Here is a 57,671-nt window from a genome sequence, read left to right on the forward strand (position 1 = left end):
AAAATCGGCGGACATCTCAACTTCCGCGGCGATCACAATGTGAACACTGAAAACGGAACGGTGACGTTTTACTGCAAAGGCCCGGCGATGGCCGGCGCGCAGGGCGATGCGTGGCTGTGGCAGGTGCGCACAACGCAGAATTATTATATCGGCGTGAAGCGGACTTCTTCCGGCCTTTCACTGGGTCTCACGCGTTACACTTATCCGCGCTACACCGACCTGTCGAGCGTGGACTGGACGCAGGGTTCGTTCAATGCCGATACATGGTACCGCATTACCGCGTCGTGGGACGCGCAGTTGCAGAAGGGCTGGCTGAGCGTGGACGGCCAGCAGGTGGAAGGCACGTTTGAAATGCCGGTGCATCCCGGCGCGGCGCTGGTCTTTTATGTCGGCGGCAGCGCGGCGGGCCGGCAGGTGAGCGGCGGACTGCTGGAGCAGGGCAACAGTTTCGACGAGCTGGCAATTTACGACCGCAGTTTAAGAAACCTGGACGACGATAACGGACTTTCCGGAGACGACGCGGCCTTTATCCGCCGCGTGGAAACCGGCGTTCGCAACAGTCTGCGCACGCTGGCCGGATTGCAGAATCTCGGCGGCTGGCAGCGGGTTTACACCTGGCCGGCAAAACTCGGCGCAACATCGCAGGGACGCGACCGGGTGACTCCCCATGACGAAATCAGTCTGGACAAAATGGAAGGAACGTCGCGCATCGCCGGACATTTTCTCTATGCGTATGAAGTGCTGCGCGATCCGGTCTATCTTGAAGTGGCGATAAAAACCGGCGAAATGCTGCTGGCCGCTCAACACCCGGCAGGCTACTGGTATAATAACTACCGGGTTACGATCACCGGGCCTGAACCGCTTCCTGGTGCTTCCGTGCTGCTGCAGGACGGCGTTCAGAGCGATCAGCTCGGCTTTTTAATGGCGCTTGCTAAGGTCACCGGCGATGTGCGCTATAAAAACGCGGCCATCGAGTGCGGCGAATTTTATATTGATTATCAGAATCCCGACGGCAGCTGGTCGCATCATGTGGATTTGAACCGCGGCATCGGCGTCACCGCGCGCGGCGAACCGCAGGGCGGGGAAATTAACGACTACGCCATCAACTACGCGATGGATACGATGATTTCGCTGTGGCACTTCTCCCAAGAAGCGCGGTTTATGGAATCCGTCAAACGCGCCGGCGACTGGATGGTTGCGGCGCTGATTGAAAACGACAACGTCTGCGGCTGGGCGCTGCAATACAATAATCAGAAACAACCGGTGTGGGCGCGCAAATTCGAGCCGCCGGCGCTTTCATTCGATGCCATTCCGGTTGCCGCCAAAGCGCTGATTGAAGCCTACCGGCTTTCCGGCGACGACCGTTATCTTGAACCGATTCGCAAAACCTCCGCGTGGCTCAAGCAGACATTTCCGGGCGGACAGATGCATTACTATTACGATATCGCCACCGGCCGTCCGGTGGCCGCCTGGGAAAACCAGATTTATTTCCTCGACGATCCTGAACAGCTGGCACTCGCAAAATCATTCCCGATGAGCACAATTATTACCGATCTGCACGTCTGTCCCGATCTGGATGGAATGCTCGCCAAAGCGGATTCTGCCGGCGCAGACAACAGTTCGTCGATCACAACCGGCAGCCTGAAAACGCTGGCGATCGACTCACTGGACAAGCAGAACGAAGAGGGCGTCTGGCTCCAGGAAAATATCGGCGGCGGAACCTATACGCTCGGGCTCGGCTTTCCCGGATACCGCACGCGGCTGACACGGTATATGCTTTACATTGAGCGCATCGATCCGCGCATTCCGCAGGAATACCGCCTGCTCGGCGGCGACGGCGACCTGCTGCGGATGGCATCGCCGGCAAGCTGGTATGCGGTGGACTGGCCGGCGGATTAATGGACGATTGATTATTGGAAAATTTTGAGAGAAACGATGAAAAAAACTGTAACAGGACTGGCGGCGGGAATGCTCCTTGTTGCGGGCTTATCCGCGGACACTTGGTTTATTGGAACGGCTTTTAATTCCGGCGCCTGGAGCAACGGCGATCCGTCCGATACGAATATGGGATGGGTTACCAACGACGTCGCCTCACAGGGACAAAGCACCGTCGACTGGGTGATTACTCATACCGCCGGAACTGTTTCCCGCGGCCAGACGCTGACATTTGACGGCGGTGTTAAATGGGTTCTTGACGGCGGCTCGCTTGAGGCGCGGGGCACGGGCAATATAAACATCGGGAGTACAACAACGACCGGCGACATCGTGCTGAGCAACGGAACAGTTTCCGCCGCCGGCGCTCTCCAGGTCAGAATGAATTCCTTTCTCCGGCAGAGCGGCGGCGCCGTAACGGCCGCTTCAGCCCGGGTTGAGTATGGAGGACAACTGGAAATTTCCGGCGGAACGGGCGCAATCGCCGGAACCCTGACGTTTGCCAATCCCGGCTCGCAGGCGGTATTTTCCGGCGGATACTGGGCGGCGGGAGATCTCAATTTCGGCGGCACATTGGGATCGGCCGCCGGAATTACTTTTGCTGACGGGGACGGATCTCTTACAGTGGATGCAGTAACAATCAGCGCCGGATACATTAATTTTGTTTCCGGTTCCGGAGGAAGCCTGACGATTACCGGATATTCCGGCGCGGCGGATTTTGAAGCATTATGGAATGCCAACAGGATTAAAGTTGACGGACAGGGCGCGGCGAACGGCATCAGCTTTGCCTCGTCGGGCCTGCGGGTTGCCGGTGATGCACAGAACACGCTGACGGCGGCTCCTGTGCTCAAACTTTTTATTATTCATTAAGTCGATTTCGGGAAGTTTTCCGGCGAGGCGCCGGAAAAAAGAGAACAGTACAAAGGAAAGGAGTACAGAATGAAGAAAGGTATAGCAGGCTTAGCGGCCGGGTTGTGTTTTGTGATGGGGTCGTTTGCTGATGTATATTTCGATGGCAGTGGTGCGATTACCACGGCAAGTAACTGGACAAATGACATGGGCGAGACAGGATATTTTCCGACCAATGGTGTTCAGGGATGGGTTACCGAGGGAACTGGTACCATAAGTGGAGAGACTCCTTTTATCGGCTGGACGGTCACCCAAACCGGCGGAACGGTTTCGCGAGCAGGAGCGGTTGCGTTTAATGGCGGTGCTTTGTGGAAGATCCAGGGCGGTGTGATTACAAGCGCGCAGCATGTTACAGTCGGAAGAACGAATGATGCCGTTGCCAAATTGATTGTTTCCGGTGATGCCCTTGTAACGGCTTCTACCAACCTCCAGATAAGATTCAATTCTACATTACAGCAAACCGGCGGAAAGCTTGCCTTTGATCGTAACGCGGAATTTAATTATGGCGGCATTGCGGATATTTCAGGCGGGACGGGAACGTTCGGCGGCACTCTTAATTTTACATATAATGATGCGGTCTTAAAACTTTCCGGCGACGCTGCATGGACATTCGATGGCAACTTGAATATTGGTGGATCAGTTGCCTCCGGTCATGCTGTAGTTCAGTTCGATTCAGGCGCTGGATCGCTGACCGTCAGCAATATTACCGGTTCCGGTAACGGGTACATTAATTTTGCTTCCGGTTCCGAAGGTACCCTTACCGTTACCAGTTATGATGCATCAAATTTTGAAACGTTGTGGAACAGCGGAAAAATTAAAATTGATAATGGCGCCGGTACCGGAAATTTCGACTCATTGTTTGATGTTACCGGAAATACGTTAACCATGATTCCTGAACCGGCGACGCTCTCACTATTCCTGATTTCCGGGCTGGCGCTGATAGTCTGTCGCCGCTGCCGGTAAATCTGTAATTTATTCCGGTGAGGTGCCGGAAAAAAAGAGAACAGTACAAACAGAAGGGAGTACAGAATGAAGAAGATGATGACGGGATTCATCGCGGGAGCGCTGCTCGCCGCAGGAGCATCAGCTCAAACATATACATATTATACCGGGAGCACCGCATCCGCCGGTCTCGGAAATGCAGAGAACTGGAGCGACGGACTGCCGACAGGTGCAGGCGTTGTCGGCATGATTACAAACAATGTATCAATGCCGCTGGGAGGGACATCTTTTGCCGGCTGGACAGCGGTTCAAACCGCCGGAACGATCTCGCGCGGCGGTGTGATCACATTTGATCAAGGAGTTCATTGGACGCTGCAGGGCGGCACGGTTACGAGCGGGCAGCATGTTGCCATTGGAAGTACTACTACCGCAGGAACAATGGTGATGAACGGCGGCGCTTTGGTGGCAAATACAAATTTCCTGGTAAGGAGCGGATCTTCTTTTTCGCAAAGTGGCGGAACGCTTACATTCGCCGGAGCGGCTGAGATCGGCGCCAATGGCGGCGGTACGGCGAATATTTCCGGCGGGACAGGATCATTCGGCTCCATCTCAGTTACAGGCGGATTAATCGCATTTTCCGGCGGGTCGTGGACGACGACAGGAAATTTGCATTTTGGTGGATCAACCACGGGCGCAGGGATCCGGTTTGATCTTGGAGATGGTTCCCTTACCGTTGACACGGTCTCATTCAACGCCGGATATATTGACTTTGTCACCGGCTCTGACGGAACTCTTACAGTGAGCAGTTTTACAGACGCTTCCAACTTTGAAGCATTGTGGAATACCGGACGGATCAGACGCGACGGCGCGAATACCGGAACGTTTGCTGACAACTTTACTGTCACCGGAGACACATTGTCGGTAATTCCTGAACCGGCGGCGCTTACGATGTTCCTGGTTTCCGGGCTGGCGCTGATAGTCTATCGCCGCATGCGGTAATCCGTAAAACTGCGCCGCCGGAATTTCTCCGGCGGTGCTTTGGAGTGCGCAATCTTGATTGCGCTTTGTGCGGAGCAGGCTCCGCACGCCGCAGCTCGCTACGGCTAAAGCGGCGGCAAGCCGCCGCACTCCATATTTTTATCAACCTACAGGAGAAAAAATGAAAACAACACTGATCGGCCTGATTACGCTCGCTTCAACGCTCGGAATTTTGGCGGATACGGAAATTCAGCGAACAAGTGGAACGCTGCTGAACCCCGCCGCATGGTCTGCCGGACTTCCCTCGCTGCAGAATCCTGGAAAAATTGATAAATCCGGCAAGTGGGATGTGCATGAGTATCTCAGCGGCTGGAAGGTTACACAAACTGCCGGCACGATTCAGCGCATCAGCAGCAGTCCGCAGGCGGCGATTCTGCTGAACGAAGGCACGGAATGGATTCTTGAAAAGGACGGCGCAATCTATACCACCGCGCGCCTGCGGGTTGGCGAGTCTAAAACCGCCGGGCATCTGACAATGAACGGCGGAAGTGTTACGGCGTCGCTCAGCCTGGATGTGCAGCGCAATTCGACCTTCCGTCAGAACGGCGGCGAAATTGACGCCGGTACGTTGCGGCAGGGCTTCGCCGGGAAAATTTTTGTAAAAGACGGTACCGCGAAGTTTACCGGCGCCGAGTTGTTCGGCTCTAACACACAGATTGAATTTTCCGGTGGTGCGTGGACATTTTCCGGACTGTTTAAAATCTCAACCACCGGCACCGGCACATTTATCCGCTTTGCGGAAGGCGCTGGATCGTTAACTGTCGACGGGCTGGAAATCAGCGGAAGTGTATTTTTTGATTTTGTTTCCGGCTCCGGCGGCAGCTTCACGGTTAAAAAGTATAAACAGAGTGATTTCGAGGAGCTGTGGAATAAAAAATTTCTCCGGTTTAACGGGGCGAACACCGGAGAATTTGCGGATATTTTCAGCGTTACCGGCGATACGCTGACGCTGAAGTGAAAAAATTTAACCATGAGAAATTAAAACCGCGAATGAACGCAAATTAGAAACTACGGAATACGCGAAAGAGATTTTTGACCGGATAACAGGATTTTGTTGGATGAAAAAATTCTTTGGCATCTTGGCGGTTAAAAAAGAAAAAAATCACAGAGATTCAGAGAATTTATCTCCGTGCCTCAGTGATCTCTGTGGTTGAAAAAAAATCTCTGGCGTTCGGGCCGGCAAAAATCAAAGAGAGAAAGAAAACAGAAATGAAGAAGATGGTTTATGTTACAGCGCTGTCACTGGCTGCGGGAATTTTTGCCGATACAAGTATGAAAGCCTCCAGCGGCGAGCTGCACCGGGAAAAATCCTGGGATAACGGACTGCCCTCCGCATCCAATCCGGGAACCATTGACATCAAAGGATCGTGGGCGGTGAACGGCGCGACGGTTTTTGCCGACTGGGTAGTGACGCAAAAAGAGGGAACCATTTCGAGGTCTGTCACCTCAATCACGTTGAATAAAGGCGCGAAATGGCGGCTGGAAGGCGGAAAAATTGTCTGTACGGATGCGTCCAGCAATAAAGCGCATGTGCGCGTCGGCGAGTCTACCAGCGGCGCCGAATTAATTATGACCGGCGGCGAAATTTCAGCCGACAGTTATTTTGATGTCTGTTTCGAGTCACTTTTCCGGCAGAGCGGCGGAACGGTGAAAGGTGCTGCCGGCTGCCGGTTTTCCGGTGGCGGAAAAACGTTCATTGAAGGCGGCGCCGGAACATTCGGCACGATGAGTGTGATTAATCCCGGCACGCAGATTGAGTTTTCCGGCGGCGCCTGGACGGCGTCGGGAACGCTTAACTTCGGCGGAACAACAACGCCGGATTCATTCATCCGTTTCGCGAAAGGCGACGGTTCGCTTTCCGTCGGCGGACTGGCGCTGGAAGGTTCCGGCTTTATTGATTTCTCCGCAGGCTCCGCCGGAAAATTTTCTGTCAAAAATTTTAAAGCGAACGATTTTGAAAAACTGTGGAGCAGAGGAAAAATCCGGTTTAACGCATCCAGCCGCGGAAACTTCGCCGACCTGTTTGTTGTGGAAAAAAATACGCTGAAGCTGAAGTAAAACAAGGGATAGATTTTTTACCACAGAGTTCACGGAGATTCAGAGGATTTTAACCGCGGATAACGCGGATGGAAACGGATTTTTAAACAAAGGTAAACGAAAGAGAATGGTAGGGCGCGCAGTCCCTTGCGCGCCGCACAGGAAAAAAACCACAGAGGACACAGAGAGTCAGAGAATTTAATCTCCGTGTCTCCGTGATTTCTATGGTTGAAAAATTCCTGGCGTTTTGGCGGTGAAAAATCGGAAATGAAAAAATGGTAAACCGGAAATATAGTGGAGAGTTTAAAATGAGCATTGCGGCGTTTCTGCTGGTTGCGGGAAGTGTGCTGTCGGCGGAACTGAAAACGGTGCCGACATTTGAAAACTGCAGTCTGTACTGGAGCGGAGAGCGGCTGCCGGAAAATCATGCGGTTCAGATTTGCGAAGCCGGAACGGAAAACTGGAACGCGGCGCTGCCGCTTTCTATCAGCCCGGATTATCCCGACTGGCGCGGTTCGGTTTTTGGATTAAAAGAAAGCACGCAATATGACGTTCGCATCATGGACGGTACGAATCTGGTTGCGGCGCAGTCGTTCAAAACGTGGACATCGTCGCCGCCGATTGCAAAACGTTATACGCTGAAAGATCTTTCGCCTCAGGGGTATCAGTTTGTTTTTTCAGAGCGGGGCGAGCCGGACGGCTGGATTTTAATTTCCGGCACGCCGGAATTGAATCTGCTCGACGGCGCGCTGGAAAGTGAAGAGACGCTGCTGTTCACCAATGCGGCCTATGTGATCTTTGAAAACATCACTGTGCGCGGCGGCATCAAACACGGAATTACCATTCGCGACAGCGAAAATATCCGTATTCTGAACTGCGACATCGCCGGATTCGGACGCGTCGGCGATCAGGCTCTTTATTATGGCGGCAACGGACGCTATTACGATGGCAAGACGCGCATTAATAACGACGCCGGCGTGAATCTGGACGACAGCGGAAATGTGGTGATTGAACGCTGTTTTATTCATTCGCCGCGCAACACCGCAAATCCGTGGCGCTTTTCGCATCCGGAAGGGCCGAATGCCGTTTTTGTAAAATCGCGCGGCGGAACAGTGATCCGGTACAATGATTTTACCGGCAGCGATCTGCGCCGCTGGAACGATGCGGTGGAAGGCTGGAACAATACGGAGTGCGGCTTTTTACGCGACGCCGATATTTACGGCAATCTGTTTGCGTTTGCGAACGACGACGGCATTGAGCTGGATGGCCTGCAAATGAATATCCGCACCTACGGCAACCGCATTGAACAGACGTACTGCGGCATCAGCACCGCGCCGTGCATGACGGGTCCGTCATATGTTTTCCGGAATCTGATTTCAAATCTCGGCGATGAAGACGGTTTTTCAGAAAGCGCAGTCAAAAACAATTATTCAGTGTACGGTTACGGGCGGCTGTTCTTTTATAATAACACGGCGGTTTCAAAATATAATGTGGGCAGTCCGTTCGGAACGCTTCCGGATAATGCGCCGGAGTTCATGGCGCAGATTCCGGGATATGTGAAAGTGGTGACGCGCAACAATATTTTTTCCGCCGGAAAAACACCGCTGACATTATCATGGCCCGTCAGATATACATCCGACGCCGATTACGATCTGCTGCATTCAGAAATTCCGGCGGAACTTGAAGCCGTGCGGGAAACATATCAGTCAACCGGACAGTGTTTGAATGCAATTTTCGGCACGCCGGAATTTCGCGATACGCTTTCCGGCGATTATACGCTGGCGGAAAACAGCGTCGGAAAAAATGCCGGTGTTTTTATTCCCGGAATTTCCGCCGCCGGAAATGATGCCGGCGCCGGCAGCGGCATTCCGTTTCGCCCGCTTCCGGTTTTATTAAACAAAGGCCGGATTCATTTAGACGAAAATCCGGCGACCGTGACGGCGGCGGTTGATCCTGCGGCGGATGTGTCGCTGTTGAATTTTAAAATCTGTAAGCCGGCGGGCTGCGACTGGTTCAGCGTAACGCCGGAATCCGGCGAATTGATTCCCGGTCAAACTCAAAATTTTACGGTGCGGTTAATTTCTGCAAAGCTGCCGGAAGACCGGCGCGGCGCCGGTACATTTTTAATCCGCTTTGCAAACGGGCTGTCGCGGCCGGTACTGGTTTTTACGGACGATGTCCCTGCGCCGGCAGCCATTCAACTGCCGGAAGGCGGCTGGAGTCAGTTGATTGAAGCGGAAACGATTGCGGCGCGGGGAACTGATCCGGCAATTTCCGCCGGTGCTTCCGGCGGCGCGTATGCCGTGATGAAAAAATCCGGCGCGCCGTTCTGCGTGACGTTTACGGTTCCCGCCGCCGGCAATTATCAGGTCTGCCTGCGGTTGAAAACGCTGACGCCGCCCGGCGGAAATATCACCACCACAATAACGGCCGCCGGCGCAACGGAATCCTTTTTGATGCGCGCCGATGAACGGTGGATGTGGTGCGGCGTGGTTGCCGGCGGTTACGGCAAAAATAAAAACCGGCATTACAGCATGCTTCGGCTGGCTGCCGGCGAACATACCTTTTCTTTTTTGCCGGAAAAAAATGTTGCGGTGGATGCAGTTCTGATTACCGATTCGGCGCTGCCGGTACAATAAACCATGAAACGTCTAAAAGTCCGAGGCCGGAAAGTCGAAGGTCGGAAAAGGGCTGCTGGACGTTTGACTTTCGACCTTCAGGCTTTTGACCATAAGAAGATTGTGAATGAATATGCAGTGGATTGACTGGGGAATTATTCTTGGCTTAATTGCGGTGGTTCTGGCGACCGGTTCATTTACTAAACGATATGTTCGCGGCGTTGCCGATTATCTTTCAGCAAACCGTTGTGCCGGGCGTTATTTGCTGACGGTTGCGCAGGGGATGTCCGGCACGAGCGCGGCGCTTTTTGTAGCGGCGTATGAAAAATTTTATCGCGCCGGATTTCCGGCATACTGGTGGGAACGGATCGTTATGCCTGTTACGCTGATTATCGCCGTAACCGGATTCATTGCATACCGTTTCCGCGAAACGCGCGCACTGACAATGGCACAGTTTTTTGAAATGCGTTACAGCCGGGGATTTCGCGTTTTTTCCGGCATCATCTGCTGGTTTTCCGGACTTATTAATTACGGCATTTTTCCCGGCGTCACCGCACGTCTGCTGATTCATCTGTGCGGCCTGCCGGACAAAATCCTGCTCTTCGGGCTGAGTCTGCCCACTTTTCCGCTGGTGATGATTTTCGTCGTCGGCATTGCGCTTTATCTGGCATTAACCGGCGGACAGATTGCATTGCTGGTGACCGATTTTATTCAAGGACAGTTCGCGCTGGTTGTGATGATCGGAATTACCATTTTTCTGCTCATCAGCTTTGAGTGGTCGACGATTATGGAGGCGTTGAAGGCGATGCCGGCAGGGAAGTCGATGCTCAATCCATACAGTCAGTCCGAGATTAAAGATTTTTCACTTCAGTTTTTTATCATGCTCGGCATTCTGAATTTTTACACCTTCATGGCGTGGCAGGGCTCGCAGGGCTATTATTCATCGGCGCGCAATCCGCATGAAGCGAAAATGGCCGGAATTCTGGGGATGTGGCGTTCAGTGGTTGCCGGCTTCGGGCTTGTCCTTGCGCCGATTGCCGCCTTTGCAGTGTTTCATCATGTATCATTTGCTGCGGATGCAGGTGTTATCCAGTCAGCACTGGATGCCATTTCTGATCCTCAGGTGCAGGTGCAGATGCGCACACCGCTGATGCTCGCGCATTTTCTGCCGGCTGGAATGATCGGCCTGTTTGTGGCGCTGGTTATCGCGGCGGCCGTTGCTACGGATGACACCTATCTTCACTCCTGGGGCAGTATTTTTGTGCAGGATGTGCTTTTGCCGTTTAAAAAGAGAAAACTGACGCCGCGGCAGCATTTGAAATGGCTTCGTTTTTCTGTAATAGGGACCGCTGTTTTTGCAATTCTGTTCAGTATGGTGTTTCCGCTGAATGATTTTATTTTCATGTACTGGCAGATTACCGGAACCATTTTTATGGGCGGTGCCGGCGCAGTGATTATCGGCGGACTTTACTGGAAACGCGGCACAGCCGCCGGCGCGTGGACGGCCATGATTACCGGCTTTGTTCTGGCTCTGGCCAGCGTGATCCTGCGAACGTGGTGGACAGATATTCCGGGGCTGACATCGCTCGCTCCGGCATTTCCGTTGAACGGCATGCAGGCATCATTTGTTACATCAGCCCTTTGCGTGGCGGCATATGTGCTCGTTTCGTTCATCACCTATAAACAGCCTCACAACATGGATGAAATGCTGCATCGCGGTGAATACGCGATTGCTGACGATCAGACCGCACTGCACGCCCGCCCGGCGCTGATCTGGCGCATTCTCGGCATCAATAAAGAATACAGTTTAACCGACAAAATTATTGCGTCGGGAACAACAGGCTACACAATACTTTGGTGTGTTCTGCTGATGGTTGGAACATCGCTGAATATGTCGATGAAACTTTCAGAAGATACGTGGACGGCATTCTGGTATATTGTAACGATTACGCTCACATCAATTTCTGTATTGGTTGTCATCTGGTTTATTGCCGGCGGCACCCGCGATTTAGTTATTATGTTCCGTCTGCTGAAACAGGACAGGGGAAATGCCGGCGACGATGGTTCAGTGAATTAAATGAATGATGTTTTTTGACAGGATTAACAGGATGACAGGCATTAGGCGAAGAAAGGCACAAAGGCACAGAGGTACAAAGGCACAGAGGTACAAAGGCACAGAGAATTTAGCTTCCGTGCCTCTGTGATCTCTGTGGTTAAAAAAATCCTTGGCGACTTGGCGGTTAAAAATACGAAAAGGGAATAGGCATCAGGCACGAGGCATCAGGAAAAATCATCAATCGGCAATCGTAAATCGGCAATGTCTTCCTGGCGTCTTGGCGGTTGGAAAATTAAGCATTGAAAAATTTTATAAAAAGGAAAATTGAATGAAGAAAACAATTAACGGCTTATTACTGACTCTGTTTTTTGCAGCAACCGCACCGGCGGAATTTAAAGTTCTTGTTGCCGGCGATTCCACTGTTGCGAACAACGCGCCGAAATGCGGTTGGGGCGATTTCATCGGTGTTTATTTTAAATCCGGCACCGAAGTCATCAATCTCGCTAAAGGTGGACGGAGTACAAAATCATTTATCACCGAAGGACGCTGGAACGATTTGATCAGTTGCGTTCAGCCCGGTGATGTGGTTTTTGTTCAGTTCGGCCACAACGATCAGAAAATCAACGAAGAGAAGGGAACGAATCCGGAAACGGACTATAAAGATTATCTGCGCAAATATGCTGATGAAGTCGCCGGAAAATCCGGCCGTCTGATTTTCATCACGCCGCCGCGCCGGCGAACCTATAGAGATGATGGCACCATTAAAAGCGACCTTCAGCCGTATTGCGATGCCATGAAAGCCGTCGCCGCCGAAAAAAATGTACCGGTGGTCGATCTGTACACCATGACCGGTGAAGAAATGCAGCGGCTCGGCGACGACGGCACCGAATTTTTATTTGATACCGGCGATCGTTCCCACTTTTCAAAAACCGGCGCCGAGTGGCTGGCAAAACTGATTATGGACACAGTGCGCGCAGAAAAAATGCTGCCGCCGGAATTTTTAAAATAATCATCTCAACCGCGAATTAACGCTAATGAACGCGAATATTAAAAACGATGACACCGATGATTTTAATACACGAAATGCATTCGCGCCTATTCGCGTTCATTCGCGGTTAAAACCCGTTCTAATTTTTTTATTATTAATTATGAATACGAAAATTTTTTCAGAAGAAATTATTCTCGATAACGGCGCAATCGAAGCCGTTATTCGTCCAGACATCGGACGCATCATCTCATTCCGGCGCGCCGGAGAAAAAAATCTGCTGTGGGTGGCGGATGATCCGCTGTCCATCGACCCCGATCTTCCATTCTATGGCGGATTGCGGATTCTGATTTCACCTGAAGGCCTTTGGGAACAGATCCGGCAAGTGCACCGCCCGGATCCGGCAACGGACGGCGGCGCGTGGACAGTTTTGGAAAAAAGTGAACTGCATATTCAGCTGCAAACATTTTCGCCGGATCTCGGCGTAGAGGTTGGCTGGAAAATTCAAGTGCACGCCGAACGTGCCGAAATGAAAATTGATTTTTCCATGACGCGCACGAAAGAAAATCCGTTTCCGGTGCATTTGTGGAGCATTGCGCAGGTTCCGCTCGGCGGCGATGTGTTTATGGAAAGCCGTCCGCATATTCCGCCGCCGTATCATAATTTCCTGCGCATTCCCGGCGGACTCGCGCCGTATATGGAATCGTTTCACGATGGACGCGTTTATCGTTTTCATTATGACGACCGGCAGGAACCGCTGAAAGCCGGAACATTCGGGCGGTGGATTGCCTATGCTGTGGATCAAACCGCATTCGTTCTGATCGCGCCGGAAATTCAAAACCTGCCGTATTATGATCGCAGCAATCTGCAGGCGTTTTCATTTCCGCGCCTCATGCCGTTTTACGAACTCGAAATCACCAGCCCGACGTATTCACTGCGCCTCGGCGAATCATTCCAAACCGGCGAAACATGGCTGCTGACAGACGCCGGAAAAACGCGGAAAGAAACCGTATCGAAAATTCAACAACTTGTGCAGCCGCACATTCAATAAATTTTTTTAACCACGGATTACACGGATGAAGAGGAAAATATTTCTGATAGGATTCTCTTTTGAAAATCCGTTTGTATCCGTGCTATCCGCGGTTTAACAACGATTAAGTAAATTTATTCGATATCAGGATACATATCATGAAAACAAACGAACAAACAGTTTCCGCCGATGTTGCAATTATCGGCAGCGGCTTCGGCGCAATTGCGGCGGCGCAGGCATTATTAGAACGCGGCTTAACTGTGGTGATGACAGAAGAATTCCCGTGGATCGGCGGACAGGCGACGAGTCAGGCGCTGTGCGTGCCGGATGAATATCACGATCCGGTATTTGAATCCGGCGGATCAACGCGCCGCTATTTCGAATTTCGCGACCGCATTCGCGACTATTATAAATCGAAATATCAGCTTTCAAAATTCGGCGCGGCGCAACTTCATTTTAATCCCGGCGGCGGAACAACCAGCATCGCCGCCGAACCGCATGTCGCGCACGAAATTATCATGAACGGATTTCAGGACGCGCTGAATGCCGGAAACTTAAAAATTTTTACCGGCGTTGTACCGCAGTCCGCAGAGCGCAGCGGAAAAGCAATCACGTCCGTCACCTGCGCCGGAAACTCCGGCGACGCGGTAACGGTGCGCGCAAAATTTTTTCTCTCCGGCGATGAAACCGGCGAGCTTTATCCGCTGTTAAATATCGGATTCCGGCAGGGCACTGAAAGCAAAGCGGAGTTCGACGAACCGCACGCGCCGGAAAAAGCGGATTCCGATTCACTGCAAAGTTATACATATTGTTTTGCGATGGAATATGTGCCCGGCGGAAACTTTACCATTCCGCCGCCGCCGGACTACGACCGCTGGAAAAAAATTCACGGACATGAATTTCTACTCGGTGCGCCCGGTGCGCGTCCCGGCGATCCGGCACTGATGTTCCGCGTAAAAACCGGACGCGGCGGAATCCGCATTAAACCGGCGTTCTATTACCGGTCAACTGTGCGCGCCGAACTGTTTTCCGGCGGCGATGCGCCGAACAGCAAAACCATTTTCAACGTTGTCGGCAACGATTACTGCTACGAAAATTTTGTCGGCAAACCGCCGGAAGAAAAACGCCGGATTTTAAACGACGCGCGCGGCCTGTCGCTTGCCTACATGTATTGGCTGCAAACCGAAGCGCCGCGCGATGACGGCGGCGGTTCCGGCTGGCCGGAACTGCGCCCGCTGCCGGAATCCACCGGCACGCCGGACGGCGTTGCGATGGGACCGTATGTGCGCGAAGGCCGGCGGTTGAAAGCCTGCCGGACAATTATCGAACAGGATATTTCCACCGCGTGTCAAAAAGGCGCGCGCGCAAAATTGTTTGATGATTCTGTCGGCGTCGGCTGTTTTCTGATTGATCTGCACCGGCGCAACGGCGCAACCGGAATCAGCCAAATGGCGCGGCCGTATCAGATTCCGCTCGGCGCGCTGGTCACGGAGGAACTGGATAATTTTGCCGTCGCCGCCAAAGGAATCGGTGTCACGCAAATCACCAATGGCGCGTACCGTTTGCATGCGCTTGAATGGAATATCGGCGAGGCCGCCGGTGAACTCGCGGCGTATTGTTTAGAAAAAACCCCGGTGCACCCGTATTTAAAAGGAAGCGATCTTTTTGATTTTCAGCGGCGGCTTTTGCGCGCCGGTTTTACGCTTTTCTGGTTCGAAGATCTGCCGCTGGATCATCCGGGCTTTGAGGTGGTACAGCTGCTTGCCGCGAAAGGAATCTGGCCGGCGAGTCCGGCGCATCTGCGGTTTAATCCGAATTACAGTCTCGCCCGCGCATCGGCGTTGATGAATCATGTGCTCGAAAAAATTTCCGGCGCCGGAATTGATATCAGCGAACTGAAAGAATATTTCGAAACGGCGGCATCGACGCGGATTTACGATGCGGCGCATCAGATTGTCTGTTTTCTCGACCGCACCGGCTGGCCGGAAAAACTGATTTCCGGCGGTTTCGATGAACATCCGGCACCGGAATTATTTAACGACTGGATTCCAGGCCCGATGGATGAAAAGGATAAAACAGCACAGCTTGCAACAATCGGATAGGCGGAATGGATTTTTAAAATTTGGAGATAAGATGAGCGGCAATCGGATTTCAGAATATCAGCTTGGCGATATGCTGGCACGCTTTATAGGGCACGAAGGCATGAACGGAATGCAGTTTGAATTAATTCCGGCGCAGACTGCCGGCGATGTTAGACAGCACCGTGAATTTATGAGCGGCGTCGCGGTGGACGGCATTTCAAAAGCGTTGAATTGGAAGGTTCCGGCGCAGTTCACGCGCGATAATCTGTTGCAGATTAAATTGATCGACGAAATTTCCCGCGACGGTTTCGGCGGCGGCGTTTCAATGTTCGACAGTTGCAGCACCGAAGCGCTTCAATTTACGGAACAGGTTGTGGCGGAACATTCCGGCGGCAGAGATATTCAAACGGTTTTTATGCATCCGCGCGGACTGCGGTGTATCAGTCATTTGCTTTATCAGGACGGCCTGCCGGCGGTGGAAATGTTCAACGAAGTAAAAAATGAATCCGGTGAACCGCTGACGCTGGAGCTGCTTTCGTCGTTCGTGTTAAGCGGCATCACGCCGTATGCCGAAACCGGCGCGCCGGAACGGTTGAAGCTGCATCGTTTCCGCTCGTGGTGGTGCGCCGAAGGCCGGCACGAAATCTGTTCCCTTGAAGAGCTGCATCTGGAACGGACGTGGCTGACGCATGGAATGCGTTCGGAGCGGTTCGGTCAGGTCGGTTCCATGCCGGTGCGGAAATTTTTCCCGTTCATCGGCGCGGAAGATACAAACGCCGGCGTTGTCTGGGGCGCGAAGCTGGCGTGGGCCGGTTCGTGGCAAATGGAGGCGATCCGCCGCGGCGATACGCTGACGCTGACCGGCGGACATGCCGACCGCGAATTCGGCCATTGGACAAAAACGCTCGCGCCCGGTGAAACGCTGACGAGTCCGGCGGCAATGCTTTCCTGTTTGAAAGGCAGCTTTACCGATTTGTGCCAGCGCTTTTTAACACTCGAAGAAACGCGCGTTCCGCCGGTTGAAAGCGAAGAGGATATGCCGGTGATTTTTAACGAATGGTGTACGTCGTGGGGAAAACCTTCGTACGATAATGTGATCGCGGTGGCTGACCGGTTAAAAGGCCTGCCGGTAAAATATTGTGTAATTGACGACGGCTGGGCGGTTCGTCCTGCCGGCACCGTTATGCAGGCGAACGGCGACTGGGTTGTAAATGGAGAGACATTTCCCGGCGGGCTGAAGCCGGTGGCCGATGCGCTGAAAGAACGCGGTTTTATTCCCGGTATCTGGTTTGAGTTCGAAGTGTGCAATGAAGGCGCGAAAGCATGGGATGAAACAGCGCATCAGCTGTGGCGCGACGGAAAAGTATTTCAGTCAGGAACGCGCCGCTATTGGGATTTCCGTGATCCGTGGGTGCATGATTATCTGTTTGAAAAAGTGACGAAGCAGTTGCGTGACAGCGGATTTCGTTATTTGAAGGTCGATTATAATGATTCAATCGGAATGGGCTGCGATGATCCTGATTCGCTGGGTGAAGGATTGCGACAGCATCTGCTTGGTGTGCAGAAATTTTTCCGCAGTCTGCGCGAAGAAATTCCGGATTTAGTCATTGAAAACTGTTCGTCCGGCGGACACCGGCTTGAGCCGTCTATGATGCAGCTTGCGTCGATAGGATCGTTCTCCGATGCGCATGAAGGTGAAGAAATTCCGATCATCGGCTCCAGTCTGCAACTGCTGATTCCGCCGCGGCAAAGTCAGATTTGGGCGGTACTTCGCCGGACAGATTCTGTGCAGCGGCTGGTCTATTCTCTCGCCGCCGGATTTCTCGGGCGACTTTGTTTGTCCGGCGAAATTCATGAGTTGTCGGAGGATCAGATAAAGGTGGTACAAGAAGCGCTCGAATTTTATCAGGCTGCTGCGCCGGTAATTAAAACCGGACGCACTGAATTTTTTGGCGACCGTCCCGTGAGCTACATACATCCGAAAGGCTGGCAGGCAAACATGCGGTATGGCGCTGATAAAAAATCCGCGCTGGTTGTCATTCATTCATTCGCACAGCCGCCGGAAAAAATTGAACTGCCGCTCGCCGCCGGAAACTGGCGCGTGGAAAAAGAATTTTCACACGTACCGGCGACGCCGGAAATTTCTGCCGGAAAATTTTCTGTTAAGCTGAACGGCGAATTTTCAGCGCAGGTTTATCTGCTCAAAATTTAAACATCGCCGATTGCCGTGAAGTCATTGTCGTAAACCGTTTCGCCGGCAGAAAAAATTCCGGTGCACTGGTGATTATTAAAAAATCATTCGGCCAGGCTGTATGATTTGGAGCGTAGCACAATTTGAAGCGGCGATTCAGCCGCCGCACAAAAAAGTGTTCAAGTGTCTTGTTCGCTCGTGTTTTAAACAGTTTCCGGCGGATGTTGTAAAGCTCAGCTCCGGCGAAACGGTTCCGTTTGCTGTTACCGACGATGTGCTGAACTTCGCATCGATTCGTCTGGCATGCTTGAAACGGCGACGATTCACTGGCCATAAATCGCATCGGCAATGATTACGTCCGGCGCGCGGTTTGAATGAATGTTTCGGGCGGAATATCGTAGATACGTTTAAAGACGCGGGAAAAATGGCACGGGTCGGAATATCCTGATTTTTCAGCAACTTGCTTGATTAAAACTTCAGGGCGCAAAAGCAGGGCGGCGGCACGGTTCATTTTGAGGCGTGTTAAAAACTGCAATGGTGTTTCATCGGCATAGCGTTTGAAAAGTCGGCAAAGATAAGCCTTGTCTATATGGCAGGCGGTTGCAATCTGTTCAATGCCGGTGAGCGTTTGAAAGTTTTGTTCAATATATAACCGGCATTGCTGAAAAGTTTGACGCGCCTGCGAAAAAGCTTCCTGCTGCGGCATCGCGGTTTCGTCGGCGTAAAGCAGAAGCTGTTTTAACAGCAGCACGCAAAGTTCGTCGCGGTGCCGGCTTTCGGTCACGCCGGTTTTCAACAACATGTTGAAGAGTGTACGGACGCGCAGAATGTTGGTCGTGTAAATAGGTGTTTTATAAAGTCCGGTGCGTTTTACAAGAGCAGTTAATCCGCTGCCAGAAAAATCAACGAAGTGTTTGATCATCGGCGCAGACGAATCGGTTTCGATGCAGTGCGGAGTGTGCGATCCGTAGAAATAAATTGCGCCGGGACGCAGCGGCCAGGTTTTTTTATGCAGCGTTAATATTCCTTTTCCAGCGGAGACAAATTCGAGCGAACAGAATTTAAAACGGCTGCGTTCAACGCGGTAATCCGGCGCACATTGTTCACGTCCGCCGCAGACAACGGTTTCTCTGTCGTTTTTTTGGGGGGTCAAATTAAGATAGTAATATTCACGGGAGGAAACCTGTTTTGAAATAAATGATGGAGATTTTTGCATTTTTCGCAGTCTGCCGCCGGAATTTATAAAGTCAATAATATCCATTATCAGGTCAATGTCATCTATTTTTAAATTCCGGTGATTGGAGTATCTTTAGAACAGCAGAATGATTTTTAATCACGACCGGACACGAATATTTTTCACGCAGAGACGCAGAGAAAACGAAGAAAAGAAAAAATTATAACCGTTAATTATTAGTGCCGGTTAGTGTTAATTCGTAGTTAAAAACATAAACAGCGTAGAAAGGAATTTGAATTATGGGAATTGACAAAACGGTTGATCCGGCGCGCGTGCCGGCGCGGACGCTGGCGAACGGCAGCGTGATGCCGGCGGTTGGAATGGGTACGTTCGGGTCAGATAAATATGATAGTGCGACGATTGCGGCGGCGGTAATTGTGGCGGCAGAAATCGGTTACCGACATTTTGACTGCGCCTCGGTTTACGGCAACGAAGCGGAAATCGGTACAGCGCTGAAAACAGTGGTGAAATCCGGCGTTGCACGCGAAGAACTTTGGGTGACGTCGAAAGTCTGGAACGATATGCACGGCGACGGTGATGTGATTCGGTCGTGTAAAAAATCGTTGAGTGATTTACAGCTGGATTATTTCGATCTGTTTCTGGTGCACTGGCCATTTCCGAATTTTCATCCAAAAGGCTGTTCGGTGGATTTTCACGATGACAACGCGAAGCCGTATATTCATGAAAATTATATGAAAACATGGACGCAGATGGAGCGGCTGGTTAATGAAGGACTGGTGCGCAATATCGGTACATCGAACATGACGGTGCCGAAAATGAAACTGCTGCTGCGCGACTGCCGGATTCGTCCAGCGGTGAATGAAATGGAGCTGCATCCACATTTCCAGCAGCCGGAGCTGTTTAATTTTCTGGTGAACGAAAAAATTCAACCGGTCGGTTTCTGCCCCGTCGGATCGCCGTCGCGGCCGGAACGTGACCGTACGCCGGAGGATACAGCGGATGTTGATGATCCGGTGATTGTTGACATTGCAAAAAATCATAATGTTCATCCGGCGGTCATTTGTATTAAGTGGGCGCAGCAGCACGGTCAGATTCCAATTCCGTTCGCCGTAAAACGGCCGCAGCTTTTCGGCAATTTGAATGCAGTGGTGAACGATCCGCTGAGCGCGGATGAAATGGCGGCGATTAAAAAGATCGATCGCGGCTGCCGGCTGATTAAAGGTCAGGTTTTCTGCTGGAAGCGAAATCAGGATTGGAAAGATTTATGGGATTTAGATGGTGTAATTAAGCAATAAATTAGATGCTGAAAAAACGGAATAATCGCCACGAAAAACACAAAAAATTAAATTAGGGAATACGCAGTAGGCACGAGGCATTGGAAAAAATCGTAAATCGACAATCGGAAATCTGCAACGCCGGCCTTGGCGTCTTGACGGTTAAAACGTTCTAAACAATAAACAGGAGAAAATAATTATGACAGCGGTTCCGAAAACAATGACCGGCGCATATCTGCCGGGTAACAGCACGGTTGAATTTAAAGAGTACGAAATTCCGGAACTGAAACACGGCGAAGTGCTGGTGAAAACCAAAGCGTCGACAATTTGCGGTTCGGACATTCGCTGCATCTATCACGAACATCTCGGTAAAGGGCCGGAAGGATATCAGCCGGGTATGATCGCCGGACATGAACCGAGCGGACAGATTGTGCAGTGCGGACCGGGCGTGCGCCATTTTAAAACCGGCGAACGTGTGGTGATCTATCACATTTCCGGTTGCGGAATCTGCAACGACTGCCGGCGCGGTTATATGATTTCATGCACGAGCGAAAAGTATCGCAAAGCGTACGGCTGGCAGCGGCACGGCGGCATGGCTCCGTACATTGTCGCCGAAGAAAAAGACCTTGTGATGTTGCCGCCGGAATTGAGTTATGCCGACGGCGCACAGGTTGCGTGCGGTTTCGGTACGGTCTATGAGGGACTCGAAAAAATCGGTATCAGCGGTAACGATGCGGTTTTAATTACCGGGCTCGGTCCGGTCGGACTCGCCGCCGCGATGCTTTGCCGCGCGATGGGTGCGCAGAATATTATCGGCATTGAAGCGCTCGACGAGCGCATTAAAATTGCTGAAACACTGGAGCTTCGCAACGGCAGCGGCATCAAACTGTTTGATCATGTGTTGAAATCCGGCGCCGGAAATGTTGACGAAGTGAACGCGCTGACCGGCGGACACGGCGTTGAAAAAGCGGTGGAATGTTCCGCCAATATGCACGCACGTTTAACGGCGGTTCAGGCGACGCGCAAATGGGGAAAAACAGTGTTGATCGGTGAAGGCGGTTTGATGAGCCCGGATTTCGCGCCGAGCCGTGACATGATTCATGACCAGAAAACGCTCTATGGTTCATGGGTGACAAACATGTGGCGCATGGAAGAACTTGTTGAGCGCCTTGTCCGCTGGAACATTCACCCCGCCGATTTAATCACACACCGCTTTCCGCTCGAAAAAGCTTCGGAAGCTTATGCATTGATGGCTTCCGGAAAATGCGGCAAAGTTTCGGTGTGCTTCGACGAAGAACTGTAACCCTGAAAAATTAAAACGGCGGTTGAAATCATTCAGCCGCCGTTGTGTGTGTGTAGCGCTAAACTGAAATTCGGATTTCATTTACACCGTCACGCGCTAGAGTTTCCGGCGTTTCAGAAAGGATTTTTTATGCCGGAAAAGCAGCAGATTTTTTTATTATGCAACGCGCACATTGATCCGGTTTGGCTGTGGGAATGGGAAGAAGGCGCGGCGGAAGCGATCTCGACATTCCGTACGGCTGCGGAGCTGTGCGAGCAGAATGACACATTTATTTTTAATCATAACGAAGTGATGCTTTACCGCTGGGTTCAGGAGTATGCGCCGGAGCTGTTTGTCCGCATTCAGAATCTGGTCAAAGCGGGCCGCTGGCATATTATGGGCGGCTGGTTCTTGCAGCCGGATTGCAATATGCCGTCAGGCGAAGCGCTAGTCCGGCAGGTGCTCATAGGAAAACGCTGGTTCAAAAAATATTTCGGCATTGAGCCGTCGACGGCGCTGAATATTGATCCGTTCGGTCATTCGCGCGGGCTGGTGCAGATTCTCGCGAAGAGCGGATATGATTCCTATTTCTGCGGACGTCCGGAACCGCGTTTTCTGGATCTTCCGGCAGACGATTTTGTGTGGCGCGGGTTTGACGGTTCGGAGGTGATGGCAACGCGTTTCTGCGGCTGGTATAATTCGCCGCTCGGTGAAGCGCGCAAGACAATTGAGGAGCGCATCGCCGCAAATCCGAAACGTAATCCGCTGCTGGTTTTGTGGGGCGTCGGCAATCACGGTGGCGGGCCGTCACGCAAAGATATTCAGGATGTGAACGAACTTATTGCAGAGCGCAATGATGTTGAACTGATGCATTCAACGCCGGAAATGTTTTTCGCGAAACTGGCGGAGAAAAAAAATGAGCTGCCGGTATTTGAGCGCGATCTGAATCCGTGGGGCGTCGGTTGCTACACATCGCAGATTCAGGTGAAACAGAAATACCGCCGGTTGGAAAACGAACTGTTCATGACGGAAAAAATGTGTGCCGCCGCCGCGCTGTGCGGACTCATGGATTATCCGCGTGCCGATTTTTCCGCCGCGCTGAACGATCTGCTGAATCTGCAGTTTCATGATATTCTTCCCGGCACAGCGATTGAACCGGCAGAAGACGCTGCGTTGCGTCAGGCGGGACACGGGCTTGAAATTCTGTCGCGCATTCGCGTGCGCGCATTTTTTGCACTGTCCGCCGGCGAGCGGAAAGCGAACGATGGTGAAATTCCGGTGCTAGTGTATAATCCGCATCCAGTCAGTTTCCGGCAGACGGTTGAATGCGAATTTAATCTCGCCGATGTTAACCGCGGCGAAACATTTTCGGACATTCACGTTTTTTCCGGCGGAAAACAGATTCCGGCGCAGGTTGAAAAAGAGAGCAGTACCGTGCGTGTGCAGTGGCGCAAACGGGTTGTATTCTCCGCCGATCTTCAGCCGGGAATGAACCGCTTCGATTGTGTGCCGGTTGAAATTCCGGCCAAGCCTGAAATTCAGATGCGTGAAGAAAACGGGCAGATCGTTTTTAAAACGCCGGAAATCGACGTGGTCATTAATACAAAAACCGGATTGATCGACCGGTATGCCGTCGCCGGAAAAAATATTCTTCGTCCGGATGCGTTCGCACCCATCGTGATTGCTGACAATGAAGATCCGTGGGGTATGCATGTTACATCCTTCCGCAACACCGCCGGAAAATTTGAGTTGATGACGCCGGAAAAAGGTTCGCAGTTTTCGGGCCTGGAAGTGGTGCTGGATTCCGTCCGCATCATCGAAGACGGCGACGCGCGCAGTGTGGTTGAAGCGCTGCTGCGCTACGGCGATTCGTTTATTTGCCAGCGTTATAAACTGCCGAAAACCGGCACGGAAATTGAAGTTGAAATGCAGGTCTACTGGTTTGAAAAAGATAAAATGCTGAAGCTTGAAATACCTGTTGAACAGGCCGGCGCGCACCGCTTTCTCGGCCAGACAGTGTACGGCGTTCACGAACTTCCGGTAGACGGAACGGAAACCGTTTCGCAAAAATGGGTCGCGGCGGCGACGGACGAAACGGCGGTCACCTGCATTAACGACGGTGTTTACGGCGCCGATTTTTCCGGCGACGGACTGCGCATCACGCTGCTGCGTTCGCCGGGATATGCGTATCATCCCGGCCCGAAACCCAAACCGCAAACGCAATATATTCCGCGCAGCGATCAGGGGCGCCGGAGTTTCAGATTCTGGATCAACGCCGGAAAAACGGAAGAGCGCTTAGAACAAATTGAATCTGAAGCGTTGATTCGAAATGAAAAACCGATGACGCTTTCCTTCTTTCCGTCCGGCGCCGGAAAAAAAGTTCCGCCGGTCATCCGGCTTTCCGATCCGGCGGTTCAATTATCGGCATTCAAAAAGGCGGAGGATGGCGACGATTATATGATCCGTCTGTTTGAGCCAACCGGAAAAAACCGCACCGCAAAAATTGCACTGCCGCTGTTCAACCGCGAAGAGGAGGTCACCCTCACGCCGTTCGAAGTGAAAACATTCCGGATGTCGGCGAACGATGGTTCGCTGACTGAACAGGATCTGCTTGAGCATTAAACATCGCCGGAGTTTGACTTTTTCCGTCGAACCGGTTTAGCATATGCAAATGCAAAAACCGGTACGCATGATGGATATTGCTGAAAAAGCGGGCGTTTCCTGTACGACCGTTTCGCTGGCATTGAAAAATCACCCGCGCATTGGCGAAGCAACGAAAACAAAAATTCTGCGCATCTGCAAACAGATGGGCTATCAGCCCGATCCGGCGGCGCAGGCGCTGGCTTATAAGCGTTCGCAGACCTCGTCAGAAACCTATCTTGGCACGCTGGCTTTCCTGACAAGTGAGTCCGGCGCGGAGTTAAGGAAACGGAACAAAGCATCGTCGCTTTGGGACCGGCAGCTCGAACAGGCCTGCCGGAATATGGGTTACCGGCTGGACCATTTTGTGGTCAGATCCGAAGAAAAAGAACAGCGCCCGCTGAGTCGTATTATGCAGTCGCGCGGTATTTCCGGTTTGTTGATTCACGGCTATCACGAAGAGGTTCGTCAATGGGCGCTTGACTGGGACCGTTTTGCTGTCGTCGCGCAGTCCGCATCGCTGCATGAACACTTTGTGCATAACGTACTGAGCAGTTCCTATCAGGATGTGTATGATGCGATGATGCATTTGAAAGGTCGCGGCTACAATCGTCCCGGATATTTTTTCACACCGCGAACACCGAATGCATACACCGCCGGATTTTCCGCCGCAATGGAAACCCTGAATCTTTCCGCGCGCGTTCCGAAGCTTGCCGCAAAACATACGGATTATCTTGAACAGAAAGATGAATTTCTCAGTTGGGTGAAAAAATATAAACCCGATGTCATTGTAACAAGTTCCGGTGCGGAATATATTGAACTGCTTGAAAAGGGCGGCTTTCGTGTCCCTGAAGATATCGGCTATCTCGGCCTTGATGTACTGCCGGATACGATGCATCTTTCCGGATTATACCAGTCGCGCGAAACCACCTATAAAGTCATTGTTGACCTCATTCACGGCATGCTCATGCGCAATGAACTCGGAATACCGGAACAGCCGATGTGCATTCAGATTCCGTCAAGCTGGAACGAAGGAAAAACGCTGCGGGCGGCAACGTAGTTTTAACTGCGAATGGTTGGGAGTTTGGGGTTTGAAGTTGGGAGTTCCATACCGCAGCTTTGGAAAATCCGCAGATGACGCAGATCAACGCAGATGGTTTTAACCGCAGAGGTCGCAGTTGGGAATTTGGGGTTTGGAGGGTCGCAGGCTCTGCGACTGCGGACGGCGAGCCGCCGTCCCTCCAAGGGTTGAATTGTTCATGTTTTGGAGGGTCGCAGGCTCTGCGTCCTAAAAAATGGAGGGTCGCAGGCCTCTGCGACCGCGGACGGCGAGCCGCCGTCCCTCCATTGGGAAAATGAATATCCCTCCGGATGGGAAATCGGTCACCACCGCAAATGATGAATGATTCCATGGAAAGGCCACTCTTCCGGCGTGGAGGTTAATCCGGCGCGCACCGGGTTATATAGAATATAATTCCATTTTTCGGTATAGCTTTCGTCGCGCCGTAATTGAGTGTCCCAGCAATGGCGCTGCCACATGGGTTTCAGTTCCGGACACGCTCGACTGACAAACCGTTTCCAGTATGTTGTCCACGACAAAACATTTTCCGGATTGTGACATCCCGGCGAACAGAACAAATGAATGTGATCCGGCATGATGACATAACGTCCAACATGCCATTGCTCAGCAGAGTTCCAGGCAGATATCAGCGCCTGGTGAACAGGCTCCTGAGCCAGGATTTTCCGGCGGCGGGCGGTACAGACCGTTAAAAACAGAATGACAGGTTTATTGAATTGTTCGATTGGAGGATAATGCACGGGATGGGTTCGATTGGGTAAACGATCAGAATTCATACGAGTACGGTAATGGAACCAGCCGATCTTTTAAAGTTTAAGATCGCGAAATTAAATGAATGGTTGGAAATGGAGAGTCGCATTTTTTAGGACATTGAGGCCAATGTCCCTCCACGGGTTGAATTGTTTATGTTTTGGAGGGTCGCAGGCCCCTGCGACCACGGACGGCGAACCGCCGTCCCTCCATTGGGAAAATGAATGTCCCTCCATTTTTTAGGACGCAGAGCCTGCGTCCCTCCAAACTTCAAACCCCCAAACTCCCAACTTCAATCGCAACCTTCGAAGTCAACCGCTAAACCAAAAAAGGAATTCCGGTATTTCCGTCGCGTACTATAATCAGCCGCACTCACAGGAGAGGTGTGTTTAATCAAATTGTGATTACACCGTATCTAAGAAAAAAACAGGAGGTTGTTATGAATAAACAATGGGTGGTTGGATTCTTGATACTGAAAATTCATACAATAAATCAAATGCAATTAAAGGAATGATCCTTTTCACACAGGGAATTTCCGGCAATGGAATTGTTCTGTTCAACAACGCCTGTTTTGGAACGACATTGAACGATGTACTTCTTCCAAAAATAGAGAAATGACCAGAGTGCAACGCTAAAGCAAAAAAGAAATATCAAAAAAAATTATTGAGGATATATTTTTTACAGTCTGAGGCGGGCTGTAAATGACCCGAAACGAAAAACAAGAGGAGAGAGCGATGAAGGAAGTATGTATAGCATCTGATCGTGACTGATACAGCTTAGCTATCGTTAATGATCGAACGCGTGTTGGAATGGAATGGTCTGTTCCAGTGAATAGAGGCAGGTATGGTTAACAAAGGAGAAAGGTACGATGAAATCAATAGTAAAAATTATGGCGGGGTTGGTGTTGGTAAGTGTTGCCGGTGTTCGCGGAAGTATAATTTCCGAGAATTTTGACAGTTATGTGCCGGGCGATCTTGCCGCTCAAGGCGGGTGGTTCACGGCGAATACGATTGCTGATCAGACAATCACGGTTGTTGCCGGCGGGTCCGGGTTTGATGGGGGAGCGGGGCAGTCGCTTCGTATGTATGATAATGAAGCCGGTAATAAGCAGCTTATTGCGACTATGAATTTTGATGCAATAGAGAGTGATGTGTCGGTTACGTTTGATTACAAGCATGTGAATGGCGCACAAAGACCAATAGTCAGCTTGAGGTCGGGCAACACCATAGCACTAACGTTAAGTATGAATTCATCAGGATCTGTTCAGTATCACACCGGCGCGGCCTGGCACAATGCCGGTGCTACTGTTACGCTTAGCAATGATACATGGTATCGCGTGACGCTGACGACTGATCTTGCGTCCAGCACATACGATATTTCTATTACTGATGTTTTCGGCGGTACGGTATTGGCATTTTCTGATGCCCCATTTGTAAACACTGTCAGCAATTTGTCCCGTCTTGTATTTTCAACACAAAATGAAGGTATTGGAGCTGATTTTTATATTGATAACGTAACCCTTGTTCCGGAGCCCGCCACGCTGGGTTTGTTCATGATATCCGGCTTTTGCATAATGATGTGCAGAAGGAGTCTACAGTTCTGATTTCATTATCGAAATCGGTCGCAGAATACCCCGTGGCTTGCCACGGGGAGGTTCGTTTTTGAAAATTTGTGTAAAAAAGGTGTGATATGTTAAAAAACATAAAACAAGCGCCGAAATACGGTTTTAGGACAGTTTCTTATAGGCGGCGCATGCATGTTTGCCTGTCAATATTGACGATGGGCTTCATTGGATGCGGTGCTGAAGCCGTCGGGGCGGGACAAGGCGCCGCAGCAACACCTTTGGGAGCGATCATATCGGTCAGGGGCTCCGAACCGGCGCCGACCCGCTTATCGCCAGCCAATCTTAAAATGATGCCGGAATCTTCTACTGTGACATTTGATTTGCCGAGCCTGCCTGAGTCAAGGAATGTTTGGGTGCGTCCTGTCGCGGAAACGGCAGGCTCTGCCGGATCAATCGTGCGAAGCGCTTGTTCCGAAATGAACGGGTTCGCATCATATGTTCTGAGCTTCGAAGGTATGCCGGATGGGTTTTACGCGTTAGAGGCTGGCAGTATAGACGCTGTAGATGTGCTGGGTACATTCCAGGTGCGGCATCGCGGAGCGGGCTTCACTTTCATTCCATCGGCATCAGTTTGTACAAATTATGCCTACCCTCCCGAAATCGCGTCTTGGAGCAGTGAAGATAAAGCACTGCAACGAACAGACGGGGCACAGTTGGTGCAACGTGTGTTAAGTGAGATTTCTTCCGGTGCAAATGAAATTATTATTTCTGCCGGAAATTATCGTGTGGGTGACTCGAAACAAGCGGTTTTTTCGCTGACTAATGTTCACAACCTCACGATTGACGGTGGCGGGGCTGTTTTTTGGCTGACGGATATGGCAAGCCGACTATTTGATCTAAACGGGTGTTCGAATGTCTTGCTTAAGAATTTCACGGTTGATTACGATCCGTTGCCTTATGTTCAAGGCACCGTCTCTCGTGTTGTAACCACGGCTCCGGCCTGTCTCGAGTTTGTGCTGGACCCCGGGTTTGAGGGGGCAATGCAGAAATACCAAAGTTTTTCGCCGAAAAAAACAGGACAAATTCATATTTTTACGGCGGACGACAGCGCGGGGCTGCCCTTAGCTCCGCTCTGGATTGCCGGACATGACAAGTCCTTACCAATTGAATACGATGCGACTACACGTAAAGCCCGTGTGCAATTGGCCGTTCGTGAAGAATCCCGTGCACAACCGGGTTGGGGTATTGCAGCGGGCGATTTGGTCGCTCTGACGCCTCGTTACTACGGGAAATCGCCTTTGTATATGACCGCGTGCAGCGATGTTAAATTGTTAAATGTTCATTTATTCGGAGGGGGGCGATTCGGTGTTGAAAGCATAGTTTCGAGGGGTCTTGAGTTAGACGGCTGCCGGCTCGTGCGCAGGCCGAATACCCGCCGTCTGGTTTCGAGTAATATGGATGGATTTCATCTTCGGAACAATGTCGTAGGCCCCCGTTTGTTTCAGTGCGTAGTCGAAGCCTCAATGGATGATGCGATTGCTATGCCCGGAATGAATGCGTTTGTTTTACGACAGAAATCTCCACAGGAACTCATTGTGGCAACCAGATCGAAGGATGTGGACATCAATGCGGAGGTCGGGTCGCGGTATGAATTCTTTACCGGCACTGAATTTGTAAAAGAAGGGGAAGCGATTGTGACTGCAATCGAAGAGGCTCCGGGGGAAAAATCCGCTCTCCCCCCGGGACTGCCGTTTTCCTGGATAGCAGAGCTGATGGACGCGTTGCGTCCGTACTGTATCACACTGGACCGTCCGGTGGAGGTCGCAGCCAACTCCTATGCCATATCGGATTTATGGCAGGCTTCGGGATTTGAAATCACGGACTGTTACATTCGAAACAACTGGGCATTGGGAATTCGTGCCACCGGTGTTGGAGGAAGAATAAGCGATTGCATTTTTGATTATACGCAGGGAATCGGAATGCGCTTGGATAATCGATGGTTGATTGGTTCGGTGATTAGCAATCTGTCAATTTCCGGCAATGTTTTTTATAAAGTGAGACCGGATTCGCCATCCAATATACCAATATGCGTCACTCTTAATCCCCGGGACGGTGTGAGTGTGCCGGTTTTCGATTGTGTCAATATTATGAACAACCAGATCATTGATGCCCCGTATGCCGGTATTTTTGTCAGCGATACAACGCATTTAAATATTACTGGTAATCAATTTATGAAAACAACTCTGAAGAACAATGATCCGTTTCCGGAAATGAATACGGTCATTGTGTTAAGCAACTGTCCTGAGGCAGTACTTGACGCGAATAACTTTGTCGACGCTAGTTCGTTTTCGACGAACAATGTGTCGATAGAAGAGTGATGTTTTTTCTGGTAAGAACAGTTTTAAACTTCTTCCTGAACGTCATCATGATCTTTGGGTTCATCACAGAGCAGCGTCTCAGAGTTGTCTTTGAGTTGAGAGGTTAGGCGGGTTAACAAAGGAGAAAGGTACGATGAAATCACTAGTAAAAATTATGGCGGGGCTGGTGTTGGTAAGTGTTGCCGGTGTTCGCGGAAGTATAATTTCCGAGAATTTTGACAGTTATGCGGCGGGCGATCTTGCCAATCAAGGCAGGTGGTTCGTGGCGAATGTGAATGATCATCAGACAATCACGGTTGTTTCCGGCGGGTCCGGATTTGACGGGGGAGCGGGACAGTCGCTTCGCATGTATGATAATGGAGACGGTAAGCAGCCTATTGCGTCTATGAATTTTAATGCAAAGGGGAATGTGTCGGTTACGTTTGATTACAAGTGTGTGAATGGCGCACACAAACCGGTAGTCAGTTTGAGGTCGGGCAGCACCGTAGCACTAACGTTAAGTATGAATACGTCAGGATATGTTCAGTATTTCTCCGCCGGGGCCTGGCACACTACCGGTGTTGCGCTTAGCAATGATGCATGGTATCGCGTGACGCTGACGACTGATCTTGCGTCCAGCACTTATGCTATTTCTATTACTGATGTTTCCGGCGGTACGGTATTGACATTTTCTGATGCCAAATTTGTAACCGCTGTAAGCAATTTGTCTCGTCTTGTATTTTCAATGAATAATGAAGGTGTTGGAACTGATTTTTATATTGATAACGTAACGTTAGTGCAGTTCAGGAGCCCGTCACGTTAGATTTATTTACGATATCCGGCTTTTGCATAATGATGCGCAGGAATTGAACAACGTTCGCGATGAACGCGCACCGGAAATTGCGGAATTTATTGAAATACATGCTGCGCCGTTTTTTGCAGCAACGACTGAGCGGGTTCCCTCATTGTGGAAAACATCACAGCCGTATTCGATGCGGGACGGGCGCAATCTGTATTTTGAAATTCCGGGAGAAAATAAAATAAACCGGCATAAGCGCGGATAAAAATGGCAGGGCGTGCAGTCCTTTGTGCGCCGCACAGACGTAAAGAAATTTTTTAAAAAAAGAGTGAAAATTATGTTTAGCGGGGGAAAGAAAATGGTTTCAATCATTTTTACGGCGATGTTTTCGGTGCTGTCATTTGCGGCGGACGGCGCGGATGCAATACAGATTAAAAGCTGGGCGGCTTCCGGCCCGGCAACATTTGATTCAACTGTCGTACGCAGTGAATTCGGCAACCCGTCGTTGCGGATTGAACGGATCGGCGGCGCGGGAACACCGGAGTTTTTATCAGATAAAATTCCGCTGCCGGACGGCGAAGATCAATGGATTGTTTCCGGCTGGATGAAATTAAAAGATTTATATTTTGAAGATCCGAGTTTTCGATCCACTGTAACCTGTCAGTGGTTTGATAAAAATGGAAATCCTGTGCAGGGCGACGGTGCGGTGTTTAACAGTTATGATATCCAGCAGCAGGAGCGCTTTTCGCTGAGCTCAGGAACTCTTTTAGCGTTCGACTGGATTTATATTCAGAAGCTCATCCGGCGCCCTTCCAGCGCAATGCAGATTCAGTTTAAATTCGGATTTGCCCAAGGTGATGGTACGGCATGGCTGACGGATTTATATATGCGTTCCGCCGCCAATGCGATGGATTCCGGCGGCGCGCTGCTGCCGGCGCCGGCTTTCCGTTTTCGCGACGGAGCGTATGCATTAAAGGATTCAAATAAAGATAATCTGCCGCTCTTTTCTCCCGGTGAGCCGGTGACGTTTTCAATTTTCCCATCCGAAGGAAGCTGGGAAAAACTTATAATAAAACTGACTGACCGGGACGGCGGCATCTTATGGAGCGCCGGGCAGTCTGTCGCCGGCAGTCAAGAGGTTATGATTACGATCCCGGCGGATGTTGTGCGCGATGTGCCGTGTGAACTGCTTGAACTGAATTTGAAACTGACCGGAACCGGAATTCAATCGGAAACTGCGCTGATCGGATTCGGAATTCTGCCGGCGCGCGAGCCGATATCGCGCGAAGCTCAATTGAACTCTCCATTCGGAATGATCGGCAGCAATGCATCGACTACACCGCGCGGAATGGAAATGATGCGCCGTACCGGCATTCAGTGGGTTCGTCAGCGCGGGCAGCGCTGGTATCAGCCGGAGCGGGATGTCCCGCAGGAGATTGCCGACGGGCAGTTTGTTAAAGATTCCAAACGCCTTTATGATAACGGCTTCATGCCGCTGATTCAGATTTTCGGGGTTCCGGCGCCGGACTGGGCGCTGGATCCGGACTGGTTCCATCGCGGCAATAAGCAGCATCTGCTGGTCGAACCGTTTAAAGAATGGATGACGAATGTGGCCGGGTCGATGCCGGAAGAATTTATCTATTTCAAAATGCTGAATGAACGCGACCGTGATCCGCGCCCGGAATATCTGGATAAGTTTGTTGAGTTGATGAGCGCCGGCGCGGCTGCGTTTCGTGCCGTTCGTCCGGATGCAATCATCAGCATGGACGGCGGATTCACGCCGGAGATTGTCACCTATCTGCTTGAACGCGGATTTTATGATCATCTGGATTCCGTCGATTATCATTTATACGGCGATTTTAATCTCGTACTTGATTTGAACGACCGGCTGAAGCTGGTCCGCGACGCCGGGTATCAACCGGCGGTGATCGCCAGCGAGTTGGGCGTGGTTACAGGCTCCGGCGAGCCTACGGTTGATCCGCGTAAAATCGCGCGCGGACTGTTCCGTAATGTTTCAAGCTGGCTCGCCATCGGCGGCACGCAGTTTTATGAATTTCTCTGGGGAACCATCGACGACAGAACAACACAGATGTTTGCGAATCAGTTTCTTGTTTCCGGCGACGGCGATTTCCCGACGGCCAGTCTGTTTGCCTACGCACAGCTCAGCCGCGTGCTCGAAGGCGCGAAACTGCTTAACGGGCCGGTGCTGACGAACGGCCTTCATATCATGTCGTTCATGCGCGGCGATGAGCGGACGGACATGATCTGGGCGGACGGCGAACGCGCGCGCGCCGGCTGGAAGGGCGCCGGTGAGTTAACGGTCATTGAAGCGCTCGGACGAACAACGGTGCTGCATCCGTCAGAGAACGGAGTGATTATTGAAGTTGGCCGCGCGCCGGTGATGGTTATTTCAAAAGCGGAAGTAGAAATTATCAACGCCGGCGAAGTGTTTCCGGCCGCGCCGGCGTTTGCGGTTTCGCAAAACGGCGGATTAATTTCCGCACGCGCCGCAACGGAATGGACGGTTGCGCCGGTGCTGCCGCGCGGATGGACGGCGGAGTCCGCCGGTCGTCAATCGTGGAACGTTTCAATGCCCGCCGGCGTTTTGAATGGCGACTATACATTGCGGTGGCGCCTGTCAGACGCCGCCGGTAAAGACCGCGCCTTCGTGTTTGATGCGCTGACTGTTGTGCCGGAGCTGAGTGTTGAAGTGATTGGAAATGTGAAGAGCGGCGGAAAGGAAGCCGATATCGTTTTACAGAATCGCGGCAGCTCGGCATGGAACGGAAATATTGAAACCGTATCTCCGCCGGAAGGCCGTCTGTTTCCCGAAACAAAACTCTGGAAGAATGTGACTGTGCCGGCGGGCGAAACCGTCCGGCTGACATGGAAAATGAATCAGCCGTTTCCGGCAAATGAATATGATAAAGATCCCGTGTTTACCATCCGGCTGATGTCCGGCGACCGTCCGCCGGTTGAAATAAAATCGCGGACAACCTTCCGCGAGATTCCAAAATTCAGCGGCTTTATTTCGGCGGATGGAAATCTGAATGAATGGACAAACGCCCGGTGGATGGAAATTCCGGCGGAACGGTTTGTCCGGTTGAATCGCGACGGTTCGGAATATATTCCGGCAAATAAAGCACGCGTTGCGCTGGCGCACGGCGAAAAGTGGCTGGCATTGGCGGTTGAAGTGACCGATTCGATCCATTGGAATGAACATCCGCCGGCGACGATGTGGCAGGGCGACGGCATTGAATTTGTGCTTGGCGTTCGCCCCGGTAATAAACAGGAACTGCCGGCGGAATTTTACAAGCTGGGCCTTGCTCTGACTCAAGGCGAAGAGGTTGCATACGGCTATCGTTGGCCGGCAGGACATCGCTGGGCGGAAGGGAATTGGGCCGGACAGAAACGCTGGGCGGTTGTCAGAACAGAAGATAATCGTACAATTTATGAACTTGTATTGTTTTACGATCATCTGCGATTGACGAATAATGACGGAATTTCTTTTGGAATGGCGATTGATGATTCCGATGAAACAAAAGCGCGGCAGGGATATCTGCCGCTGTTCGGCGGCGTTGTCAAAATAGATGTCGAAAAACAGGGATGGTTTACGCTGGAGTGATGAATAACACCGGCGCAGTCAGCGTACTGTACTGCGCCGGGTTAATCGCTTTAATGTTTCACCGGTTGCGGAATGTTTTCTGTACCGGTAATTTCTCCGCTTAAAAAAACGGAGGATTTTATGAAAGAGTTTGTAGTCAGATCCGTTATGTGTTCCGAGCCGGATTTCTCTGATGAAAGGAATCTATCCATTAACATCCGGATATGCCGGCGGCGGCGTTTTTCCGCCGGTGGATGACGACAGTCTGCTCGACCAGTTGAAAGCTGCGGGATATACAACGTATCTTTCCGGCAGGGAACATTATTTCGGCTCCGGTAGAAAACGAGTCGCGACGATCCGTCGCCTGGCGCTGCCGCGCGGTATGATTAATTTTTGCAGCGCTTCACAATATGCATCAGCCGTCGGAAATTCAGGAAGCGCTGTATGATTCACGATCAGAAAACACTGACCGGATCGTGGGTAACCAATCTGTGGCGCATGGAGAACTCGTTGAACGGATCGTGCGTTGGAACATCCATCCCGCTGATTTAATCACACACCGCTTTCCGCTCGAAAAAGCTTCGGAAGCTTACGCATTGATGGCTTCAGGGAAATGCGGTAAAGTCGCGGTATGTTTTGATGAAGAACTTCTTTCGTAAAGGAACAGTATGTTAAAAGGAATTTCGCCGGTGATTGCACCGGAATTATTAAAAGTGCTGGCGGAGATGGGGCATGGAGACGAGATTGTTTTGTCGGACGCACACTTCCCGGGACACACGGTTTGCAAAAAAGTTATTCGCGCTGACGGTATCCGGATTCCGGCGCTGCTTGAAGGCATTATTCCGCTGTTTGAACTCGACAGTTATGACGATCCGCTGATTATGATGGCGCCGGTTTCCGGTGACGAACTGGATCCGGCGGTTGAAGAGAGTTATCTCGCCGCGATTCGCAAGGGCGGTGCAAATCCATCACCAGTCAAACGCATCGGCCGGTTTGAATTTTATGAGCGTGCCCAAAGCGCTTATGCCTGCGTAGTTACCGGCGAACTCGCCAAATACGGCAATCTGATTTTGAAAAAAGGTGTGACGCCGGTGAAATAGTGGAAGCGGCATCCTGCCACTGACCAGAGGCTGGAAGCCTCTTCCACAATTTATACAGCAGAAGGTTCCGGTTCAACATTTCCGGCGGCGAGGCTGTTGCCGTTTTTGTGCACTATAAACCATTGCATCGGAAGTCCGAATACGGCACAGGTGAGTCCTTTGCTGATAAAGAAGAGCAGGACGATACCGATGGTGAAGGATGCAAGGATGAGTCTCCAGAGGCTTCGGATGCTGGCGCCGGCGATAAAGCTGGCGCATAAACTTGAAACGAGCATCCCGCTGGCAAAGAGAAAATTGAGCGCTGTTTGAATACCAATGACCCCGGCAGAAACCGGTGCAGCGATGTCATCGATACCCCATGCGCTGGCGGCGTTGAGCACCCCGAGAATGAGCGTGAGCATAAACAGAATGACCATGGCATAGCCGCCGGCGAAACAGATGGCGGCGGCTTTAGCGCGCGCATGCGTGATACGCGAGAAGAAGAGCGTGCGCCCGTTCTTGATGAAAGCACGCATGACGCCATACGCCCAGCGCATCTGCTGCCGGAAAAGATCACGCGGTGTATAGGGAACTTCACAGGCGATCGGCAGATCGTGCAGATAGGCGATGCGGTTGCCGGCGGCGATAGTGCGCAGGGAATAATCGACATCTTCAGTCAGTGCGCCGGGTGTCCAGCCGCCGTTTTCAATGAGCAAATCTTTGCGGATGAGTTCGCCGGAACCGCAAAAAACGCCGGTATTTGCGAAGTGTTTGAGCCAGGGCAGGATGACGATGTGAATGATGTTGATAATTCCGGCGCCGAGCAGTGTGGTGAAATTCTGGTGCGTGTTTGAAATGCGCCACGAAGCCTGTACGCCGGCGAGTTCAGGATGTTCGATCACAGGCTGAACGATGCGCCGGAGAAAATCTTTTTCCGGCAGAAAATCGGAGTCGAAGATCAGGATATAATCGCCGGTGGTTTCAGCAAGCATATGGTTCAGGTTGCCGGGCTTGAACCCGGTATTACTGCCGCGCCGGCAGACTTTAACGCGCGGATGTCTAGCGGCAAAGATGTCAATCTGTTTGGAAATTCCGGAATTACTGCTGTCATCGCCGATCAGGATCTGAAGGCGGTCACCCGGATAGTCAAATTCCAGACAGCGCCTTGCACAGTTGAGCGCGGCGAGTTCATTATACGTCGGAATTTGAACGGTGACACGCGGCAGGTTTTTTCCTCCGGCAGTCGCCGGCGTTTTTTTACGGCGCCGGATGAGCACAACAACGGTTAAAAGAAAATATGCCGCCGACACTGTAAATGTCGCCTGCATAGCGATATTAAATCCTGTCTGAATCCACTCGTGAAGCGTTTCCATATCCTGTTCCGTTAATCCACTCCTTAATATGCTCCGGCAGCGGTGTAACCGCAATAATTTCTGCTTCAACGGTTTCTTTTTCTGCGGACGGAACCGTGACGCAACTGCCGGGCTTTTTTCCGATGAGCGCCTGCGCCATTCCCGTTTGACAGGAGATGATACCGAGCGGTTCATTTTGATCCCACTCGCCGAGGATAAACCATGTTTCGCGCCGGCCGCCGGCATACGCCAGTTCAACGCCGGTGGCAATTCCGGCAGCATCTGCAGGGAAACCGGCGAAGTCTGTCGGCCTTACTTCATCGAGCGCGTTCTGAAGTTCCTCTGCCTGCAGTCCGAGCAGCCGCTGCTTTTCTTTGGCGTATTTATATTCCGCGTTTTCACGCAGATCGCCGTAACTGCGCGCGAGTTCGATTTCGCGCGAGTTTTCGAGAATTTCTTTTTTCAGGATGACCTCAAAGTGGTGTTTGCGCTGGTTATAGGTACGATACGATGTGATTCGTTTTTTCTTTTCTTTCGGCGCGGTGCCGGAGTTTTTCTTGAGAACCACCTCATGCAGATCGGGGCTGAGTTTAATCATTTTGGCCTGCAGACTCTGCCGGTCAAGTTTACTCCACACCGGTGATTCACTGATGCGGCGCATAAAATCCCGGCGCTGTGAATCGTTCATCTCCGCCAGAACTGTTTTTAATACTGCCGTATTCTCAATCTGCTCGCGCAACTGATTCTGTGCACGGAGCGCCGCGCCGCTGTGTTCCTGTTCAATCAGCTCAACTGTCTGGAGTGCCAGATCAGCGCGGTCTGTCAGATTCCATCCGGCGGTGCGATCTTCATTGCGCAGAATCCAGAGCAGCAGCGCCGGAGTGCACTCGCGCTTGCGAACCGTATCGCGAATCCGCCCGCTTAATTCCTCGCCGGCGCCGCTGCGAATCAGCACTTCCATTGTTTCATTGAGTGCGGCGAACCCCAATTCCGGCAAGCGGCGCAGCAGAACACCTTTGGCTGCTTCGGTTGCAGTGAACAGCAAATTAATGAACGCATGCACAAAACGCGCCGGCAGCTCTTCGAGCAGTACCGGCAGCTCTTCGCATTCCGCCAGTTTTTTCAACTCAGCCAAATGATCAACGCCGGCGGGTTCGATATGAAACTGTCCGGAATAGACCAGTGCCCGCGCAATCCAGCCCGGCTGATTCAGTGTGCCGCCCTTTATTGCAAAGCCAAGCCGGTCGGCAATTGCGTCCTGCATAAACGGTTCGAATGCCGGGAACTGTTGATTCTGAATTTCGTCGAATTTGCTGAAGAGTGACGGAACATCGCGTTCATTTTTAAATTTATCAAACCATGCCTCGTTATACGACTTTGCTTTGCGGCGCAAACGCAGCGGATCGGTGCGCTTCGCCGGGATTTCAACCAGCGGATCATTTTTTAAATCCCTGCGTGCTGTATCCCAGAATTTTTTCCACTCCGCTTCCGTAGCGAGGATATCCGGCACAAAATGGTCCTGAATTCCCGTAATCGGCTGAGGGCCGTAGCTGCGCAGGGTGATGCGAATCACCTCCGCCGGGTTTTCTTTCAGCAGACGAAGAAATTCGTCAGGGCGGTTGTGCCGGATGGCCAGCAGATGATCTTCTGTGAGCACATCAAGCGCTGCGGCGGCATAAGAGAACGCAAGCTCGTGTTCGCCTTTCTTTTCAAATGTAACCTCGAGTTTCTGATAAAACGGATCGACACGGCTGACAACGCCGAAACCCCACGTCTTGGAATAGCAGAGCTTGCCTTTTTTCAGCGTGCGCAGATGTTTCAGGCGCGAAAAAGCCTCTTCAGTAGAAGAGGCTTTGGCGAATGCCGGTTCAATGAATTTCTGCTCTTTACGGTTGGCATTAAACATATCCAGCAGCGCTTTTTGAGCTGCAGCAATTGACGTTTCCTGCCGCAGCGCCGCCCATTCATAAACGACGATGGCTTCATCGAAAAGTTTACGGTACATCAATGCATCTTTCGCCACGTCCGCCCACTCGAGTGCACGGACTTCTTTACCGTCAGCGGCCAGCGCATCAAACTCCTCCACCAGTTCTTCCGCCGGAACGGGATCAGCTTCAAGCAGAGTCAGCAGCTCTTCTTCGGTCAACGCCATCGGGATCCTCCTCAGGGGGTTAAAATATCAAAAAAACCGATACCATACGGCGTCCCGGCGTGCCTTGCAAAGAGAAAGCGGAAGGAATTAAAGCCTAAAGTCTGAAAAATCCTGTAACCGCCGGTCGCCGAATTCGCCAGATTATAATCCCATCACGATTTTCACGGTGAAGAAAAATATAGCCAGACCGGTGATGTCGACAATAGTTGTGAGCGCCGGACTGGCGATCACTGCCGGATCATATTTTAATTTTGCGGCGCCGAGCGGCAGCAGTGCGCCGATCAGTGTTGATGTGATTACCTGCAGTCCCAGGGCAAGCGAAATGGCGAATCCCATTCGCACCAGCGAAAAATTCCCCGGCACATTTGCATTGCCGGAATAAAGAGCAACGCGTACCGCCGTTAGAATACTGAGCAGCAGCGCCAGCAAAATGGATACTTTGAATTCCTTATAGAGAATTTTGACTGAATCGCGCGCGGTGATCTCACGCAGAGCCAGCGCACGGATAACCAGTGTGGCCGCCTGACTGCCGGTATTGCCGCCGGTGTCGGCGAGCATCGGCATGAATGCGGCAAGAATTGTGAACTGCATCAGCAGTCCTTCAAAGTGCTGGACAATGAACCCTGAAATCAGCCCGAGCACGGCGAGCAGAACCAGCCAGCCGGCGCGGTTTTTAAAGTGCTGCCGCGACGATGTTTTTAAATAGGCAGCCGTTTCATGACTGCCGGTAATGGCCATAAATTTTTCAATGTCTTCGGTCTGCTCTTCAACGATAATGTCGATCGCGTCATCATACGTAATAATTCCGGCAAGCGCATTGCTGCTGTCGACAACGGGCAGCGCGATGAGATCATATTTTTGAATCGTGCGCGCGGCGTCTTCCTGATCGTCATCAACGCGGCAGAAAATAAAATCCTGATGCATAATCTGGTCTACGCGCCGCTGTTCCGGTGCGAGGATCAGATCTTTCAGTGAAACGAATCCGAGCAGCTGCCGGTTTTGATCAACAACATATGAATAATAAATCGTCTCTTTATCCGGCGCAACTTCGCGCAGATGTCCCATGGCCTGAACGGCGGTGTATTCCGGCAGCAGTGTTGCATAACTGGACGTCATCGCAGCGCCGGCGGTTCCGGCCGCATAGACAGAGATAGGATCTTCTTTTTTCATGGCTCACCTCTATTTTCTTGCGCACGTCCGCAACGCAAACAGAGGTGAACCGCCGGCCGATCACTTTGCCGGCTTGCAGGTTATAACACCGTTTGCGCGATCGACGCGCAGCAAAAGATTCTGGATTACTTCGGATTGATGAAGAATGCGCTGACAACTACTGTCGTCTGGGTCATTCATTCGGTCCTCCTTTTGGTTGGTGTTATTGAATCTTTCGATTCCGTTCCATTCCATTGAACTGTATCTTACGATGCGGAAGCAATCCTTTTATTAGAGAAACCGGCGTAAATTCTGTGGGCGGATTGTAAAAGCGGCATCCGGTTAGATTCGGAAACGCTCAATACGGAATAAACCCTTTGTCATTCACCAGAAACAGCACATTTTTGATCCGCCGCATTGGCAGAGCAAACAGGATTCCTGCACCGAGAATTCTCGGTCTCATGCTGTCCGGCGCCGGTGGATAATCATTTTATGCACGGAATATGGCTGCCGGCGAGATACGGACCGTTTTGCGGTGAGGCTGTTTAACTGATTTGATTCATTATGTTTTCGGCGGCGCACAGTTGATTTTCAAGCACGGTGAGATCCAGTCTGGCGAGTTCTGCTGCGGAAAGATCGGCGATCTGCAGATCGCCGGAAATATTTCCGGCGGCGAGAAGCAGTTCACCGGCAATGCGAAGCAGATTGCCGGTTTCTGCATCAATTCCGGCAAGCAGTTCAGCGCAGAAAAATTCATAGCAGACCGGCGGGCGTCCGGCGGTAAGTGCGCAACCGGTTTCAGTTAAAAAGCCGTAGGCGTCGCTCTCAAGTTCATCGCGCCGGTGAAGCATTTTCAGAAACGGACTGTCGAGCGCCTCTTCGCAAAGATCGGCGCGACAACAGCAAGTGCTGCACAGCGTGCAGCTGCCGGCACAAATTGAATGAATGAAATTTTGAACGCGCTGTTCCAGCGCGGCGTAGGATTCGGCGAAATGTTGTAAACGTAGATTCATATATACGTTGAAAGTCTGAAAGCTCCATGCCTAAAAGTCGAATCGATTGTGCCGGTTGAGCAGGATTATGTATCCTTTGCCTGTTTATTTCTCTTGACCGGTTTTGCTTAAATCGGCAAATATGAGCCGCTTAGATTTTAAAAGAGCTGTTTTTGACGAACGGGTATGTTTAACATGTTTAACCATCTGATGGGGCTTTTCTCCAGCGATATCGGGATCGACCTTGGTACCGCTAACACTCTGGTTTATGTACGCGACCGCGGGATCGTCTTGCGCGAGCCGTCGGTTGTCGCGGTACAGGTTGGCACGAACCGGGTGCTGAAAGTGGGAGATGACGCCAAACGGATGCTGGGCAGAACGCCTGGAAATATTGTGGCTGTCCGTCCGATGAAAGGCGGTGTGATCGCTGATTTTGATTTTACCGAGGCCATGCTCCGGTATTTTATTCAGAAAGTTCATAACCGTCGCCGCATGGTTCGCCCCAGGGTTGTTGTGGCAGTTCCAAGCGGAATTACTGAGGTGGAGAAGCGCGCAGTAAAAGACTCGGCACTGCATGCGGGCGCGCGCGATGTATTTTTAATTGAGGAACCGATGGCAGCTGCGATCGGCGTGGGGCTGCCGGTACAGGAACCGGCGGGCAATATGATTGTGGATATCGGCGGCGGCACAACCGAAGTCGCACTGATTTCCCTCGCCGGTATTGTTTTCAGTCGCAGCGTGCGAGTCGGCGGGGACGATATGGATGAGGCCCTCATCCAGTATTTGAAACGGGAATATAATCTATTGATCGGCGAACGAACCGCAGAAGATATTAAAATTACGATCGGTTCCGCCATGCGCATTAACGACGAAACGACCATGGAAGTCAAAGGCCGCGACCAGGTCGCCGGTCTGCCGAAAACGCTCACGATCAGCTCTGAAGAAATTCGCGCCGCGTTAAAAGATCCGGTTTCCGGCATTGTGGATGCGATCCGCGTAACGCTCGACCGCTGTCCGCCGGAGTTATCGGCCGACCTCGTCGACCGCGGAATGGTTCTGGCCGGCGGCGGCGCGATGCTGCGCGGACTTGACAGACTGATTGCTGAAAATACCGGACTGCCGGTGCACATCGCCGAAGATCCGCTCAGCGCAGTTGCCGAAGGTACCGGGGTCGTTCTGCATGAAATCGATCTGATGCGTAAACTCGCCGCAAACGGCGAGCAATAGAAGTTATTTTCTCATTCAATATCGTCCCGCCGGAATTTTAAACGCCGGACGGCAGATGATTGGTAGACGAAAAATTTTAAAATGGATTGCGGCAGCACTTGCACTGCTGCTCCTTTTCAATCTGCCTGCAACGTGCAGTTCGCGCATCAAGTCGGTCTTTAATAACTCCGCCGCACCGGTGCAAATGCTGCTGCTCAGTTTCGGCATGAGCCTCAAAGAGGGCTGGGATGCAGTACGCGGTTTCGACGGACTCATCGAAAGAAATCAGCGCCTCACCGAGGAGGTGATCCGGTTGCAGGCGAAAGCGGTGATGCTGGAAAATCTCGCCGAAGAAAACCGGCGGTTGCACGAACAGCTCGACTTTTCCGATGCCCAGCCGGACAATTTAATTGCGGCACAGGTGATTGCACGCAGCGTCAGCGGCTGGTGGCAGAGCGTGCGGCTGGACAAAGGAACAAAGCACGGCGTCCGCTCCAACTCGCCGGTCATTTCGTCTGACGGACTGGTTGGATGCACTGCCGGTGTTTCAGCGCTTTCATCCGAAGTTATTTTAGTTTCCGATCCGGCGTGTAAAGTTTCAGCGCGAATTTCGCGTACCGGTTCGTTTGGAATTGTCAGCGGACGCGGAACAAACCTGAAAGGCTACCCGGTTGCGCGCATGCAGTTTATTCACAAAGATATTCCGGTGCGTGAAGGCGACGCGGTGGTAACATCCGGACTCGGCGGCATTTTTCCAAAAAACATCCTCATCGGTTATATTGACAAAATATATACCGAAGAAAACGGTCTATATCAGTACGCCGATATTATTCCGAAAGCCGTTGTTTATTTGATGGAAGTGGTTTTTGTTTCGACAAACAATGACATGGCGGAGGATGGCGAATGAAACCGCTGGTTATCACCGTTCTTTTGTTTGCCGCCGGATCGATTCAGGCGCTGATGCCGATTGAATTTCCGGCACTGCTTTGTCTGATGATTTTTATCGCGCTGCATTCACGGTTGAATGTTGCGCTTTACGGAGCCGTCATCGCCGGACTGATTCATGATTCATTCTGTCCGGCGCCGCTTGGAATTTCTATTCCGTTTTTTTTGCTCACGGTGTTTGTTATTAATTACATTCGCCGCGAAATTTTTTCTGATATCGCGTGGACGTATGTAATTCTCGGAGGACTCTTTGCACTGCTGAAAACACTCTACTTCATTCTGATTCTAGCGTTGTTTAATATTCGTCCGGTGCGCACCGCTGAACTGTTTTTGCAGCTCGTTGCCGGTGTTTTAGTGGCACTGTTTCTGGCGCCGGGAATTTTTCTGGCGGCAGCGCCGTTCAGAGATAAATGGTACCGGAGGGCGCTACGATGATGATGCGCGTCCGCCGTCCTGAAAAATTTGAACCGCTGCGTTACTGGCTGCTCGGCGGATTTATGCTGTTCATGCTGGCGTTGCTTGGTTTTTCACTGTGGAAACTGCAGGTAAAAAGCAGCGCAATGTTTGAATCACGAATTGAAATTCAAAGTTTGCGCCGTGTACGGCTGCCGGGAATTCGCGGCAAAATTTATGACCGCAACGGGTTATGTCTCGCCGATAACCGCCCGATATATTCGATTTCGCTTTTCCTTGAAGATATCCGGCGCGCCGGTCCGTGGTCGCGCACGATCGACCGCGCAATGGATGTGATCAATCAGGTTTCTGAACTCACCGGCCTGCCGCCGGAATTAACACGCGACGATGTCTGGAAACATATTCGCCTGCGTCTGCCGCTGCCGCTCGTGCTATGGCGGCAGGCCGGGCCGGAAGCAATGGCAAAACTGGCAGAGCAGGGCGCCCGGATTCCCGGCGTCGATCTTTATATACAGGCAACACGCACTTATCCGTACAGTCCATACACCTCGCATCTCATCGGCTACGTCGGCCGCGCCGATCCGGAAAAGCTGACTGAAGAAGAAGAATATTCATATTATCTGCCGACAATGTTCGGCCGCGCCGGACTTGAAAAGCTGTTCGATCCGTTCATGCAGGGCAAAGCCGGCGGAACGCTGGTTCAGATTGATGTATCCGGTTACCGGCACGGCGAACTCGCGCGCCGCGAATCGAAAGCCGGCGGCGATCTGCGGCTGACGCTTGACATGGAAATTCAACTGCTCGCGCATAAATCGCTCGGAAATTATAACGGGGCGGTGGTGGTAATGGATCCGAACAACGGCGATGTGCTGGCGATGATCAGTGCGCCGGGATACGATGCAAATATGTTTGTTCCGTTTATTACCACAGCAAACTGGAATGTGCTGCGCGACAATGCGAACAAACCGTTGCTCAACCGCGCCGTCGCCGGAACCTATCCGCCGGGCAGTGTTTTCAAACCGCTGGTCGGACTTGCCGCCGCGACAGTGAATCCGGCGGCTGCGCATGAATATCGCGACTCGCCGGGATTCTATATGCTCGGACGGCGGCGGATCCGCGACTGGAATCCGCACGGCCACGGTGAAGTGAATCTGCGCGAAGCTCTGAAACTTTCGGCAAATGTGTACTTTCTGAAAACTGCGCTCGAATACGGCTGGCAGCCGATCATTGAGCAGGCGAAAGCGGTCGGGCTCGGACAGAAAACCGGCGTTGAAGTTGACTTTGAACAAGCCGGGCTTGTGCCGGATACGGAATGGCTGAAACGCACCGGCCGCGGAAATAATTTTACCGACGGTGATGTTTGCAACCTCTCAATCGGACAGGGCTATTTGACGGTAACGCCGGTCCAAATGGCGATGATGACGTCCGCGATTGCCAACGGCGGCTATCTGTATAAACCGCGTGTAGTGCTGTCGTACCGGCTGCCGGGCAGTAATGAATATGTGAACGAACCGGAGCGGCACGGCGGTAAAATGAACTGGCCGGCTGATGCTGTTTCAATTGTTCGGGCCGGCATGCGCGATGTGATTATGGAGCGCAACGGTACCGGACACCGTGCTGCAGTGCCGGGATTTGAATTTGCCGGAAAAACCGGCACGGCGGAATACGGTGCAAACAATCAGTATAAACACACCTGGATGATTGGATTCGCACCGTACCACAACCCGCAATATGCCGTAGCGATGATTATTGAAGATGGCGGCTCCGGAGGCTCCACCGTGGGCCCGCAGTTAAAAATTTTAATGTCCGGTCTGTACGAAAAAATGAAACGGGAAGGGCGGCTTCAAGAACCTCAGAATGATGAACAAGGAATTTCGAATGTAGAAGTGAATGAAGAAACTCCAAACTTCAATATTCATTATTCCTTGTTCGATAGTCAACATTCCAAAGGAGGCTCACCATGTTGAGCTTCCTCCGCCGCATCGACTGGATCAGCGTGGTTATCATTATCGCACTGACGGTGTTTGGATTCTTTTTTATTTACAGTGCCGGATACCGTAATGCCGATCAGGCTGTCAGCGGAATGGTTTCACGTCAAATGATCTGGGCGATCACCGGTTTCGCCGTATACATCGCGGCGGCGGCGTTCGATTACCGTTACCTTGCGCGCGTGCAGTGGTGGATTTACGGCGCAGCGATCATTCTGTTAGTGCTGGTGCTGTTCATCGGCACATCCGTTTATGGCGCGCATCGCTGGTTTAGTATCGGCGGCATCATGGTTCAACCGTCAGAAATCGGAAAGCTCGCCTTGATTTTCACCCTTGCGGGACTGCTGAGCAGTCCGGCGCTGGAGTTGAACAGCCGTAAAATATTCATGTTTTCATTTTTAATTGCCGGAGTTCCGTTTCTATTGATTGTCGCAGAACCGGATCTTGGTACAGCGATCGTTTTAATTCCGGTGACCATCGCGATGCTGTTCTGCGCAGGATGCCCGTTGAAACCGCTTTTAATTCTGATCGGCCTCGGCTTGCTTGGTCTGCTGATGATGGCTCTCTGGCTGAAATATTTTCCCGAGACCTGTCCGTTCCTTGCCGACTATCAGAAAAACCGTATTCTCGTTTTTCTGAATGTGAATGAAGATCCGCTTGGCGCAGGCTGGAATAAACTGCAGTCGCAGATTGCGATCGGTTCCGGCGGTCTGTTTGGCAAAGGTTATTTGAAAGGAACTCAAAACATCCTCGGTTTTCTGCCGAGAACAGTGGCGCCGACCGACTTTATCTTTTCGGTCGTTGCCGAGGAAACCGGCTTTGCCGGAGGCGTAGTGCTGTTAACACTTTACGCCGTATTAATCGTGCGCGCTGTCTTTACCGCTGTATTCGCCCGCGACCGGTTCGGGCGACTGCTTGCGGCGGGGATCGGCACACTTATTTTTGCACATGTTTTTGTAAATATCGCGATGACCGTCGGACTTATGCCGATTACCGGTCTGCCGCTGCCGTTGATGAGTTACGGCGGTTCCTTCATGGTGAGTATCATGGCGGCATTAGGGCTGGTTCAAAGTGTCTGTCTCCGCCGGCGTCGTATTTAATTAGAAAGAGGAGGGCAGCAATGCTCAAAGTAGTAAAAAATAAACTGGCCGCAACAGTTAGCCGGAAGAAAAAAGAGGTTTTGATCAATATTGAACCCCTTGAAACACGTGTTGCAGTGCTGGATGAAGGTAAACTGGATCATTTTCATATTGAACGTTCAGAAGAAAACCGGCTCGTTGGCAGCGTCTTCAAAGGCAAAGTTCAAAACCTTGAAGACGGGCTTCAGGCAGCATTTATTGATATCGGCATGGCAAAAAATGCGTTCATCCATTACTGGGATATGATCCCTGAAGATGCAGTGCGGCTTGAAGAACAGGAAGGGCGTGCCAGCAACCGCAAACGCCGGAAATTTGCACAGGGTGAAATGGCAAAAAAATTTCCGATCGGTTCTGAAATTGTCGTGCAGGTCACGAAAGACGCCATTGGCACCAAAGGGCCTCGCGTTACAGCTAATCTCAGTGTGCCGGGACGCTATCTGGTCATGATGCCCGGCACGAGCCTGAAAGGGATTTCGAAGAAAATCGGCGACAGCAAAGAGAGAACACGCCTGAAAAGAATCCTGACGCGTCTGCCGATTCCGAACGGCATCGGAATCATCGTTCGCACCGCCGGTTCCGGCACACGCAAAACCGGTTTTGTGCGCGATGCCCGCACGCTGTTTGAAATCTGGAAGGAAATCGACACCGGTATGCGCGAAAAGCCGGCACCGTGCTGTTTATATCAGGAGCCCAATCTGGCGGAGCGCGTCGTGCGTGATTATCTCACCGAAGATATCGACCGCGTTTATATCGACAACCGCGATGCGTACGAAATGATCCGTAAAATGATCGCCAGGTATTCACGCCGTGCGCGCAACTGGGTACAGCTCTACGGCGGTGAAGAGCCGATCTTTGACTACTTCGATGCGGAAAAACAAATCGAATCCGTTTTCCGGCGTAAAGTCTGGATGAAGTCCGGCGCATATTTAATTTTTGATGAAACTGAAGCACTGGTGGCGGTCGACGTAAACACCGGACGGCACAAAGGCGGAAAAAATGCGGAAGAATCGATCCTCGCCGTTAACACCGAAGCCGCGCAGGAGATTGCGCGCCAGCTCCGGTTGCGTAACATCGGCGGACTCGTGGTCATCGACTTCATCGACATGAAAAGAAAACGCGATCAGGCTGCCGTTTACAAAACACTCAAAGACGCATTGCACGCCGACCGGGCACGCACCAACGTACTGCCGATTTCACAACTCGGACTGCTCGAAATGACGCGTCAGCGGTTTGAAGAGAGCATCTATACCTCAACTTATGTAAACTGCGAATACTGTCGCGGGCGCGGACGCGTCAAATCCGCACTCGCCATGAGTGTCGAGCTGCAGCGCCGCTTATCCGCAGCATTACGCAAAGACCGCAAGGGGCTTCATTCCATGAAAGTCGCTGTTAATCCCAAAGTTCTCGAACGTCTGCGCCGTGAAGACGAAGAAGCGCTTGTCGACATGGAAAAGAAATTCAACGGACACCTTACATTTGTATCCGATCCGTCATTCCACATGGAAGAGTTCACCATCACCAACGATCAGACGAATCAGGTCGTTTATTCCAGTATTGAAAATTAAACTGCGGCCAGCGGTAATCGAAGGGAAGATGTGCGGACAGAATCCATACGGCAGATGATGCGGAAGACAGCGCGATGATATTTCTTTTAACGGGCAGCCGGTAACTGCTAACGTTTTCCCATGCTCATTCGCGAGACAGCCGTAACCGTTCTGGATTTCGAAACCACCGGCGCGGTGCCGGGGTTCGACAATGAACCGTGGCAGATTGGACTGGTTGTATTGCGCGCTGGAAAAATTGATCCGGCGTCGCTGTTTGAAACACTGATTTGCGTCGATGCAAACCGCCCGTTTAACGCCTATGCGCCGGGCAAACATCATGCCCTGCGCGATGCAATAGCCGGCGCACCGCCGGCATGCACCGTCTGGAAAAATATTGAGCCGCTGCTCGCCGGTCCGCTGGCGGCGCATAATGTTGCAGTGGAAAAAAAGTTTTTAAGGAAAATGGCGCCGCTGCATCCGTACGGGCCGTGGATCGACACCTTAAAACTCGCGCGCCGCGCATGGCCCAAAGCGCCGTCGCACACGCTGGGCGATTTAGTCGCCGGATTAAATTTAGAGCCGCGCATCCGCGAATTTTGTCCGAACCATTCCGCGCACGACGCACTGTATGACGCCGTCGCCTGCGCCGCACTGCTGGAGTTTTTATTGCAGCAAAACGGCTGGGAAGATTTGGAAATAATGTAGGAAAGAAAAAATCCTGTTCATCCTGTAAATCCCGTTAAAAAATTCCTGTTCGTTCGTGGACAGGCATCCTGCCTGTCCTGCATTGAAAACACTTTGAGAATTACGCATAGACACAAATAAGAGTGAATAGTACTCTTTTTCAGTAATTTTAAATAACGCAGGGAGTTGTTAACTAAATAGATTCAAATAAAAATTAATTTTAAAAATTTGCGTAGCTGAAAGCTGCTGTCCCCTCAGAATTTCCACAATTAGAACGACAGCGTTTCCATACGCGCCCCTTGGGGCGTGTTGGCAAACGTTCGTTCAAGGCATGTGGAAATGCCCGAGGGGAGCGTGAACTGACACGCTCCTTTTTTTTTGGCATTTCAACAAACTGAACGACACCAGACATCGGCCAAGGCTCGCGTAACCAAGGAGCCTTTGCCGTGTCAAAAAAATCGGGACGGGGCGGAGCTCATTCCTCTGCAAGGGATGGACGCCTGCCGAAATCGAGAAACAGCGTCTTGCAACATGCAAAACGCGCCAAAAAGGATGAATTTTATACGCAGCTGGTTGATATTGAAAACGAGCTGCGCCATTACCGGAAGCATTTTAAGGGACGTGTTGTCTATTGTAATTGCGACGATCCCTGCGAAAGCAAGTTTGTTGAATATTTTGTCCGTAACTTTAATGCGCTGGGATTGAAGGAACTGATTGCCACATCGTTCACCGGTTCGCCCATCAGCGGCACCGCGTTTCAACTCGATTTTTTAGAAAATACTGAAGCGCCGGTTATTAGCGCCGGCGAAGCGCATTATCTGCGCCTCAAAAAGGTGAACGACAAAGACATTGATGACATCGGTGATTTTCCGGCGCTGTTTAAAAAACGGCTCTATAAAATCGGCAAGCTGAAAGAGAACGGCGATTTTCGTTCACCGGAATGTATTGCGCTTTTAAAAGAAGCAGACATTGTGGTGACCAATCCGCCGTTTTCCTTGTTCCGCGAATATGTTGCACAACTCGTTGAGTACCGGAAATTTTTTTTAATTATCGGCAATAAGAATGCCATTACCTATAAAGATATTTTTGGGTTGATAAAAAACAACAAACTGTGGACGGGATATCGGAGTTTTTCCGGCGGCATGTGGTTTGTTTCTGATTATGAAGGGAAATACGAAAAAACTGTAAATGGTATTAAAGTTATCAATGTCCCGGCAATTTGGCTTACCAATCTTGACCATTCTAAACGTCATGAGCAGCTCCAGCTTTATAAAAATTATACTACTGAAGCCTATCCGAGATACGATAATTATGACGCAATCGAAGTGTCGAAAACTGCCGAAATACCTTGTGATTATGATGGTGCGATGGGTGTACCGATTACGTTTTTAGATAAATACAATCCCGAACAATTTGAAATTCTTGGCGCGACGGAAAGTGAGGGGAAAGGGTTTTCATACGGTTTGTGGAAGGGTGGAGTTGCGCAAGCAACGGTACATGGCGCGAAAGTGTATAAACGGTTATTCATTCAGCGAAAGGACGGCACGCAATGAAGATTGAACTTCACAATGTAAAAATCCGCGATCTGGTTGACGGATTTCAAGACGATGGCGAAAGTGGTGTGGTCGGTTACCGCGGCCAGCTTAATATCCGTCCCGCTTATCAGCGTGAATTTATCTATAAAGATAAACAGCGCGATGAAGTGATTCGCACGGTGCGCAAAAATTTTCCATTGAATACAATGTACTGGGTGGAAAATGACGCGGACGGTTTTGAGTTGATGGATGGACAGCAGCGGACGATTTCACTCTGCCAATACGTGAACGGCGATTTTTCGGTGGATTTCGGCGACGGTAATCCGCTTGGATTTCATAATCTCACCGCCGATATACGGGAGCAAATTTTGGATTATGAATTGTCCGTTTATTTTTGTGCCGGCACTGATTCGGAACGGCTTGACTGGTTCCGCATCATTAATATCGCGGGTGAAAAGCTGACGGATCAGGAGCTGCGCAACGCGATCTACACCGGCCCATGGCTCGCTGATGCAAAACGGTGGTTCAGTAAAACCGGCTGTCCGGCCGCCGGAATCGGCGATCAATATCTCACCGGCTCTCCGATTCGTCAGGATTATCTTGAAACCGTATTGAAATGGATTTCCGGCGGTGAAGTTAAAAAGTATATGGCGGCGCATCAACACGATGCGGATGCGGATGAACTCTGGCAGTATTTTCGGTCGGTGATTTCATGGGTTGAGCGGATTTTTCCGGAGTATCGCAAAATTATGAAAGGGCTGCCCTGGGGTGAGTTTTTTAATAAATTCAAGAATGTTGTGTTTAATGCCAATATCCTGGAAGCTGAAATTAAAAAACTGCTGGCGGACGATGATGTCACCAGTAAAAAAGGTATTTATGAATATCTGCTCACAAGGGACGAACGGCATTTGAATATCCGCGCATTTACCGACAGTCAAAAGCAGACCGCCTATCAAAAGCAAAGCGGTAAATGCAGGGCATGCAAAAAACAATTTGCCATTGAAGAGATGGAGGGCGATCACATTACGCCGTGGAGTGAGGGCGGAAAAACAGACCCCGCAAACCTGCAAATGCTGTGCAAAGAGTGTAACCGCAAGAAAGGCGCGAAATAATACAGGACAGGTAACGCATGCAGAGTTAACTCAGACAGGATAAACCGGATGAGAGCAATTCCCGTTCAATTTGTTGCATTCATTATTGCGCGCCCACCGGACGCGCCTGCAAAATATTGGATCATAAATTGTAGCCGCAGGCGATGACTGCGGTTTTAACGCGACAAATTAAAACGAAACGGCTCTAAAAAACCAAAAGGTATCCTGTAAATCCCGTCAAAAAATCCCGTTCATTCGTGGACAGACGGGAAACTTATCCTACGTTGTTCTGGTTTGCCGTTCCATGCCTTTCAGCGCAGCGCCGGAGTTTTTCAGATCGCGATCAATGGCGCGGCGCACGGCGCCGGAATCGAGCTTGCGCCTGCCGGTTAAAAATTTTTCGAGCTGTCCGGCAATTAAATCGGCGTGCAGATGCACAGAATTCATGGCTGCGAGTTTGCGGATATTCTGTTCGATTTTTCCGGCGTCAGACTGCCGGTGAACCCGCCCGGCAACGTCGGCATTAAAGGTTTGCATGCCGGTTGCGAGTTGAAAAAATCGCGGCGGCGCAGCGGTAAGAATTTTTTCAAGCGCCGGCGTTTGGCGAATTGTTCCACACCATTTTACCACCGGAACTCTTTCCGGCGTTTTTTTGGTGTTCACAGTCTATCTGTTGAGCGCATCTAAATTTTTTCCATGTTGCACCGGCGTTGCAACTGATCTAATAATTCCCGTTTTAACGAAAGATATGTGTGGAGTTTTTACCCGGTTTTGAACGGCCGGAAACTTTTAATATATGGACTTTCGACACAACAGTAAGGAGAACGTATGCCGTTGACATTTGATATGCCGCTGGAAAAACTGCGTGAGTATCAAGGAATTAATCCGCGCCCAGCGGATTTCGATCAATATTGGGACGCCGCGCTGGCCGAAATGAACGCCGTCGATCCGCAGATTGAAATTATTCCCGATCCTGATTTTCAAACACCGTTCGCAACCTGTTCGCATCTGTGGTTTACCGGCGTCGGCGGCGCGCGTATTCACGCCAATTTAATTCAGCCGAAAAACGCGCCGGGAAAACATCCGGCGGTACTGCATTTTCACGGTTATTCCGGAAATTGCGGTGACTGGACTGACAAACTCGGTTATGCCGCCGCCGGTTTTACCGTCGCCGCGCTTGACTGCCGCGGGCAGGGCGGGCTCTCCGAAGATTCCGGCGCCGTAAAAGGAACCACTATGAGCGGACAAATTATTCGCGGACTCGATGATTCGCCGGAAAAACTGTTGTTCCGGCAGATCTTTCTCGACACCGCCCAGCTCGCAAAAATTGTGATGGCCATGCCGGACGTTGATGAAAAACGCGTCGGCGCATCCGGCGGCAGTCAGGGCGGCGCACTCACACTCGCCTGCGCCGCGCTCGAGCCGCGCATTAAACGTGCGGCACCGATATTTCCATTCCTTTCCGATTATCTCCGCGTCTGGCAGATGGATCAGGCAAAAGAGGCGTATGAAGAGCTCAAAACATTTTTCCGCCGGCACGATCCGACGCATGCCCGCGCAGCAGAGCTGTTCACCAGACTCGGTTATATCGACATTCAAAACTTCGCGCCGCGCATCAAAGCACACGTTATGATGGGCACCGGATTAATGGACACCATTTGTCCGCCGTCCACCCAGTTTGCCGCTTATAATAAAATCACCGCTCAAAAAGAAATGGTTATTTATCCTGACTTCGGCCACGAAAATCTGCCGGGATTTTCGGATAAGACATTTCAATTTATGCTGGGGTTGTAAATTTATTGTTTGGAGTTCAAGGTTCAGATTTAAAAACAGGAGCGAGAGTGTCAGGTAACGTTACAATCTTTGGAAATCCGGTGTTGCGAACAAAAGCGGTACCGGTGGGGGCGGTGACCGATGAACTCCGTGAGCTTGCGGAGCACATGCTGAAGATCATGTACGCCGCGCAGGGAGTCGGGCTGGCCGCGGAACAGATCGGCCGGACGGAATCCATTTTTGTGATCGATATTCCGGCGGACGGTATAAAGGACAATCCCGGTGTGCAGATGCCGCTGATTGCAATTAATCCGGAAATTATCGGCATGTCCGATGAAACTGCGGTCGCAGAAGAGGGCTGTTTGAGTTTCCCGAAACTGTATGTGCCGGTACGCCGTCCGGCGGACGTTGTTTTGCGGTATACTGACCAGAACGGTCAGTCGCAGGTTGTGAGTGCGAAAGGGCTGCTCGCGCGTGCCATTCAGCACGAGAATGATCATTTGAACGGTGTACTTCTCGTTGACCACATGACCGCCGCAGAAAAAATACAACACATGCTGCTGCTCAGAAAACTCAAGCGTCAGAGCAAAGGGAACGCATGAAGCTGCGCGGATTGCTGGCGCTGCTCGCGGGAATGACGCTGTTCAGTACGATTGAGGTTGCGTCGAAAATAATGCAGAAACGCGGGGCGATCGCCGGGAATTCTCCGCTTTGGATCGCCACGCTTCGTTTTCTTATCACCGGCGTCATTCTCCTGCTGCCTTCAGTACACATGCTGCGCCGGCGCAGCATAAAACCGGCACGCAGTGATGTCATCGTTCTTGCCGGACTTGGATTGATCGGCGTAACGGTCATGTCGGGATTTTTTCATCTTGCGATTCTGTATCTGCCCGCGAATGCAGCGGCGCTGGTGTTCAGTTGTAACCCGGTGTTTGTGGTAATTTTTGCGGCGCTGATTCTGAACGAAAAAATGACATTGCAAAAAACCGGCGCCGCACTGTTGTGTATCATTGGAACCGGTGTGCTGGCCATCGGTAAAACGGCCGGGATCTCGCCGCGCGGGATTATGTTAATGATTATTGCGCTCGCGGCCTTTGCGGTATACACCGTGCTGTTTAAAAAAGTGACGCCACGGTACGGCGCACTGCCGATCGCCGGTCTCGCCGCACTTGCCGGCGGAATTTTTTTAATTCCGGTTGCACTCGGATTCGAAGGATTCCCGCTGTTTTTCTTCGGCACAGCCGATTGGGTTGGGATTCTTTATCTCGCGCTCGCCGGAACGGCGCTCGCCTATTTTCTATTTATTTACGGGATCGGGCAGGTTGAGGCCGGTATCGGTGCAATGTCGTTTTTTCTAAAGCCGTTTCTCGCCGCACTGTTTGCGCGGCTGCTGCTCGGCGAAAATTTAACGCCGCCGATGCTCGCCGGCGGCACATTTATTCTGGCCGGCATGGCGGCGGCGCTGAGGAAGAAAAAATCTGCTAAATTTGACTGACCCGTCTGATCAGTTAGCTCTAACCGACCCGGCGGATTTGATGAATTTGTTCATCGCCGCGAAATATTCCGGTATTTCATGAATATCCATGTGACCCGTCGGCAGAGTAATAATTTTTTTTGTACCGGCATATATTTCAGCAAGTGTTTCGCCGCTTTGCAGCGGAATCATTTCGTCGTGCGCTGCAAGCAGAATTAAAGCCGGCGTTTGAATGGTTGTCACATAATCAATGGAACGGAATCTGTGCCGAAGCAGCAAATTGAGCGGCGGCAGAAACGGATATTGAAAGCGCGCGGCATCTTCAATTTTGGCGTAGGGTGTAACGAGGATCAATCCGGCGCTTGGCCGTGCGGCAGCAACCTGTACCGCAATGCCGGTGCCGAGACTCCGTCCCATCAGAAACAGTTGTTCCGCCGGCGTGCCGGTTTCTGCGCGGAACAGGTCATACAGTTGTATCGCATCAGAAACCATGACTTTTTCACCGGGTTTGCCGGCGCTTAATCCGTAGCCGCGATAGTTGATCATCAGCACGTTGGCATCAAGTCCGTTGAACATGATTTCAACATGATTCGCCAGATCCTCGGCGTTGCCGCCGTGGTAAATCACGGTGACCGGTTTCTTTTTATCAATAAACCAGCCCTCATGCCAAAAGCCGTCGATGGTGCGATCCCACCGGAAATGTTCAAATGCCGCCGGCGGATTTTCATGCTTGGGCTGAAACAGAAATTTTTCCTGCCGGATCCACATCCAGCATAAAATTCCGGCATAGAGCAGGGCGCAGATAAAAATGATGCGAACGATGAGACTCATTGCATCTCTCCACAATGGGAGCAGGCATTCCTGCCTGCTCATTCGGACAGACAGGAGTGTCTGCCCGTAAACTAAAATTTTTCCTGAACAACAAGCTCGCTTAACGGTTTGCGGACTTTCGGGCGTCCGGTGTCGTTCGGGGTACCGAGCGTGAGCATGATCAGGGGTTCAGATGAGTCGGGAATCTCTAAAACGCGCCGGACAATCTCCGGATCAAACGCACCGATCCAGCAGGTGCCGAGTCCGAGCTCGGCGGCAGCCAGCGTCATATGGTCGATTGCTATTCCGGCATCAAGGTCAACCAGACAGCGGTTGTCGCATTTCCGCTTCCACGCAATTTCCGGCAGCGTACAGATGACAATAATAACCGGCGCGTCGGCAAACCACGGATAGCGTTCCGGCGTCAGTCCGGCAATGCGCTTTTTATCACGCACGACAATAAATTTAAACGGCTGCAGGTTGCAGGCGGTCGGTGCGAGGCGTCCGGCTTCCAGGATTTCATTAAGCAGGTTTTCCGGTACCGGATCAGATTTATAGGAACGGACACTGACGCGTTTTGTGGCGAGCTCAATAAACTTCATAGTCAACCTTTCTGTTATTATTTGGATTAAACCACGAATTCATACCAATGTTCACGTAAAATATCATGACTGGTATTTTAACATTGATTTATGAATTGCTGTTTTGCCTCTGTTTTTTCATTCTTGCGTGATGAATAAAAAACAGCGCCCGGGCTGGGACGAGTATTTTATGGATATTGCGCATGTGGTGAAATCGCGTGCGAATTGCAGTCGCCGGAAAGTTGCGGCAGTGATCGTGCGCGATAAACGGATTGTTTCGACGGGCTATAACGGCACGCCGCGCGGAATTAAAAATTGTGATGAAGGCGGTTGTGCGCGCTGCAGTTCGGATGCGCCGTCGGGTCAGTCGCTCGGCGATTGTGTTTGCTGCCACGCAGAAGAAAATGCGATTGTGCAGGCGGCATATCACGGGATTTCGGTGAAGGGCGGAACGCTGTACTGTACGAACAGTCCGTGTCTGATGTGCACAAAGATGATCATTAACGCCGGGATTGCTGAAGTGGTATATGACGAGGAATATTGTTTCGGCGCGCAGTCGCGCGCGCTGTTTCTTGAAGCCGGGATTACCTGCCGGCAATTAATTAAACCGGTATAAACGATCGTTAACCTCAAAAAATACGAAAAGATATAAAGATGGAAGTCGGGAATAGGATTGTACTGTTGAATTCCGGATTTTTAATTTGTCGTATGCGTCGGGTTTTGAGCGGTATCGGTAAAGAATTAATAAAAATTTCCATTGTGCTGGGTTTTATAATCGCCGCCGGCAATGCCGGCGCGATGCCGTTTCCGGTTGGTGAAGAGTTAATTTACGGCGGGACATGGAACGGTATTCCGGTGGCATGGGCAAAAGCTACCGTCAGCAACGCTGAATTTAACGGAAAGCCGGTGATTTGTCTGCGTGTTGAGATTCAAACGTACGCTTTTTTTAATGCAGTTTTCCCGGTGGACGACAGTTACGAAAGTCTGGTTGATCCTGAAACATTGCTGCCGGTGCGCTATGAAAAAAATCTGAGGGAAGGGCGCTACCGCTGTCACGAAGTGACCACGTTTGATTTCGTAACGTTGAAAGCGCATTTTGAACGGTTGACGAACGGCAAAATGAAGGTGTACGACATTCAACCGACCGCCCGTGATATTGTCAGCTTTATGTATTTTATGCGTGGTGAAACACTGGAGCCGGAACGTGAAACCAAACATCTGGTGCTGGCGGATGAAAAAATTTACGACCTGACGATAAAAACCGCCGAGATCGAAAAAATCAGCCTGCCGGATTATAAACAGAAGATTCCAAGCCTGCGGCTGATGCCGGAAGCGTCGCTTGACGACTTGTTTATCCGCACCGGAAAAGCTACGGTATGGGTGTCGCGCGATTCCCGCCGG

Annotated in this window: 47 protein-coding genes and 1 pseudogene (2 of these 48 running past the window's edge); 39 read left to right on the forward strand and 9 right to left on the reverse strand. The window is 51.3% G+C overall.

Annotated elements, in window-relative coordinates; all coding sequences use genetic code 11:
* The 13 genes from WC959_02000 to WC959_02060 form a co-directional block, all read left to right on the forward strand.
* Positions 1 to 1,899, forward strand: partial view of a glycoside hydrolase family 47 protein gene (locus WC959_02000; protein ID MFA5687915.1) — the 3' portion only. The gene continues 273 nt to the left of window position 1, outside the view; the window shows 1,899 of its 2,172 coding nt (coding positions 274–2,172); its start codon lies beyond the left edge, outside the window; it ends in the stop codon at positions 1,897 to 1,899.
* 36 nt (positions 1,900 to 1,935) lie between these two features.
* Entirely contained in the window at positions 1,936 to 2,802 is an 867-nt protein-coding gene (locus WC959_02005) for a hypothetical protein (GenBank protein MFA5687916.1), read from the forward strand.
* A 69-nt stretch (positions 2,803 to 2,871) separates the two neighbouring features.
* Positions 2,872 to 3,804, forward strand: a complete 933-nt coding sequence (locus WC959_02010) for a PEP-CTERM sorting domain-containing protein (protein ID MFA5687917.1) — start codon at positions 2,872 to 2,874, stop codon at positions 3,802 to 3,804.
* A gap of 66 nt (positions 3,805 to 3,870) precedes the next feature.
* The gene (locus tag WC959_02015) at positions 3,871 to 4,782 is read left to right on the forward strand and encodes a hypothetical protein (GenBank protein MFA5687918.1); all 912 of its coding nucleotides are present in this window, start codon (positions 3,871 to 3,873) and stop codon (positions 4,780 to 4,782) included.
* Positions 4,783 to 4,942: 160 nt separating this feature from the next.
* Positions 4,943 to 5,779, forward strand: a complete 837-nt coding sequence (locus tag WC959_02020; GenBank protein MFA5687919.1) for a hypothetical protein — start codon at positions 4,943 to 4,945, stop codon at positions 5,777 to 5,779.
* A 251-nt stretch (positions 5,780 to 6,030) separates the two neighbouring features.
* A complete protein-coding gene (locus WC959_02025) occupies positions 6,031 to 6,879 on the forward strand; it encodes a hypothetical protein (GenBank protein ID MFA5687920.1) in 849 nt (282 codons plus the stop codon).
* Positions 6,880 to 7,133: 254 nt separating this feature from the next.
* Positions 7,134 to 9,497, forward strand: coding sequence for a right-handed parallel beta-helix repeat-containing protein (locus WC959_02030; protein ID MFA5687921.1), 2,364 nt, complete (start codon positions 7,134 to 7,136; stop codon positions 9,495 to 9,497).
* Positions 9,498 to 9,603: 106 nt separating this feature from the next.
* Positions 9,604 to 11,553 (forward strand): hypothetical protein, encoded by a 1,950-nt coding sequence (locus WC959_02035; protein ID MFA5687922.1) that lies wholly within the window; start codon positions 9,604 to 9,606, stop codon positions 11,551 to 11,553.
* A 307-nt stretch (positions 11,554 to 11,860) separates the two neighbouring features.
* Positions 11,861 to 12,541, forward strand: a complete 681-nt coding sequence (locus WC959_02040) for a rhamnogalacturonan acetylesterase (GenBank protein ID MFA5687923.1) — start codon at positions 11,861 to 11,863, stop codon at positions 12,539 to 12,541.
* A gap of 139 nt (positions 12,542 to 12,680) precedes the next feature.
* Positions 12,681 to 13,568 carry a hypothetical protein gene (locus WC959_02045; GenBank protein MFA5687924.1) on the forward strand — a complete coding sequence of 296 codons (888 nt, stop codon included), beginning with the start codon at positions 12,681 to 12,683 and terminating at the stop codon, positions 13,566 to 13,568.
* 137 nt (positions 13,569 to 13,705) lie between these two features.
* A complete protein-coding gene (locus WC959_02050; protein MFA5687925.1) occupies positions 13,706 to 15,649 on the forward strand; it encodes an FAD-dependent oxidoreductase in 1,944 nt (647 codons plus the stop codon).
* A 31-nt stretch (positions 15,650 to 15,680) separates the two neighbouring features.
* Positions 15,681 to 17,840 (forward strand): glycoside hydrolase family 36 protein, encoded by a 2,160-nt coding sequence (locus tag WC959_02055; GenBank protein ID MFA5687926.1) that lies wholly within the window; start codon positions 15,681 to 15,683, stop codon positions 17,838 to 17,840.
* Positions 17,841 to 17,940: 100 nt separating this feature from the next.
* Positions 17,941 to 18,171, forward strand: coding sequence for a hypothetical protein (locus tag WC959_02060; GenBank protein ID MFA5687927.1), 231 nt, complete (start codon positions 17,941 to 17,943; stop codon positions 18,169 to 18,171).
* Here WC959_02060 and WC959_02065 read toward each other — a convergent pair whose 3' ends face one another.
* Positions 18,172 to 19,080, reverse strand: coding sequence for an AraC family transcriptional regulator (locus tag WC959_02065; protein MFA5687928.1), 909 nt, complete (start codon positions 19,078 to 19,080; stop codon positions 18,172 to 18,174).
* A gap of 212 nt (positions 19,081 to 19,292) precedes the next feature.
* Here WC959_02065 and WC959_02070 point away from each other — a divergent pair, with 212 nt between their 5' ends.
* The 4 genes from WC959_02070 to WC959_02085 all read left to right on the forward strand — a co-directional run bounded on the left by WC959_02070 (position 19,293) and on the right by WC959_02085 (position 25,270).
* Positions 19,293 to 20,309 (forward strand): aldo/keto reductase, encoded by a 1,017-nt coding sequence (locus WC959_02070; GenBank protein MFA5687929.1) that lies wholly within the window; start codon positions 19,293 to 19,295, stop codon positions 20,307 to 20,309.
* A gap of 178 nt (positions 20,310 to 20,487) precedes the next feature.
* Positions 20,488 to 21,591 (forward strand): zinc-binding dehydrogenase, encoded by a 1,104-nt coding sequence (locus tag WC959_02075; GenBank protein ID MFA5687930.1) that lies wholly within the window; start codon positions 20,488 to 20,490, stop codon positions 21,589 to 21,591.
* A 129-nt stretch (positions 21,592 to 21,720) separates the two neighbouring features.
* On the forward strand, positions 21,721 to 24,192 hold the full coding sequence (locus WC959_02080; GenBank protein MFA5687931.1) for a glycoside hydrolase family 38 C-terminal domain-containing protein: 2,472 nt from the start codon (positions 21,721 to 21,723) through the stop codon (positions 24,190 to 24,192).
* Positions 24,193 to 24,235: 43 nt separating this feature from the next.
* The gene (locus WC959_02085; GenBank protein MFA5687932.1) at positions 24,236 to 25,270 is read left to right on the forward strand and encodes a LacI family DNA-binding transcriptional regulator; all 1,035 of its coding nucleotides are present in this window, start codon (positions 24,236 to 24,238) and stop codon (positions 25,268 to 25,270) included.
* A 323-nt stretch (positions 25,271 to 25,593) separates the two neighbouring features.
* Here WC959_02085 and WC959_02090 read toward each other — a convergent pair whose 3' ends face one another.
* Entirely contained in the window at positions 25,594 to 26,064 is a 471-nt protein-coding gene (locus WC959_02090; protein MFA5687933.1) for a transposase, read from the reverse strand.
* A 424-nt stretch (positions 26,065 to 26,488) separates the two neighbouring features.
* Between WC959_02090 and WC959_02095 the strand changes: the two genes are divergently transcribed.
* From WC959_02095 to fucU, 8 genes and pseudogenes are all read left to right on the forward strand, one after another.
* Positions 26,489 to 26,656 carry a hypothetical protein gene (locus WC959_02095; protein MFA5687934.1) on the forward strand — a complete coding sequence of 56 codons (168 nt, stop codon included), beginning with the start codon at positions 26,489 to 26,491 and terminating at the stop codon, positions 26,654 to 26,656.
* A gap of 250 nt (positions 26,657 to 26,906) precedes the next feature.
* Positions 26,907 to 27,641: a PEP-CTERM sorting domain-containing protein gene (locus WC959_02100; GenBank protein MFA5687935.1), complete on the forward strand. Its 735-nt coding sequence runs from the start codon at positions 26,907 to 26,909 to the stop codon at positions 27,639 to 27,641.
* Between the two features lie 86 nt (positions 27,642 to 27,727).
* Entirely contained in the window at positions 27,728 to 29,980 is a 2,253-nt protein-coding gene (locus tag WC959_02105; protein MFA5687936.1) for a right-handed parallel beta-helix repeat-containing protein, read from the forward strand.
* 133 nt (positions 29,981 to 30,113) lie between these two features.
* Positions 30,114 to 30,782, forward strand: coding sequence for a hypothetical protein (locus WC959_02110; protein MFA5687937.1), 669 nt, complete (start codon positions 30,114 to 30,116; stop codon positions 30,780 to 30,782).
* 43 nt (positions 30,783 to 30,825) lie between these two features.
* Positions 30,826 to 31,023 (forward strand): hypothetical protein, encoded by a 198-nt coding sequence (locus tag WC959_02115; protein ID MFA5687938.1) that lies wholly within the window; start codon positions 30,826 to 30,828, stop codon positions 31,021 to 31,023.
* A gap of 93 nt (positions 31,024 to 31,116) precedes the next feature.
* A complete protein-coding gene (locus WC959_02120) occupies positions 31,117 to 34,383 on the forward strand; it encodes a hypothetical protein (GenBank protein ID MFA5687939.1) in 3,267 nt (1,088 codons plus the stop codon).
* Positions 34,384 to 34,534: 151 nt separating this feature from the next.
* Positions 34,535 to 34,810 (forward strand): annotated as a pseudogene (locus WC959_02125) (hypothetical protein).
* Positions 34,811 to 35,030: 220 nt separating this feature from the next.
* Positions 35,031 to 35,462: an L-fucose mutarotase gene (fucU, locus tag WC959_02130; GenBank protein MFA5687940.1), complete on the forward strand. Its 432-nt coding sequence runs from the start codon at positions 35,031 to 35,033 to the stop codon at positions 35,460 to 35,462.
* Positions 35,463 to 35,512: 50 nt separating this feature from the next.
* Here the strand turns inward: fucU and WC959_02135 are convergent, their stop codons facing one another.
* The 4 genes from WC959_02135 to WC959_02150 form a co-directional block, all read right to left on the reverse strand.
* Positions 35,513 to 36,814, reverse strand: coding sequence for a glycosyltransferase (locus tag WC959_02135; GenBank protein MFA5687941.1), 1,302 nt, complete (start codon positions 36,812 to 36,814; stop codon positions 35,513 to 35,515).
* The gene (locus tag WC959_02140) at positions 36,777 to 38,945 is read right to left on the reverse strand and encodes a GreA/GreB family elongation factor (protein ID MFA5687942.1); all 2,169 of its coding nucleotides are present in this window, start codon (positions 38,943 to 38,945) and stop codon (positions 36,777 to 36,779) included. The genes WC959_02135 and WC959_02140 overlap by 38 nt, the downstream gene beginning before the upstream one ends.
* A gap of 141 nt (positions 38,946 to 39,086) precedes the next feature.
* Complete coding sequence (gene mgtE, locus WC959_02145) at positions 39,087 to 40,115, reverse strand: magnesium transporter (protein ID MFA5687943.1); 1,029 nt, start codon at positions 40,113 to 40,115, stop codon at positions 39,087 to 39,089.
* Between the two features lie 524 nt (positions 40,116 to 40,639).
* Positions 40,640 to 41,107, reverse strand: coding sequence for a hypothetical protein (locus tag WC959_02150; protein MFA5687944.1), 468 nt, complete (start codon positions 41,105 to 41,107; stop codon positions 40,640 to 40,642).
* A gap of 174 nt (positions 41,108 to 41,281) precedes the next feature.
* On the opposite strand from WC959_02150, the gene WC959_02155 reads away from it, so the two are divergent.
* The 9 genes from WC959_02155 (at position 41,282) to WC959_02195 (ending at position 51,653) form a co-directional block, all read left to right on the forward strand.
* Positions 41,282 to 42,313, forward strand: coding sequence for a rod shape-determining protein (locus WC959_02155; GenBank protein MFA5687945.1), 1,032 nt, complete (start codon positions 41,282 to 41,284; stop codon positions 42,311 to 42,313).
* Between the two features lie 55 nt (positions 42,314 to 42,368).
* Positions 42,369 to 43,199 carry a rod shape-determining protein MreC gene (gene mreC / locus WC959_02160; GenBank protein MFA5687946.1) on the forward strand — a complete coding sequence of 277 codons (831 nt, stop codon included), beginning with the start codon at positions 42,369 to 42,371 and terminating at the stop codon, positions 43,197 to 43,199.
* Complete coding sequence (locus WC959_02165) at positions 43,196 to 43,672, forward strand: hypothetical protein (GenBank protein ID MFA5687947.1); 477 nt, start codon at positions 43,196 to 43,198, stop codon at positions 43,670 to 43,672. The genes mreC and WC959_02165 overlap by 4 nt, the downstream gene beginning before the upstream one ends.
* The gene (gene mrdA, locus WC959_02170) at positions 43,669 to 45,618 is read left to right on the forward strand and encodes a penicillin-binding protein 2 (protein ID MFA5687948.1); all 1,950 of its coding nucleotides are present in this window, start codon (positions 43,669 to 43,671) and stop codon (positions 45,616 to 45,618) included. Before WC959_02165 ends, mrdA begins: the two co-directional genes overlap by 4 nt.
* Entirely contained in the window at positions 45,612 to 46,739 is a 1,128-nt protein-coding gene (gene rodA / locus WC959_02175) for a rod shape-determining protein RodA (protein MFA5687949.1), read from the forward strand. The genes mrdA and rodA overlap by 7 nt, the downstream gene beginning before the upstream one ends.
* 20 nt (positions 46,740 to 46,759) lie before the next feature.
* Positions 46,760 to 48,343: an Rne/Rng family ribonuclease gene (locus WC959_02180; GenBank protein MFA5687950.1), complete on the forward strand. Its 1,584-nt coding sequence runs from the start codon at positions 46,760 to 46,762 to the stop codon at positions 48,341 to 48,343.
* 120 nt (positions 48,344 to 48,463) lie between these two features.
* Positions 48,464 to 49,027, forward strand: a complete 564-nt coding sequence (locus WC959_02185; protein ID MFA5687951.1) for a 3'-5' exonuclease — start codon at positions 48,464 to 48,466, stop codon at positions 49,025 to 49,027.
* Positions 49,028 to 49,452: 425 nt separating this feature from the next.
* Entirely contained in the window at positions 49,453 to 50,559 is a 1,107-nt protein-coding gene (locus WC959_02190; GenBank protein ID MFA5687952.1) for an adenine-specific methyltransferase EcoRI family protein, read from the forward strand.
* Entirely contained in the window at positions 50,556 to 51,653 is a 1,098-nt protein-coding gene (locus WC959_02195) for a DUF262 domain-containing protein (protein MFA5687953.1), read from the forward strand. Before WC959_02190 ends, WC959_02195 begins: the two co-directional genes overlap by 4 nt.
* 258 nt (positions 51,654 to 51,911) lie before the next feature.
* Here WC959_02195 and WC959_02200 read toward each other — a convergent pair whose 3' ends face one another.
* Entirely contained in the window at positions 51,912 to 52,295 is a 384-nt protein-coding gene (locus WC959_02200; GenBank protein MFA5687954.1) for a hypothetical protein, read from the reverse strand.
* A 165-nt stretch (positions 52,296 to 52,460) separates the two neighbouring features.
* On the opposite strand from WC959_02200, the gene WC959_02205 reads away from it, so the two are divergent.
* The 3 genes from WC959_02205 to WC959_02215 are packed head-to-tail and all read left to right on the forward strand — an operon-like array spanning position 52,461 to position 54,900.
* Positions 52,461 to 53,426, forward strand: coding sequence for an acetylxylan esterase (locus tag WC959_02205; protein MFA5687955.1), 966 nt, complete (start codon positions 52,461 to 52,463; stop codon positions 53,424 to 53,426).
* Positions 53,427 to 53,473: 47 nt separating this feature from the next.
* Positions 53,474 to 54,007 (forward strand): peptide deformylase, encoded by a 534-nt coding sequence (def, locus tag WC959_02210; protein ID MFA5687956.1) that lies wholly within the window; start codon positions 53,474 to 53,476, stop codon positions 54,005 to 54,007.
* Positions 54,004 to 54,900 (forward strand): EamA family transporter, encoded by an 897-nt coding sequence (locus tag WC959_02215; GenBank protein MFA5687957.1) that lies wholly within the window; start codon positions 54,004 to 54,006, stop codon positions 54,898 to 54,900. The genes def and WC959_02215 overlap by 4 nt, the downstream gene beginning before the upstream one ends.
* A 9-nt stretch (positions 54,901 to 54,909) precedes the next feature.
* On the opposite strand, the gene WC959_02220 is transcribed toward WC959_02215, so the two are convergent.
* The gene (locus WC959_02220) at positions 54,910 to 55,710 is read right to left on the reverse strand and encodes an alpha/beta fold hydrolase (GenBank protein ID MFA5687958.1); all 801 of its coding nucleotides are present in this window, start codon (positions 55,708 to 55,710) and stop codon (positions 54,910 to 54,912) included.
* Positions 55,711 to 55,781: 71 nt separating this feature from the next.
* A complete protein-coding gene (locus tag WC959_02225; protein ID MFA5687959.1) occupies positions 55,782 to 56,291 on the reverse strand; it encodes a nitroreductase family protein in 510 nt (169 codons plus the stop codon).
* Positions 56,292 to 56,421: 130 nt separating this feature from the next.
* Between WC959_02225 and WC959_02230 the strand changes: the two genes are divergently transcribed.
* Both WC959_02230 and WC959_02235 read left to right on the forward strand, forming a co-directional pair.
* Entirely contained in the window at positions 56,422 to 56,886 is a 465-nt protein-coding gene (locus tag WC959_02230) for a dCMP deaminase family protein (protein ID MFA5687960.1), read from the forward strand.
* A 38-nt stretch (positions 56,887 to 56,924) separates the two neighbouring features.
* Positions 56,925 to 57,671: the 5' portion of a DUF3108 domain-containing protein gene (locus WC959_02235; GenBank protein MFA5687961.1), read on the forward strand. The gene runs 108 nt beyond the window's last position; the window shows 747 of its 855 coding nt (coding positions 1–747); it begins with the start codon at positions 56,925 to 56,927; its stop codon lies beyond the right edge, outside the window.

This window comes from Kiritimatiellales bacterium, assembly GCA_041656295.1.
GTDB lineage: Bacteria > Verrucomicrobiota > Kiritimatiellia > Kiritimatiellales > Tichowtungiaceae > Tichowtungia.

Coding starts and splice junctions, on each gene's coding strand:
- WC959_02005 (MFA5687916.1), top strand. CDS start 1,936: ATGAAAAAAACTGTAACAGGACTGGCGGCGGGAATGCTCCTTGTTGCG.
- WC959_02010 (MFA5687917.1), top strand. CDS start 2,872: ATGAAGAAAGGTATAGCAGGCTTAGCGGCCGGGTTGTGTTTTGTGATG.
- WC959_02015 (MFA5687918.1), top strand. CDS start 3,871: ATGAAGAAGATGATGACGGGATTCATCGCGGGAGCGCTGCTCGCCGCA.
- WC959_02020 (MFA5687919.1), top strand. CDS start 4,943: ATGAAAACAACACTGATCGGCCTGATTACGCTCGCTTCAACGCTCGGA.
- WC959_02025 (MFA5687920.1), top strand. CDS start 6,031: ATGAAGAAGATGGTTTATGTTACAGCGCTGTCACTGGCTGCGGGAATT.
- WC959_02030 (MFA5687921.1), top strand. CDS start 7,134: ATGGTAAACCGGAAATATAGTGGAGAGTTTAAAATGAGCATTGCGGCG.
- WC959_02035 (MFA5687922.1), top strand. CDS start 9,604: ATGAATATGCAGTGGATTGACTGGGGAATTATTCTTGGCTTAATTGCG.
- WC959_02040 (MFA5687923.1), top strand. CDS start 11,861: ATGAAGAAAACAATTAACGGCTTATTACTGACTCTGTTTTTTGCAGCA.
- WC959_02045 (MFA5687924.1), top strand. CDS start 12,681: ATGAATACGAAAATTTTTTCAGAAGAAATTATTCTCGATAACGGCGCA.
- WC959_02050 (MFA5687925.1), top strand. CDS start 13,706: ATGAAAACAAACGAACAAACAGTTTCCGCCGATGTTGCAATTATCGGC.
- WC959_02055 (MFA5687926.1), top strand. CDS start 15,681: ATGAGCGGCAATCGGATTTCAGAATATCAGCTTGGCGATATGCTGGCA.
- WC959_02060 (MFA5687927.1), top strand. CDS start 17,941: ATGATTTGGAGCGTAGCACAATTTGAAGCGGCGATTCAGCCGCCGCAC.
- WC959_02065 (MFA5687928.1), bottom strand. CDS start 19,080: ATGGATATTATTGACTTTATAAATTCCGGCGGCAGACTGCGAAAAATG.
- WC959_02070 (MFA5687929.1), top strand. CDS start 19,293: ATGGGAATTGACAAAACGGTTGATCCGGCGCGCGTGCCGGCGCGGACG.
- WC959_02075 (MFA5687930.1), top strand. CDS start 20,488: ATGACAGCGGTTCCGAAAACAATGACCGGCGCATATCTGCCGGGTAAC.
- WC959_02080 (MFA5687931.1), top strand. CDS start 21,721: ATGCCGGAAAAGCAGCAGATTTTTTTATTATGCAACGCGCACATTGAT.
- WC959_02085 (MFA5687932.1), top strand. CDS start 24,236: ATGCAAATGCAAAAACCGGTACGCATGATGGATATTGCTGAAAAAGCG.
- WC959_02090 (MFA5687933.1), bottom strand. CDS start 26,064: ATGAATTCTGATCGTTTACCCAATCGAACCCATCCCGTGCATTATCCT.
- WC959_02095 (MFA5687934.1), top strand. CDS start 26,489: ATGGGTGGTTGGATTCTTGATACTGAAAATTCATACAATAAATCAAAT.
- WC959_02100 (MFA5687935.1), top strand. CDS start 26,907: ATGAAATCAATAGTAAAAATTATGGCGGGGTTGGTGTTGGTAAGTGTT.
- WC959_02105 (MFA5687936.1), top strand. CDS start 27,728: ATGTTAAAAAACATAAAACAAGCGCCGAAATACGGTTTTAGGACAGTT.
- WC959_02110 (MFA5687937.1), top strand. CDS start 30,114: ATGAAATCACTAGTAAAAATTATGGCGGGGCTGGTGTTGGTAAGTGTT.
- WC959_02120 (MFA5687939.1), top strand. CDS start 31,117: ATGGTTTCAATCATTTTTACGGCGATGTTTTCGGTGCTGTCATTTGCG.
- fucU (MFA5687940.1), top strand. CDS start 35,031: ATGTTAAAAGGAATTTCGCCGGTGATTGCACCGGAATTATTAAAAGTG.
- WC959_02135 (MFA5687941.1), bottom strand. CDS start 36,814: ATGGAAACGCTTCACGAGTGGATTCAGACAGGATTTAATATCGCTATG.
- WC959_02140 (MFA5687942.1), bottom strand. CDS start 38,945: ATGGCGTTGACCGAAGAAGAGCTGCTGACTCTGCTTGAAGCTGATCCC.
- mgtE (MFA5687943.1), bottom strand. CDS start 40,115: ATGAAAAAAGAAGATCCTATCTCTGTCTATGCGGCCGGAACCGCCGGC.
- WC959_02150 (MFA5687944.1), bottom strand. CDS start 41,107: ATGAATCTACGTTTACAACATTTCGCCGAATCCTACGCCGCGCTGGAA.
- WC959_02155 (MFA5687945.1), top strand. CDS start 41,282: ATGTTTAACCATCTGATGGGGCTTTTCTCCAGCGATATCGGGATCGAC.
- mreC (MFA5687946.1), top strand. CDS start 42,369: ATGATTGGTAGACGAAAAATTTTAAAATGGATTGCGGCAGCACTTGCA.
- WC959_02165 (MFA5687947.1), top strand. CDS start 43,196: ATGAAACCGCTGGTTATCACCGTTCTTTTGTTTGCCGCCGGATCGATT.
- mrdA (MFA5687948.1), top strand. CDS start 43,669: ATGATGATGCGCGTCCGCCGTCCTGAAAAATTTGAACCGCTGCGTTAC.
- rodA (MFA5687949.1), top strand. CDS start 45,612: ATGTTGAGCTTCCTCCGCCGCATCGACTGGATCAGCGTGGTTATCATT.
- WC959_02180 (MFA5687950.1), top strand. CDS start 46,760: ATGCTCAAAGTAGTAAAAAATAAACTGGCCGCAACAGTTAGCCGGAAG.
- WC959_02185 (MFA5687951.1), top strand. CDS start 48,464: ATGCTCATTCGCGAGACAGCCGTAACCGTTCTGGATTTCGAAACCACC.
- WC959_02195 (MFA5687953.1), top strand. CDS start 50,556: ATGAAGATTGAACTTCACAATGTAAAAATCCGCGATCTGGTTGACGGA.
- WC959_02205 (MFA5687955.1), top strand. CDS start 52,461: ATGCCGTTGACATTTGATATGCCGCTGGAAAAACTGCGTGAGTATCAA.
- WC959_02215 (MFA5687957.1), top strand. CDS start 54,004: ATGAAGCTGCGCGGATTGCTGGCGCTGCTCGCGGGAATGACGCTGTTC.
- WC959_02220 (MFA5687958.1), bottom strand. CDS start 55,710: ATGAGTCTCATCGTTCGCATCATTTTTATCTGCGCCCTGCTCTATGCC.
- WC959_02225 (MFA5687959.1), bottom strand. CDS start 56,291: ATGAAGTTTATTGAGCTCGCCACAAAACGCGTCAGTGTCCGTTCCTAT.
- WC959_02230 (MFA5687960.1), top strand. CDS start 56,422: ATGAATAAAAAACAGCGCCCGGGCTGGGACGAGTATTTTATGGATATT.